The organism is Pseudomonas sp. GW821-FHT01D09, from assembly GCF_059422465.1.
In genome coordinates this window covers 1-56,909 of the sequence record NZ_JBWKWY010000022.1, presented here as the reverse complement: position 1 = coordinate 56,909, position 56,909 = coordinate 1, and the positions used below count along the sequence as shown (strand labels likewise).

The window sequence follows — 56,909 nt, the reverse complement described above, 5'->3', positions numbered from 1 at the left end:
GATCAGGTGCTGCGCTTCTGGGGACGGGTGTTCGCTTTCCGGGAGCAGCATCAGTTCGCTGAGGTACGCCTGTTCCAGCGCGGCGCGGCGGAAATAGTCAAACAACAGGCCCTTGGCGATGGCCACCAGGAATGCCCGGGGTTCGCGGGGTTCGCGCAGTTCTGCACGGCCCAGCAGGCGCATGAAGGTGTCCTGGCTCAGGTCCTCGGCCCGGCTGGGGCAGGCTACGTTGCGCCGCAGCCACGCCAGCAGCCAGCCGCGATGGTCACGGTACAACGCGCCAACGAGCTCACGGTGGGGACTTTGGGCTGACGACAAGGCATCACCAATCGAGATGTTTAAACTAACGAGAATTATTCGCGATTGTGGCAGAGGCAGCGCATGGGTGCAATTGGCGTTGGTCGGCTGATGCTGCCTATAGGGAGGGGGCCTGCTTGCGACGTTTCCACTGGCCCAGGCGCTGCTGCAACGCGCCAGGGCTGTCCAGCCCTTGCTGGCGGGCGCGGCTGAACAGAATCAACATCAGTTCGGCAGTGGCCAGGGCATCGGCGCTGGCATGATGGCGCTCACCCACCTGCAGGTTGAAATGGGCGAGCCAGTCATCCAGGCCCGCTTCGCGGATATGCGCTTGCGGGCACAGCAGCGGCGCCAGGTCCGCCACGTCGAGGAATGGATGAGCCAGGCGATAACCCAGGCTGTCCTTGAGCGCGCGCCCAAGCATGTGTTGGTCGAACGGGGCATGGAACGCCAGCAGCGGGCTGTCGCCGACAAAGTCCATGAAGTCCAGCAGCGCCTCGACCGGATCGCACCCGGCGGCGATTGCACTGGGGCCGAGGCCGTGGATCAGTACGCTGGGGCTGAGTTTGGTTTCCGCCCGCTGCAGGGTCCGTTCAAACTGCTGGGAAAAGTCGATGGCGCCGTCTTCGATCACCACCGCGCCAATCGATAGTACCTGGTCGCGATTAAGGTTCAGGCCGCTGGTTTCCAGGTCCAGCACCACCCAGCGCTGCTCGCGCAGACTGTGCTCGCCGAGCGCCTTGGGGGCGGCCAGTTGTTGCAGGCGCGCCTGTTGCCGGGCATCCAGGCCTGGCCGGGCAGGGCGCAGCCAATTGAACAGGCTCACAGCTGATACCTCAGGGCCAGGCTGCTTTGCAGGCGTTGGGCCTGGCGCAGGGATTCGCGCAGGATGCGCCGGTCCAGATGGTTGAGGCTGTCGGGATCGACCCGATTGGAGTACGGCAGGTTCTCGCGGGTCTGCAACTGGTGCTGCTGCATGCGGGTTTGCTGGATAAAGTGATAGGCCTCTTCATAGGCCGCGCCGTCCAGGCGTTCGATCACGGCCTTATCCACCAGTTGGCGCAAGCGCTCCAGGGTGTTGTTGGCGGCGATACCATTGGCCAGGGCCAGCAGGCGGGCGCCATCGACGAAGGGCGTGAGGCCTTGCACCTTAAGGTCGAGGGTGGCCTTGTCCGCGCCCTTGCGCGTCAGCACAAAGTCGCGGAAACGCCCCACCGGCGGGCGCTGGCGCAAGGCGTTCTCGGCCAGCAGGCGCTGGAACAAGCGGTTGTCCGCCACCTGCTCAAGAATGCCCTGGCGCAGTTGCTCGCAGCCTTGTTCATCGCCCCACACCACCCGCAGGTCGAAGTAGATGCTGGATTTGAGCAGGTTCTCTGGCGTCGCCTCGCGGATCATCGCGGCAAAGCGCCGGGCCCATTCGGCACGGGACAGGCACAGCTCGGGGTTGCCGGCCATGATATTGCCCTTGCACAGGGTAAAGCCGCACAGCGTCAGGCTCTGGTTGATCTGCTGCGCCAGGGGCAGCAGCAGGCCGCGAATCTCGGCGGCATGGGCGGCGTCGCGGGCCTCGAACAGGATGCCGTTGTCCTGGTCGGTATGCAGGGTTTGCTCGCGGCGGCCTTCGCTGCCGAAACACAGCCAGCTGAAGGGCACGCCGGGGTCGCCTTTGTCGGCGATGCTCAGTTCGATGACCCGGCACACCGTGTGATCGTTGAGCAACGTGATGATATGGGTGATCTGGGTCGAGGACGCGCCATGGGCCAGCATGCGTTCGACCAACTGGCCGATCTCACCCCGGATCGCCACCAGGTTGTCCACCCGGGGCGCATTGCGGATGGTGCGCGCCAGGTGCACCAGGTCGACCCGTTGCAGGGAAAACAGATCGCGCTCGGACACCACGCCACACAGGCGCTGATCCTTGACCAGGCACACATGGGCGATATGCCGTTCGGTCATGGCAATCGCCGCATCGAAGGCACTGTGATCCGGGCTGAGGAAGAACGGCGCCTGGGTCATATGCTGTGCGATGGCCTGGGTGAAGTCACTGGTGCCGTCGGCCACTACATGGCGCAGGTCACGCAGGGTGAAAATCCCCAGGGGCGCCTTGTGCTCATCGACCACCACAATGCTGCCGACCTGCTGCTCATGCATCTGCGTGACCGCCTCACGCAGCGGCGTCAGCGGGCCGCATGTCACCGGATGGCGCATGGCCAATTCGCCGAGGCGGGTGTTCAGCGAATACTGGGTGCCGAGATTTTCCACGGCTTTCTGCTGGACTTGCTGGTTGACCTGGTCCAGCAGGCTGCTGACCCCGCGCAAGGCAAAGTCACGGAACGGGCCGGACAGGGCAAACAGCTTGATAAACGCCGGCTTGTTCAATTGCAGGCAGAAGGTGTCTTCGGCGGCCTTGTGTTCGGTGCGGGTCGCCCGCTCCCCCAGCAGCGCGGCCAGGGGGAAGCATTCGCCAGTGGTGATCTCGAAGGTGGTTTGCGCCGAGTCCGGCCGCTCACCGATCACGCGCCCCTGCTTGACGATATAGAAGTGCTCCACCGGGCCTGCCGACGGCTTGAGAATGCTCTCGCCGGGGCCGTAGAAGCGCAATTGGCACTGCTCCACCAGAAACGCCAGGTGGGCGTTTTCCATCTGGTTGAAGGGCGGGAAGCGTTGCAGGAACTGCAGGGTGCCGTGAATGTTCTGCAACACCGCAGTTTTCCCTGCCTGGGTGAAAGCGTCAGCTTTACTCATAACCATGACCGCAGTTTTTTTGTCGTTATCGTCCCTCATGGTCGGCCCCCACGCAGCGGGTGCCCATTGGACGTAAGTCTAGGTAGCTATCCGGCCTTCAAAAACTAGGGAAAAACCTTACATGAAAATCGTCCCGAACCCGTAGAACGCCCACTAGGAAAACTTTCCGACGAAGTGCACATTGTTCGCCCTTCCGGCGATGTCTGACTTCTGTGCCGGGAGAGTGATAAAAATGACCTGAGAAACGTATGTCCGACGACGATATTTTGAGTGAGGCCGAGCGCGAGGCGCTGAGCGCCGTGATGCTGGAGCCTGATTTGCCGCCGCAACGGGTATTGATCGTGGACGACGATAAAGACTCCTGTGAACTGCTGGCGCAAATTCTCGGGATGGATGGCATTCGTTGCATGACGGCGGACAGTGGCCAGGCCGCGTGGGATTTGTTGAGCGCTAACACGTCCATCGGTTTATTGATCACCGATCTGCGCATGGCACCCAGCAATGGCCTGGAATTGATTCGCCTGGTGCGCAACTCTCCCCGGGCGGCATTGCCGATCATCATCATGTCGGGGGACGCCGACGCACCGGATGTGATCGACGCCATGCATTTGAGCGTGGTGGACTTTTTGCTCAAGCCGATTGATAGCGTGAAGTTGGCGAAGATGGTCAAGCGTGAGTTGGGGATGACGCAGTAGGCGGGGGTTGACCGTTGGTCGGCACTGTCAGATTTCACAGTATCGGCGGTTTTGGGGGGGCCTGTTTAATCGTTGGGAGGGTGCTGGTTTGGGATCAGTGCCTCTAAATGCAGCGAACAGGAGTTCACCATGAGTAATGTATGTAACGGCGTTACAACAGTCGAAGCTACCATCACGGCGCGTGTCGATAAGCAAGATCAAAAATTTTTTCCGAATCGGTTTTCTGGCACTCCATCTGGGGTATCGCTGATCGCCAGTAGTGATACCACGCACCTGAATATTAGCTACGGCCAGCCCCTTGGGCAGGGCACTCACAACTTAACGCACACGCAGTTTCATATAGATTATCTGGACCCTGTAGGACGCACCTTTACTCACTCGGTTGCAGGCACCATCCAGGTGAAAGTTGTCGGTAACGTGCATACGGGTGCATTGACGGGCTTAAAAGTTGACGGAACTGACTCTGGGGCTGGGTCTCAGGCCGAGCTTTCGGGGGACTATGTCATTATTGTCAGTTAAGTCTTGCTACACGCCATATAAAAAAGCCCCGGCCATATAGCCAGGGCTTTTCATTTCAATGACCCGTTACAAACCATTCCTGGCCTTGAACTCCCGCCGCCGCCGATGCAACACCGGCTCGGTATAACCATTGGGCTGTTTGGTCCCTTCAATCACCAACTCCACCGCGGCCTGGAACGCGATATTGCTGTCGAAATCCGGAGCCAGCGGGCGGTACAGCGCATCACCGGCATTCTGCCGATCCACCACCGGCGCCATGCGCTTGAGGCTTTCCAGCACCTGGGCTTCGTTGACGACGCCATGGCGCAGCCAGTTGGCAATGTGCTGGCTGGAAATACGCAGGGTGGCGCGGTCTTCCATCAGGCCCACATCATGGATGTCTGGCACTTTCGAGCAACCCACGCCCTGGTCGATCCAGCGCACCACATAACCGAGGATGCCCTGGGCGTTGTTGTCCAGTTCGTTGCGGATGTCTTCCTCGGACCAGTCGGTGTTCTGCGCCAGGGGGATGGTCAGGATATCGTCCACCGAAGCCCGTGCGCGCGTGGCCAGTTCGGCCTGGCGGGCAAACACGTCGACCTTGTGGTAATGCAACGCGTGCAAGGCCGCGGCGGTCGGCGACGGCACCCACGCGGTGTTGGCGCCGGCCAGCGGGTGCGCGATTTTCTGTTCGAGCATGGCCGCCATCAGGTCGGGCATGGCCCACATGCCTTTACCGATCTGCGCGCGGCCTTGCAGGCCGGTGCTCAGGCCGATATCAACGTTCCAGTTCTCGTAGGCGCCAATCCATTTTTCGGCCTTCATCGCGGCTTTGCGCACCATTGCACCGGCTTCCATGGAGGTGTGGATCTCGTCGCCGGTACGGTCGAGGAAGCCGGTGTTGATAAACACCACGCGCTCGCTGGCCGCCTTGATGCAGGCCTTGAGGTTGACCGTGGTGCGGCGCTCCTCGTCCATGATCCCGACCTTGAGGGTGTTGTGCGGCAGGTTCAGCACGTGTTCGATGCGGCCGAACAGCTCGTTGGTAAACGCCGCTTCTTCCGGGCCGTGCATTTTCGGCTTGACGATATACACCGAGCCGGTACGGCTGTTCTTGCGGCTGTTGTTGCCATTGAGGCTGTGGACCGCGGCCAGGCTGGTGATCAGGCCATCGAGGATGCCTTCGGGCACTTCATTGCCCTGGGCGTCGAGGATTGCGTCGATGGTCATCAGGTGGCCAACGTTACGCACGAACAACAGCGAGCGACCATGCAAGGTCACCGCGTTGCCATCGACACCGGTGTAGGTGCGGTCGGCGTTCATGGTACGGGTGAAGGTCTTGCCGCCCTTGGCCACTTCTTCGGCCAGGTCGCCCTTCATCAGGCCGAGCCAGTTGCGGTAGATCACCACTTTGTCATCGGCATCGACGGCGGCCACCGAGTCTTCGCAATCCATGATGGTGGTCAGCGCGGCTTCCATCAGGATGTCTTTGACGCCGGCGGCGTCGGTCTGGCCGACCGGGGTGCTGGCGTCGACCTGGATTTCAAAATGCAGGCCGTTGTGCTTCAACAAGATGGCGATGGGCTGGGCGGCATCGCCCTGGTAGCCGATCAACTGGGCATCGCTGCGCAGGCCGCTGTTGCTGCCGCCCTTGAGGCTGACCACCAGCTTGCCCTCGACGATCTTGTAGGCGGTGGAATCGGCATGGCTGCCGGCGGCGAGCGGGGCGGCTTCGTCGAGGAAGGCACGGGCGAAGGCGATGACTTTGTCGCCACGCACCTTGTTGTAGCCCTGGCCTTTCTCGGCGCCGTTGGCTTCGCTGATGGCGTCGGTGCCATATAGCGCGTCGTACAGCGAGCCCCAGCGCGCGTTGGAGGCGTTGAGGGCGAACCGCGCATTCATCACCGGCACCACCAGCTGTGGGCCGGCCATGCGGGCGATTTCGTCATCGACGTTTTGGGTGGTCGCCTGGAAATCCGCCGCTTCTGGCAGCAGGTAGCCAATATCTTGCAGGAAGGCTTTGTAGGCCACCGCGTCGTGGGCCTGGCCGGCGTGGGTCTGGTGCCAGGCATCGATCCGCGCTTGGAAATCGTCGCGTTTGGCGAGTAGGGCTTTGTTCTTCGGTGCCAGGTCGTGGATGACCTTGTCGGCACCGGCCCAGAACTGGTCGGCGGTCAGGCCGGTACCGGGAATGGCTTCGTTGTTCACGAAGTCGAACAGGACTTTGGCGACCTGCAGGCCACCGACTTGAACGTGTTCAGTCATTGCTTGCCTCACTCTGCGGAGCTAATTCGCTTTTCAGCTTTTCAATTTACCAATGAAGCCTCTGGCCATTTAAACCACAAACCCGGCACCAGTACATGCCATCACGGCGGCTGGGTGGTTCCAATCAACGGCGCAAGGCTGGCTGACGGGGTGTTCGGGGTTGCGACGGCGCCTGGGCAGACATCGACCTAACGTTATGTAGTGCGCGCCGAGGCATACTACATGATGAGTTGCGGTTGTGAAAATCAGACTAAATACGTCGTTTAGCGACCCACTTTGGTTGTACGGTCACAGCGGGGTACGGGATGTTCTCAAAAAACCAATGGATTGTTCCAGATAAATATAAAAATGGTACACGATTTGTTTTTCTTCACCGGCCTGCGGTCAAGGTGGGAGCCGGCGTATCTGCCTATACTGGCTAGTCCACAACAAGAGGGCTGTCGCCATGGAGCATCTCGTACTCACTGTTATCGCCGCCGACAAACCCGGCGTGGTTGAACGTGTCGCCCACTGCATTGCCGAGCGCGGTGGCAACTGGCTGGAAAGTCGCATGGCCCATATGGCCGGGCAATTTGCCGGGATCCTGCGGGTCAGTGTGCCGATGGAGAACCGCAGTGAGCTGGTCAGCGCCCTGGAGGACCTGTCCACCCATGGCATCCGGGTGCTGGTGGGCGAGAGCAGCGGCACGCAGGCGTCGGCCAGCAAGCCGATCCTGATGACCCTGGTGGGCAATGACCGACCCGGCATCGTGCGTGAGATCACCGCGCTATTGAGCAAGCAAGGGGTCAACCTGGAGCGCCTGAGCACCGACGTGCGTCCGGCGCCCATGAGCAGTGACCCGTTGTTTCACGCCGAAGCCGCGCTGGCGGTGCCTTCCAGCCTGGCATTGGATGAGTTGCAGGCGGCCCTGGAAACCCTGGCCGATGATTTGATGGTGGAACTGCAACTGCGCAGCGAGGAATAACCCTCCACAGGGTTGTTCATGGAAATCTTGCATGGGCCTGTGGATAAACTGTAGAGAGCCGGCGCCAGGCCACGGCAGCCGTGGCCTGCAAAGCTTTGTACGTTATTTGATCAGCGTTTGCGCAGGCTGAGCCACGCATCGATGCTGTACACCGCCAGCCCTGCCCAGATAAACACAAAGGCCACCAGGCTGGCGGGGCTCATGTGTTCATCGAACAGCAGCACCGCCTGCAGCAGCACCAGGGTCGGCGCCAAGTACTGTAGGAAGCCGAGGGTGGTGTAGGGCAAATGCCGCGCTGCGGCGTTGAAACACACCAGCGGAATCAATGTCACCGGGCCTGCGGCCACCAGCCACCAGGCCTCGGACGTGCTCCAGAACGCCATATTGGCGCTATGGGCGGCGGGGTTGAGCAGCAGCCATGCCAGGGCAATCGGCACCAGCATCCAGGTTTCCACCACCAGCCCGGGCAGCGCCTTGACCGGCGCCTGCTTGCGGATCAAGCCATAGAAGCCAAAGGTCAGCGCCAGCACCAGCGACACCCACGGCAAACTGCCGACCTGCCACACCTGTTGCATCACCCCCACGGCGGCCAGCCCGACGGCCACCCATTGCAGGCGCCGCAGGCGTTCGCCGAGGATCAGCATGCCCAGCAGCACGTTGACCAGCGGGTTGATGTAGTAACCCAGGCTGGCTTCGAGCATGCGCCCACTGTTGACCGACCACACATAGGTCAGCCAGTTGCCGGCGATCAGCGAGCCGCTCAACGCCAGGATCGCCAGGCGCTTGGGGTTGTCCCGCAGTTCGCGCCACCAACCGGGATGTTTCCACACCAGCAGCAACAAACCGCCGAACAGCGCCGACCACAGCACGCGGTGGACGATGATTTCGGCGGCCGGCACGCTGGCGATGGCTTTGAAGTAGAGGGGGAACAGGCCCCAGATGATGTAGGCACTGAGGCCCAGGATATACCCGCGACGCGGGTTGGCGGCTTGCATGCAGAATCCTTGCTTAGGCAGCTAACAATGCTGCGATTGTAAGGATGTTTATCAGCAAATGTGTGCTGAAAACGTAATCACCGCAAAACGTGTATGAGCCGGCTTGCCGGCTCATACAAGGGTCAGAAGAGTTTCAGGGGCTCTTCGTTAAGCGCCGACAATTGCTCGCGCAGGGCCAGAACCTGATCGCCCCAATACCGCTCGCTGCCAAACCACGGGAAGCTGTGGGGGAACGCCGGGTCATCCCAGCGCCGCGCCAGCCACGCGCTGTAGTGCATCAGGCGCAGGGCGCGCAGGGGTTCGATCAGGGCCAGTTCGCGGGGATCGAAGTCGTGGAACTCCTGGTAGCCGTCCATCAACTCTGACAGCTGCCCCAGGCATTCCTGGCGATCGCCGGCGAGCATCATCCACAAATCCTGTACCGCCGGGCCCATGCGGCAGTCGTCGAGGTCGACGATATGGAACATCTCGTCGCGGCACATCATGTTGCCGGGGTGGCAGTCGCCATGCATGCGGATGTTCTTGTGCGGCGTGGCGCTGTACACATCCTCCACGCGCTTGAGCAGGTCGCGGGCCACGGATTCGTAGGCGGGCAACAGGCTCTTGGGGATGAAATTGCCGTCGAGCAGGGTGTTCAGGGAGTCATGGCCGAAGTTCTTCACGCCCAGGGCTTCGCGGTGCTCGAAGGGGCGGGTGGCGCCCACCGCATGCAAGCGCCCGAGCAATTGCCCAAGGCGGTACAACTGATCGAGGTTGCCCGGCTCCGGCGCCCGCCCACCACGGCGGGGGAACAGGGTAAAACGAAAGCCCGCGTGCTCGAACAGGCTTGCGCCGTTATGGATCATCGGGGCCACGACCGGCACGTCGCACTCGGCCAGTTCAAAGGTGAAGCGGTGTTCTTCGAGGATCGCCTCGTTGGTCCAGCGCTGGGGCCGGTAGAACTTGGCGATCAGCGGCTCGCTGTCTTCGATGCCGACTTGATAGACACGGTTTTCGTAGCTGTTGAGCGCCAATACGCGAGCATCGCTGAGGAAACCGATGCTTTCGACTGCGTCGAGAACCAGGTCGGGGGTCAATGTTTCAAACGGGTGGGCCATGCGAACTCCTGCGCGCAGCAGGTCGCCGCGTCCGGCCGGGTATGGTAGCGCACCGGGCCCTGGATAGGTGGTGTGTGTGGTGGGAGCGGGCTTGCCCGCGATGAGTCCCTAAAGATCACCTACACCGGCGTGCCCAACAGCACATTGCTCGGCGCGAACTGCACCTGGACCTGCTTCCCCTCACCGGCCCCCTGCGCCTTGAGCTGCTCGGGCGCCACCAGCGCGCACAGCACCAGGCCACTGGGCAAGGCGATGCGCACCTCGCTGGGGCCATCATCGGCCTCAAGAACCGCCTCGACCTGGCCGCCCATGCAGTTGAACCCAGGCGTCGGCGCCTGGTCGGCAGCAATCAGCTCCAGCCACCCGGCCTTGATCAATGCCACCACCTGCGTGCCGATTTCCAGCTCCAGGCGCAGGGTGCTGTCATGGGTGATCTGCGCATCGAGGGTCAAGCCGCCGGCCAGTTCCAGGCGCACCCGATCATTGCGGCCGTGGCGGTTGATGGCGATCACCTGGCCATGCAATTGGTTGCGCGCGCTGGTGCGCAGCATCAGGCGGCCCAGCAGGTTGAAGTCGCTGGCGTCTTCGGCCGCCTCCAGCACCTGGGCTTGCAGGGTTTGCAGGCGTTGATACAGGCGCAGCACCCGTTCGCCCTCTGCCGATAACCGCGCACCGCCGCCGCCCTTGCCGCCCACACTGCGTTCGACCAGGGGCTTTTGCGCCAGGTTGTTCAATTCATCGATGGCATCCCAGGCCGCCTTGTAACTCAAGCCGGCGCTTTTCGCGGCACGGGTGATGGAGCCCTGCTCGGCGATATGTTGCAGCAAGGCGATGCGCTGCGGGCGACGGACGATATGTTGGCTCAACAGGGACGGTAACGGCATGGCGAACGGCTGCACACTGGCTGGGGTGCACAGGACGTTGCGGGCAGGCGGCGCCAGAGTCAAGTCATGTGCCAGGCTTGGGCGTGCGCGCCAGGCAATACACGTCGACCTGACGCGCACCGGCATGCAGCAGTAAGCGGGCCAGGCTGTGGGCGGTGGCGCCGGTGGTCAGCACATCGTCTACCAGCGCCAGGTGCTGGCCCTGCACCTGTGCGCCAGGGGCCAGGGCAAAGGCCTTGAGCAGGTTGCGCTGGCGTTGTTTGGCGTCCAGTTGTTGCTGGGCGATGGTGGCATGGGGGCGCAACAGCAGGTGTTCATCCAGGGGCAGGTCGAGGTCCCGGCTCAGCCAGCGGGCGAGCATAGTGGCCTGGTTATAGCCGCGTTGGCGTAGGCGTTTGGCGGCCATCGGCACCGCAAGCAAGCGGTCGGGCCGCGTCAGTTCGGCGTTGTCGAAGCGGTCTTGCAGGCATTGCCCCAACAGGCTCGCCAGCAGGTGGCCCAGGGGCCATTTGCCCTGGTGCTTGAAGCGGCTGATCAGGCTGTCCAGCGGAAAACTGTAGCGCCAGGGCGCAACCACCTGTTTGAACGCAGGTGGCGACCGCACGCATTGGCCGCAGATCAGGCCGCTCGCCGGCAAGGGCAGGGCACACACCTGGCAGCCGTGCGTCAGCCACGGCAGGTCGATTTCGCAGGCGTTACACACGGTCGAAGATGAATCCGTGGCTTCATCGCAGATCAAGCAGGTTTGATTGCTTTTTAACCAGATGTAAACTTCGTGTTTGTAGTCAGGTTGACAGTGCATGAATCTTCCTTAAATATGCCGAGCATCCGTGTCGTGCCTGTGGGTATTACCCTCCCCACAGCGCTTGCCCAAGCATAAACAAGGAATCGCCCATGAGCGCCAGCCTCACTGCCACCTTGCGTCATGACTGGTCTTTGGCCGAAGTCAAAGCCCTGTTCGTCCAGCCGTTCAATGACCTGCTGTTCCAGGCGCAGACCGTGCACCGCGCGCATTTCGATGCCAACCGCGTGCAGGTGTCCACCTTGTTGTCGATCAAGACCGGCGCCTGCCCGGAAGATTGCAAATATTGTCCGCAGTCGGGCCACTACAACACCGGCCTGGAAAAAGAAAAGCTGATGGAGGTGCAGAAAGTCCTCGAAGAGGCGGCGCGCGCCAAGGCCATCGGCTCGACCCGCTTCTGCATGGGCGCCGCCTGGAAGCACCCGTCGGCCAAAGACATGCCCTACGTGTTGCAGATGGTCAAGGGCGTGAAGGCCATGGGCCTGGAAACCTGCATGACCCTCGGCCGTCTCGACCAGGACCAGACCGAGGCCCTGGCCCAGGCCGGCCTGGACTACTACAACCACAACCTGGATACCTCGCCGGAGTTCTACGGCTCGATCATCACCACCCGCACCTACAGCGAACGCCTGCAGACCCTGGCGTATGTGCGTGACTCGGGGATGAAGATCTGCTCGGGCGGCATCCTCGGCATGGGCGAGTCCCTGGACGACCGCGCCAACCTGCTGATCCAACTGGCCAACCTGCCGGAGCATCCCGAATCGGTGCCGATCAACATGCTGGTCAAGGTGGCCGGTACGCCGCTTGAGAATGCCGAGGATATCGACCCGTTCGACTTTATCCGCATGCTCGCCGTGGCCCGTATCCTGATGCCGCAATCCCATGTGCGCCTGTCTGCCGGCCGCGAGGCGATGAACGAGCAGATGCAGGCCCTGGCGTTCTTTGCCGGTGCCAACTCGATCTTCTACGGCGAAAAATTGCTGACCACCGCCAACCCGCAGGCGGACAAGGACATGCAACTGTTCTCGCGCCTGGGCATCCTGCCCGAAGCCCGCGAAGAACATGCCGATGAAGTGCACCAGGCGGCGATTGAGCAGGCGTTGGTCGAGCAGAAAAGCAGCGAGCAGTTCTACAACGCGGCCGTCTGACCCCCATCCCCCTATTGGAATGCAATCCAAATGTGGGAGCTGGCTTGCCTGCGATAACGACCTATCAGTCACCTCATGTATTGGCTGACCCACCGCTATCGCAGGCAAGCCAGCTCCCACAGTGGGTCGAGTTCAACCTGATCTACCGAGGCCAGCATGTCTTTCGATCTCGCCGCGCGCCTCGCTGCCCGCCGTACAGAGCATCTCTATCGCCAGCGCCCACTGCTGCAAAGCCCTCAGGGCCCGCAAGTGGTGGTGGACGGCCAGCCGCTATTGGCCTTTTGCAATAACGACTACCTGGGCCTGGCCAATCACCCACAAGTGATCGAGGCCTGGCAGGCCGGCGCGGCCCGTTGGGGCGTGGGCGGTGGCGCCTCACACTTGGTGGTCGGCCACAGCACCCCGCACCATGCGTTGGAGGAGGCGCTGGCCGAATTCACCGGCCGCCCACGTGCCTTGCTGTTCACCACCGGCTATATGGCCAACCTTGGAGCTGTCACCGCCTTGGTGGGGCAGGGCGATACGGTGCTCGAAGACCGGCTCAACCACGCGTCCCTGCTGGATGCGGGTTTACTCTCTGGCGCACGCTTCAATCGTTATCTGCACAACGATGCGGTCAGCCTGGCCAAGCGCCTGGAAAAGGCCTGCGGCAATACCCTGGTGGTCACCGACGGTGTGTTCAGCATGGACGGCAACCTGGCGGACCTGCCGGCGCTGGCCCGCGAGACCCGGGCCAAGGACGCCTGGCTGATGGTGGATGACGCCCATGGCTTCGGGCCGCTGGGCGCCACGGGCGGCGGGATTGTCGAGCATTTCGGCCTGAGCCAGGAGGATGTGCCGGTATTGGTCGGCACCCTGGGCAAGGCCTTCGGCACCGCCGGGGCGTTTGTGGCTGGCAGCGAGGACCTGATCGAAAGCCTGATTCAGTTCGCCCGCCCATACATTTACACCACCAGCCAACCGCCGGCGCAGGCCTGCGCCACCCTGAAAAGCCTGGAGCTGCTGCGCAGCGAGCACTGGCGGCGCGAGCATCTGCACGCGCTGATCCGCCAGTTCCGTCAGGGCGCGGAGCAGATCGGTCTGGCGCTGATGGACAGCTTCACGCCGATCCAGCCGATCATGATTGGCGACAGTGGCCGGGCGATGCGCCTGTCACAGATGCTGCGCGAGCGCGGGATCATGGTCACGGCCATCCGCCCGCCCACGGTGCCGGCTGGCAGCGCGCGCTTGCGCGTGACCTTGACCGCTGCCCACAGCGAGGCGCAGGTACGGCTATTGTTAGAGGCATTGGACGAGTGTTTCCGCTTGTCAGGCCGGGAGTCCGACCATGCGTGACCGACTGATATTGCTTCCCGGCTGGGGCCTGGGGGTCTCGCCGCTGGAACCCTTGGCCGCCGCCTTGCGCGGCCTGGACGAGCGCCTGCGGGTGGATATCGAGCCGTTGCCGGCGCTGGTGGGCAGCGACCTCGACGAATGGCTCGACGAACTCGACGCCACCTTGCCCGATAACGCCTGGCTGGGCGGCTGGTCGTTGGGCGGGATGCTTGCGTCCGAGTTGGCGGCACGGCGCGGCGAGCGCTGCTGCGGCCTGCTGACCTTGGCCAGCAACCCCTGTTTTGTAGCGCATGAGGGCTGGCCCAGCGCGATGCCAGCGCAGGCGTTCGATGGGTTCCTGGCCGGCTGCCATGCCGACTCGCAAGTCACCCTCAAACGCTTCGGCCTGCTGTGCGCCAAGGGTACGCACGACCCACGGGGCATCGCGCGGCTGCTGGTCAGCAGCGCGCCGGCGGCCCCTTCCAGGGTGCTGATGAGCGGCCTTGAGCTGCTCGCGCAACTGGATACTCGCGAGGCCTTGCAGGCCTTTCGTGGCCCGCAGTTGCATCTGTTTGCCGGCCTGGATGAGTTGGTGCCCTGTGAGGCGGCTATTGAGTTGTTGAAGTTGCTGCCAGATGTCGAAGTCGGTCTGATTGAACAGGCCGGCCACGCTTTCCTACTGGACAACCCCCACGGAGTGGCGGGGGCGATCCAGGCTTTTTTGCATGAGTGCGGTGATGACTGATTTGTCCCATCCTCCCCTGCCGGGCGCCTTGCCCGACAAGCGCCAGGTCGCGGCGTCGTTTTCCAGGGCGGCGGCCAGTTATGACAGTGTGGCCGCGTTGCAGCGTGACGTGGGCAGCGCGCTGATCCAGCGCCTGCCGCCGGCGCTGATACCCGGGCGCTGGCTCGACCTGGGTTGCGGCACCGGGTTTTTCAGCCGCGCATTGAACACCGTGTTTCCCCAGGGCCAAGGCCTGGCGCTGGATATCGCCGAAGGCATGCTCAACCACGCACGGCCCCTGGGCGGTGCCGAGCACTTTATCGCCGGGGATGCCGAGCGCTTGCCGCTACGCGATGCAAGCTGCGGGTTGATCTTCTCCAGCCTGGCGGTGCAGTGGTGTGCCGATTTTGCCGCAGTGCTCAGTGAAGCCCGGCGAGTGCTGCAGCCTGGCGGGGTGCTGGCGTTTGCCAGCCTGTGCGTCGGCACGCTGGATGAGCTGCGCGAAAGCTGGCGGGCGGTAGACGGGATGGTGCACGTCAATCGCTTTCGCCTGTTCAGCACGTATCAACAGCTGTGCGCGGCCAGTGGTTTGCGCGTGGTGAGCCTGGAGCAGCGCCCCCATGTGTTGCATTACCCGGATGTACGCAGCCTGACCTACGAATTGAAAGCCTTGGGGGCGCACAATCTGAACCCGGGGCGCCCTGGAGGCTTGACGGGCCGGGCACGGATTGTTGCACTGGTGCAGGCCTACGAGCAGTTCCGCCAGGCCCGGGGGCTGCCGGCCACTTATCAAGTCGTGTACGCCGTATTGGAGAAACCATTATGAGCGCTGCCTATTTCATCACCGGCACCGACACCGATGTCGGCAAGACCACCGTTGCGGCCGGCCTGCTGCACGCCGCGCGGCAAGCGGGCAAGAGTACCGCCGCCGGCAAGCCTGTGGCGTCGGGCTGTGAAGTGACCCCCCGCGGCTTGCGTAACGCCGATGCCCTGGCCTTGCTGGCCGAGTGCTCGTTGCCGCTGGCCTATGCGGAAGTCAATCCACTGGCCTTCGAGCCAGCCATCGCGCCGCACCTGGCGGCCCGCGAAGCCGGTGTGGCGTTGACCGTGCAGGCCCTGCTCAAGCCGATGCAGCACATCCTTGGGCAACACGCGGACTTCACGTTGATCGAAGGTGCAGGCGGCTGGCGCGTGCCACTGGCCGGCCAGGACAACCTGTCGGACTTGGCCAAGGCCTTGCAATTGCCGGTGATCCTGGTGGTGGGCGTGCGCCTGGGCTGTATCAATCATGCGTTGTTGAGCGCCGAAGCCATCGCCCGGGACGGGTTGCCGCTGGCGGGGTGGGTGGCCAATATCATCGACCCGAAGACCTCCCGTCTGGAAGAGAACCTCGCCACCTTGGCCGAACGCCTGCCGGCGCCGTGCCTGGGCCGAGTGCCAAGGCTCAAGCAGGCCACGGCCGAAGCGGTGGCCGAGTACCTGCAACTGGACTTGCTTGATTAGTTTTGGCTACCGTTAAGGCATTATGCCATTAGTGTTATTGACGGGCCTTTTGCAAGATTGTCTGCTTCAATAAGGGTTCACGATTGATTACAAGGCAGGTGCACGCCATGGACATCTCTGGAAGCAGTGCGTTTTATTCAGGCCTGAGCACTATCCAGGCCGGGCAGAACCGCGTCGACCAGGCCGCCGGTAACATTGCCAGTGCCGCCACCGGCCAGCCTTCGGATGCGCAGAATGACCGCTTGCAGGCGGTCAATCGCGGCCAGCCGACCGACTCGGCGAGCAATATGGTGGAACTGGCCGAGGGCAAGTTTCAGGTGGAGCTGGGGGCGAAAGTTGCCAAGGCTTCCGACGAAATGCTCGGCACGCTGATCGACACCTACGCCTGATCCTCCCCCCGACTCTCCTGTAGGCGCCAGCCGGCGCCTACCTTTATCCCCCCTTGGAATTTGTGCGGCATCACGCTGCAGGCCTCGTCGCGCCTGGCGTTGACCTGTGTCATGACAAACGGCAGCCGCTGGGCGCTTGACAAGGATTGGGCGTAAACGTATGTTTCAAACAACTGTTTGACCGCTACAACAAATCCACGCGGTTGTTCATTCCAGGATTCATCAGCAGAGGTTTATCGCTATGCCTGACTACAAGGCCCCCTTGCGTGATATTCGCTTCGTTCGTGACGAACTGCTCGGCTACGAAGCGCACTATCAGAGTCTGCCGGCTTGCCAGGACGCTACCCCAGACATGGTTGACGCCATTCTTGAAGAAGGCGCCAAGTTTTGTGAGCAAGTGCTGGCCCCGTTGAACCGCGTCGGTGACATCGAAGGGTGCACCTGGAGCGAGTCAGGCGTTAAAACCCCTACTGGTTTCAAAGAAGCCTACAAGCAATTCGTCGAAGGCGGCTGGCCGAGCCTGGCCCACGACGTCGCGCACGGCGGCCAAGGCCTGCCGGAATCCCTGGGCCTGGCCGTCAGCGAGATGGTCGGTGAAGCCAACTGGTCGTGGGGCATGTACCCAGGCCTGTCCCATGGCGCGATGAATACCATTTCCGAGCACGGCACCCCCGAGCAGCAAGATGCCTACCTGACCAAACTGGTCTCGGGCGAGTGGACCGGCACCATGTGCCTGACCGAACCGCACTGCGGCACCGACCTGGGCATGCTGCGCACCAAGGCCGAGCCTCAGGCCGACGGTTCCTACAAAGTCTCCGGGACCAAGATCTTTATCTCGGCCGGTGAGCACGACATGGCCGACAACATCGTCCACATCGTACTGGCCCGCCTGCCGGATGCTCCGGCTGGCACCAAAGGCATTTCGCTGTTTATCGTGCCTAAGTTCCTACCCAACGCCGATGGTTCGGTGGGTGAGCGCAACGCGGTGTCCTGTGGCTCCCTGGAACACAAGATGGGCATCCACGGCAACGCCACTTGCGTGATGAACTTCGACGCGGCCACCGGTTACCTGATCGGCCCAGCGAACAAAGGCCTGAACTGCATGTTCACCTTTATGAACACCGCTCGCCTGGGGACCGCGCTGCAAGGCCTGTCCCACGCCGAGATCGGTTTCCAGGGTGGCCTCAAATATGCCCGTGACCGCCTGCAAATGCGTTCCCTGACGGGCCCGAAAGCGCCGGACAAGGCCGCCGACCCGATCATCGTGCACCCTGATGTACGCCGCATGCTGTTGACCATGAAAGCCTTCGCCGAAGGCAACCGTGCGATGGTGTACTTCACCGCCAAGCAAGTGGACATCGTCAAGTACGGCACCGACGACGAAGCCAAGAAACAGGCGGATGGCCTGCTGGCCTTCATGACCCCAATCGCCAAGGCGTTCATGACCGAAGTCGGTTTTGAATCCGCCAACCACGGCGTACAGATCTACGGCGGCCACGGTTTTATCGCCGAGTGGGGCATGGAGCAGAACGTTCGCGACAGCCGCATCTCGATGCTGTACGAAGGCACCACCGGTATCCAGGCCCTGGACCTGCTCGGCCGTAAAGTGCTGATGACCCAGGGCGAAGCGCTCAAGGGTTTCACCAAGATCGTGCACAAGTTCTGCCAGGCCAACGAAGACAACGCAGCGGTCAGCGAGTTCGTCGCACCGCTGGCGGCACTGAACAAGGAATGGGGCGAGTTGACCATGAAGGTCGGCATGGCCGCCATGAAGGACCGTGAAGAAGTCGGTGCCGCGTCGGTGGACTACCTGATGTACTCCGGTTATGCCTGCCTGGCGTACTTCTGGGCCGACATGGCGCGCCTGGCTGCCGAAAAACTGGCTGCCGGCACCAGCGAAGAAGGCTTCTACACCGCCAAGCTGCAGACCGCGCGCTTCTACTTCCAGCGCATCCTGCCGCGTACCCGCACCCACGTCGCTACCATGCTGTCGGGCGCCAACAACCTGATGGACATGAAAGAAGAGAACTTCGACCTGGGCTACTAAGCCTCGGCGGGTTCCCTGCCAAGCCGCCGCTCTTTCGGGAGCGGCGGCTTTTTTGTGGGAGGGTGAAAAAACCTGAGTGGCGCGCTCAGGGATTGCGCCTTGCTGCCGTTACAGTGATGGCAATGTGACGTAGGTCACATTGAGTGTGCTTAACTGTGAGCAGCGAAGGCACTGTGCCATCTTTTTTTTGTGGGTCGGAGCTTTACCCTTGTCGCGCGCGTCTGCTGTACGTTTCAGTCATTTCCTACCATCGTTGCTGTTATTGCTGGCGGGGTTGTCGGCTGCTTACGTCAAGGACCTCAGCGTCTTCTTCACCTCGCTGTTCAATGTCCTGCCGACCCTGGTGCTGTTGCTGGGCGGTGCCTATTGCGCGGTGTACCGCCGCCAGCGTGAGCTGTTCCTGATGGTGACGGTGTACGTTGCCTACTTCCTGCTGGACACCCAGACCGATTTTTATCGTGACCATGGCCGCGTGCGCGAAGACGCCGCCGTGGTGTTCCATCTGGTGTGCCTGCTGTTGCCAATGTTGTTCAGCATCTATGCCCTATGGCAGGAAAAAACCCACCTGTTCCGCGACTTTATCGCACGCTGTGCGGTGCTGCTCGCCGTAGGCAGCGTGGCCCTGGGCCTGGAGCAGAGTTACCCGGAGCCGTTGCTCAACTGGCTGGCGGAAATTCGCTGGCCGGCGCTGCATGGGGCGTGGATGAGCTTGATCCAGCTGTCATACCCGGTGTTCCTGCTGGGCTTTGTTGCACTGGCGGCGCAGTACTGGCGCGAGCCTCGGCCGTTGCATGCCGCGCAACTGGTGGGGTTGCTGGGGATATTCTGGATGTTGCCGCAGACCTTTATCCTGCCGTTCACCCTGAACATCATGTGCAGCCAGGTGATGTTGATGATTGCCGCGGGGGTGTCCCATGAGGCCTATCAGATGGCCTTTCGCGATGAACTCACCGGCCTGCCGGGACGCCGCGCCCTCAATGAGCGCATGCAGCGCCTGGGCCGCAACTATGTGCTGGCGATGAGCGACGTCGACCACTTCAAGCGGTTCAATGACACCCACGGCCATGACGTCGGCGACCAGGTGCTGCGGTTGGTGGCCAGCAAACTGTCGAAAGTCGGCGGCGGCGGCCGGGCCTATCGGTATGGTGGCGAAGAGTTTGCCGTGGTGTTTGCCGGCAAGACCCTGGACGAATGCCTGCCGCACCTGGAAGCAATCCGCGAGATCATTGCCAACTACCACATCAAGTTGCGCAACCCGGACAGCCGCCCTCAGGACGATCAGCAGGGGCGCCAGCGCCGTTCGGGCACGGGGGCGTCCAGTGTGTCGGTGACGGTGAGCATCGGCGTCGCCGAGCGCCAGGCCGAGCAGCGCACCCCGGAAGAGGTGCTCAAGTCCGCTGACCAGGCGCTGTACAACGCTAAGGGCGCCGGGCGTAACTGCGTGGTTGCCGCCGGGCAGAACCGCCGTGGCGCGGTGCGCATGCAGGGCGCTGCCGGTTGAGTGATGGCGGTGTATTCAGCGCCTGTACAGTGATTGTCCGGGGCCACCGGCGCCAGTAGGTTTAAGCCATCTGCTGCCGGAGACCTCCCCATGCCTGCCTATAAAGCCCCCCTGCGCGACATGCGCTTTCTGATCGATCACGTGTTTGATTTCCCTGCGCACTACGCGGCACTGGGCGCCACCGAGGCCAGCCCGGACATGGTCAGTGCGATCCTCGAAGAAGGCGCCAGGTTCTGCGAGAACGTGCTTGCACCGTTGAATCGCCCGGGGGATGAAGAAGGCTGCCATTTCGACAAGGGCGTGGTGACCACCCCCAAAGGCTTCAAGGAGGCCTTCGCGCAATACGTCGAAGGCGGCTGGCATGGGCTGGCGGCGGATCCGGCCTACGGCGGGCAGGGCTTGCCGTTGTCCCTGGGCTTGGTGCTCAGCGAGATGATCGGCTCCAGCAACACCTCCTGGGGCATGTACCCCGGCCTGACCCATGGCGCCATGTCGGCGATCCACGCCCACGGCACCGCCGAGCAGAAAGACACCTACCTGACCAAACTCACCGCCGGCCAGTGGACGGGCACCATGTGCCTGACCGAAGCCCATTGCGGCACTGACCTGGGCCTTATCAAGACCCGCGCCGTGCCCCAGGCCAATGGCAGCTACGCGGTGACCGGCAGCAAGATCTTCATCTCGGCCGGCGAGCACGACATGAGTGAAAACATCATCCACCTGGTGTTGGCCAAGTTGCCGGATGCGCCCGCTGGCACCAAGGGGATTTCGCTGTTTATCGTGCCCAAGTTCCTCGCCGAGGGCGGGGCGCGCAATGGGGTCAGTTGCGGCTCCATCGAGCATAAGATGGGGATCAAGGCCTCGGCCACCTGTGTGCTGAATTTCGATGGTGCCGAGGGCTACCTGATCGGCGAGGCCAACAAGGGCCTCAACTGTATGTTCACCATGATGAACCATGCGCGCCTGGGCACGGGCATGCAGGGGCTGTGCCTGGGGGAGGCGAGCTTCCAGGGTGCGATCAAATACGCCAACGACCGCCTGCAAATGCGCGCCCTGAGCGGCGCCAAGGCCCCGGACAAACCGGCAGACCCGATCATCGTGCACCCCGATGTGCGGCGTATGTTGCTGACCATGAAAGCCTTCAACGAAGGTAACCGCGCCCTGACGTACTTCACCGCGCAACTGCTGGACACCGCGCACCTGGGCGCCGACCCGCAGCAACGCCAGGAAGCCGAGGATCTGCTGGCGTTCCTCACGCCGATCTGCAAAGCCTTTATGACCGAAACCGGCCTGGAAGTGACCAACCACGGCATGCAGGTATTTGGCGGCCACGGTTTTATCCGTGAGTGGGGCATGGAGCAGTTGGTGCGCGATTGTCGGATCGCGCCGATCTACGAAGGCACCAACGGCATCCAGGCCCTGGATTTGCTGGGGCGCAAGGTGCTGGGCAGCCAGGGCAAGTTGCTGCGCGGGTTTACCAAAATCGTGCATAAGTTCTGTGCGGCCCATGGTGAGCACCCGCAATTCAAGGGCCAGGTTGCGCAGCTCAATGAGCTGAACCAGCAATGGGGCGAACTGACCACCAAGGTCGGCATGGCCGCGATGAAAAACCCCGATGAAGTCGGTGCTGCAGCCCTGGATTACTTGATGTATAGCGGGTACATCATCCACGCCTACCTATGGTTGCGCATGGCCCTGGTGGCGCAGGCGCAGTTGGATGCCGGCAGTGGCGATGAGGATTACGCCCGGGGCAAGCGGGTGACCTGTGAGTTTTACTTCAAGCGCCTGTTGCCGCGCTCCAGTGCCCATCGTGCGGCGGTGGAGGCGGGCAGTGATTGCCTGATGAGTTTGCCCGCCGAGCTGTTCGCCTTGTAGCTGTTGGTGTGACTGTGAAATACCAATTGGTCACAAGCAGACCCTATGTGTCACAAAAGTTGTTCGGTTACACTCAGGGTCTGTGAAACCGATCCTACCGAATCACTTTTAACGTTCCTACGAGGTTTGCCATGGCTGACTACAAAGCGCCGCTGCGCGATATGCGCTTCGTCCTCAACGAAGTATTCGAGGTTGCCAAGCTGTGGGCGCAACTGCCGGCCCTGGCCGAGACCGTGGATGCGCAAACGGTCGAGGCGATCCTTGAGGAAGCCGGCAAAGTCACCGCCAAGACCATCGCCCCGTTGAGCCGCAGCGGCGACGAGGAAGGTTGCCGCTGGGACAATGGCGTGGTCACCACCCCGGCCGGGTTCCCCGAAGCCTACAAGACCTATGCCGAAGGCGGCTGGGTGGGCGTGGGTGGCGACCCGGCCTACGGCGGCATGGGCATGCCCAAGGCGGTCTCGGCCCAGGTCGAAGAAATGATCAACTCCTCGGGCCTGGCGTTTGGCTTGTATCCAATGCTGACGTCCGGCGCCTGCGTGTCGATCAACACCCACGCCAGCGACGAACTTAAAGCCACCTACCTGCCGAATATGTACGCGGGCGTGTGGGCCGGTTCCATGTGCCTGACCGAGCCCCATGCCGGCACCGACCTGGGGATTATCCGCACCAAGGCCGAGCCGCAGGCGGACGGTTCCTACAAGGTCAGCGGCACCAAGATTTTTATCACCGGTGGCGAACACGACCTCACCGAGAACATCATCCACCTGGTGCTGGCCAAGTTGCCTGACGCCCCGGCCGGTCCCAAGGGCATCTCGTTGTTCCTGGTGCCCAAGTTCATGGTCAATGCCGATGGCAGCCTGGGCGCGCGCAACCCGGTGAGCTGTGGCTCGATCGAACACAAGATGGGGATCCAGGCCTCCGCGACCTGTGTAATGAACTTCGACGAAGCCGTTGGCTACCTGGTCGGCGAGCCGAACCGTGGCCTGGCGGCGATGTTCACCATGATGAACTATGAGCGCCTGGGTGTCGGTATCCAGGGCCTGGCGACCGGCGAGCGCTCTTATCAGAACGCTGTCGAATATGCCCGTGACCGTCTGCAAAGCCGTTCGCCGACCGGCCCCAAGGCCAAGGACAAGATCGCCGACCCGATCATCAACCACCCCGACGTACGTCGCATGTTGCTGACCATGAAGGCGGCAAACGAAGGCGGCCGGGCGTTTTCCACTTATGTGGCGATGCAACTGGACACCGCCAAGTTCAGCGAAGACGCCGCGACCCGCAAGCGCGCGGATGACCTGGTGGCGCTGCTGACCCCGGTCTCCAAGGCGTTCCTCACCGACCTGGGTTTGGAAACCACCGTGCACGGCCAGCAGATTTTCGGCGGCCATGGCTATATCCGCGAGTGGGGCCAGGAGCAGTTGGTGCGGGATGTGCGCATCACCCAGATCTACGAAGGCACCAACGGCATCCAGGCGCTGGACTTGATGGGGCGCAAGATCGTTGGCAGCGGCGGGGCGTTCTACACCCTGTTTGCCGATGAGATCCGCCATTTCATCGCCACTGCCAGCAGTGACCTGGCCGAGTTCACCCAGCCGCTGAGTGCGGCGGTGGACGAGCTCGACACCTTGACTGCCTGGGTCCTGGACCGCGCCAAGACCAACCCGAATGAAATCGGCGCGGCCTCGGTGGAATATCTGCATGCCTTTGGCTATATGGCCTATGCCTATATGTGGGCGCTGATGGCCAAGGCTGCCTTGGGCAAAGAGGCCGAGGAAGACTTCTACGCCAGCAAGCTGGGGACGGCGCGCTTCTACTTTGCCCGCCTGTTGCCGCGCATCCACTCCCTGAGCGCCTCGGTGAAGGCCGGTAGTGAATCGCTGTTCCTGCTGGATGAAGCGCAGTTCTAAGCCAAGGAGGGCGTGTAAGCATTCTCTTACATGACGTGCTGCTAATCGTCCTCTATCGCCAGATTGGATCCACAGCTAATCTACTTCACATGGACGTCGCGCAGGAAGCGCAAAGCAACAACAGGGACACGTAGGATTCTGCCAGGATGGCGGAGTGAAATGGATGTCAGGGAAACAGTCTGCAAAGCCCCGCTTCGGCGGGGTTTTCTTATTGGGCGCGAAAAAGTTCAGGCCAGCCCGTCTACCATGGCCACCGGCCCATGTGGACCATTCATCACGTCTTCGAGCAAAGTGCGCAGCAACGCCAGCGTCGCTTGTTGGCGTTGTACATCGCGGCACACCAACCCCACTTTCAGCGGCACCCGTGGCTCACTCAAGGGCTTCCATAGCAGCGCCTGGCTGCTGTGTTCGTCCTGCGAGCGGCCGGGAAGAACTGTCGCCAGGCGGGTATGGGGCAGGCTGTCGAGAATCCCCACCATGGTATTGAGCTCCGCCTGGACCTGTGGCCGGCGTCCCAGGTTTGCCAGCTGCGCCTGCCAAATCTGCCGGACCTGGAACTCTTCTCCCAACAGCAGCATGGGCAGCTCCGCTGCTTGCTTGAGGGAGACCTTCTTGAATTCACGCAAGGGATGGTCAGCCGGGATGACCACTTTCAGTTCATCTTCATACAGCAACACACCGTGCAACCCGGGTTGGCGTGCCGGCAAGTAACTGATGCCAATGTCCAGCGAGCCATTGAGCAGGCGGCGTTCGATCTCCAGGCCCGTCAACTCGTAGATCTGCACCACCAGGTGCGGCTGGGCTTTGCGTACCCGCTCCAGCATTTGCGGCACCAGGCTGGTATGCACGGTTTGCAGCACGCCGATGGCCAGGGTACGCAGGGCCTGGCCCTTGAAGTGGCGCAGGGCCTCGACGGCTTGCTGCATGCCATCGAGCAATGGCAGGGCGTGGTTGTACAAGGTGTGTGCGGCCAGGGTTGGCAGCAGGCGCTTGCTGCTGCGCTCGAACAGGCTCACGTCCAGGTGCTGCTCCAACTGGCGGATCTGCTGCGACAGCGCCGGCTGGGAGATCGACAGGCGCTCAGCAGCCCGGCCGACATGGCCCTCTTCGTAGACCGCGACGAAATAACGCAGTTGCTTAAAATCCATAAGTAACGCTTATCGAAAAAGCTGCAAAATCGAAATGGCTGAACGCCCCCAAGGCGCCTAGTCTAGCGCCTATTCACAAGGCTTACAGGGCCAGAAAGCGCGATGAATACCGTTTACAGCGATGGTGTTTGTATAGGCAAGGCAAAAAACGACAGACCGGACTCCCGCCAATCCAGGGTTGCCAACACCCTGCGGGGTGTGCAGGCATGAACCTGTTCAACCTGCGTCGCCCGGCACCGAGCCTGGATGATCTGCTCCTGGACGCGAAAACCCCGATGCTGTGCGATGAGTTTTCCAGCCAATCCCTGATGCCCACCGTGGCCCGGCCACCTCAGGTCTTCGTTCGTGGCCAGGGTTCCTGGTTGTGGGACAGCGAAGGCCGTGCCTACCTGGACTTTACCCAGGGCGGCGCTGCCAACAGCCTTGGCCACAGCCCTTCGGTGCTGGTGCGCGCGCTGGCCGACCAGGCGCAGGCGCTGATCAACCCTGGCATAGGGCTGCACAACCGCAGCCAACTGAACCTGGTAGACCGCCTGTGCCACAGCACCGGCAGCGACCAGGCCTACCTGCTTAACAGCGGGGCAGAAGCCTGCGAGGCGGCCATCAAGCTGGCGCGCAAGTGGGGCCAACGGCATCGTGGCGGCGCCTATCGCATCATCACCGCCAGCCACGCTTGCCACGGCCGCAGCCTGGCGACACGGGCGGCTTCTGGTGACAATTGTTTCGAGCCGCAACTGCCGGGCTTCTGCCACGTACCGTTCAACGATCTGCCGGCCTTGCATGCCGCCGTCGACGCGCAAACCGTGGCGATTATGCTGGAGCCGATCCAGGGCGACGCCGGCGTCATTCCGGCCACCGAGCATTACCTCAAGGGGGTGGAGCGGCTGTGCCGAGAGCTGGGCATTCTGCTGATCCTTGACGAAGTGCAGACCGGGATGGGCCGTTGCGCTACCTTGCTGGCCGAACAACACTACGGCGTGCGCGCCGACATCGTGGCCCTGGGCAAAGGCCTGGGCGGCGGAGTGCCATTGGCTGCGCTGCTGGCCCGCGGCACAGCCTGCTGCTTTGAACCCGGTGAGCTGGAAGGCACCCATCACGGCAATGCCCTGATGGCGGCAGCCGGCGTTGCTGTGCTCGATAGTGTGCTGGGGCACGGCTTCCTCGAACACGTGCGTGATACCGGCCAGTACCTGGGCGAAGGCCTGGCGCGCCTTGCCCACCGCTATGGCCAGGGCGAGCTGCGGGGCCAGGGCCTGTTGTGGGGCCTGAGTTTGTCAGATGATTCGGCGGATGCCGTGGTAAAGGCGGCACTGTATGAAGGCCTGATCCTTAATGCCCCCCAACCCGACTGCCTGCGCTTTACCCCGGCGCTGACGTTAAGCAAGAGCAATATTGACGAAATGCTACTGCGTCTGGCCCGTGCGTTTTCCCGCGTGCGCACCGCCCAATTGCAATGCCGCAAGGGCATCGCTGTTTAATCCTTATTCCTGAACCGTCTCGCGGTATACGCGGCGCCTCCAGCCTGATTCTTTTGGCTGGGGGCGTTTTTTTTGTGTGTCATTTTTGGATTGAAAAGGAGGCTTGAGATCCGTCGAAAAAAATGGCTTTTTAGCGGGCGCCGGCAGGGAGTGCCGGTAGGGTGCAGAGATTTTTGTGTGTGCCCTATTTCTAATGTCTACCACTGAGTGGTATGTTTTTGGGGAAGGGATGCCTATGAAGCTCAGACTGTTCAAAAGCCGGCATTTTGCTGATGCCGCCAGCAAAGCCTGGATCGGCGATTCGCAATTGGGAGAGGCATTTGGCGAAATGCTCAGGGGCCAGGCGGATAACTTGGGCGCTGGAGTCTGGAAGAAACGCCTCAATCACAACCGGCATCGTTCCATCGTTTTGGCAAAGGGCAGGCATTACTGGGTTTATCAGTTTCTGTTCGCCAAGCAAGATCAAAGCAATATCAGCCACAAGGAATTGGCTGGGTTTAGGGCATTGGCAAAGGCCTATGAAGGCTTGAACGAAATACAGATCCAGCAATTACTGGATCTCAGGGAGTTTGTGGAGATACATCATGAGCAAAAAATATGAAAGTGAAGCGCTGGAATCCATTCACCAATCGGCCAGCGCGCTGCATTCGATCGGTGCCATCAGCAAGACCACCCTTCGGGAGTTCGATGAGCTATGCATTGCGCCTGTGCCGGCGCAGATACCTGCCGCCCAGATCAAGCAGCTGCGCGAACGTAGCCATGTCAGCCAGCCAGTGTTCGCCCGCTACCTGAACACTAGCGCCTCGACAGTCAAGCAATGGGAATCCGGCGAGAAGCAGCCCAGCGGCATGGCGCTCAAGTTGCTGAGCATCGTGCAAAAGCACGGGTTGGAGATCCTCGCCTGAGGAGGATGGCCCGGTGCCAGATTCCACTGAACCCTCACGCGCGGCCAGGGTCGATTAGCTGTACGGCTCACACGAGCCGATTTTTTGGAGCTGACCCATGGACTTCATTCGTATCATCATCGCCATCCTGGTCCCGCCATTGGGTGTGTTCCTGCAAGTGGGCTTCGCCGGCGCGTTCTGGCTGAATCTCCTGTTGACCCTGTGTGGCTACATCCCGGGCATCGTGCATGCGGTGTACATTATCGCCAAGCGCTGAGCCGTCAGCCTTTGGCGATCAGCCGCGAGTTGCGCTCATTGCGAAAGGCCAGTTGCTCGATGGTCTGCGTGGCGTGCTCGGCTTCGTGGCGGGCATTGAGGATGATGCCGTGATCGGCGGATTTGCTGCACACCGGGTCGGCGTTGCTGGCGTCGCCGGTCAGCATAAACGCCTGGCAGCGGCAGCCGCCGAAGTCCTTTTCTTTCTCGTCGCACGAGCGGCATGGCTCGGGCATCCAGTCGTAGCCGCGAAAGCGGTTGAAGCCAAACGAGTCGTACCAGATGTGCTGCATGCTGTGGTCGCGCACATTGGGAAACTGCACCGGCATCTGTCGGGCACCGTGACAAGGTAGGGCGGTGCCGTCTGGAGTGACTGTCAGAAAGATACTGCCCCAGCCATTCATACAGGCCTTCGGGCGTTCCTCGTAGTAGTCCGGTGTGACAAAGATCAGCTTGCAGGGGTGGCCTTCGGCTTGCAGCTTGGCGCGGTATTCGTTGGTGATGTGCTCGGCGCGGGTCAGTTGTGCCTGGGTGGGTAGCAGGCCAACGCGGTTGAGTTGGGCCCAGCCATAGAACTGGCAGGTGGCGAGCTCGACAAAGTCTGCTTCCAGGGCGATACACAGCTCGATGATGCGGTCGATCTGGTCGATATTGTGTCTATGAGTGACGAAGTTCAGCACCATCGGATAGCCATGGGCTTTGACCGCCCGGGCCATTTCCAGCTTCTGCGCGAAGGCTTTTTTGGAGCCGGCCAGCAGGTTGTTCACCTGTTCGTCGCTGGCCTGGAAGCTGATCTGGATATGGTCCAGGCCGGCTTTCTTGAAATCGCTGATCTTTTGCTCGGTCAGGCCGATGCCGGAGGTGATCAGGTTGGTATAGAACCCCAGCTTGCGGGCTTCACTGATCAGCTCGGCAAGGTCCTGGCGCACTAGCGGCTCACCGCCGGAAAACCCCAGTTGTGCCGCACCCATCTCCCGGGCCTCGCGAAACACCTTGATCCACTGTTCGGTGCTCAACTCCTTGCCTTGTTCGGCGAAGTCCAGCGGGTTGGAGCAATACGGGCACTGCAGCGGGCAGCGGTAGGTCAGCTCGGCGAGCAACCATAGCGGCAGGCCAATCTCGGGCTTGTCAGGCAAGTTCGATCCAGTGCTCTGCACGTGCGACCTCCATGAATTGCTCGATGTCTTCCCCGAGTTCGGGCACGCCGGGGAATTGCTGCTCCAGCTCGCCAATGATCGCCGCCACACTGCGCTCACCGTCGATCAAGCCACCAATCAACGCGGCACTGTCGTTGAGCTTGATCATGCCTTCGGGGTACAGCAACACATGGCCCTTTTGCGCCGGCTCGTATTGGTAGCGATAGCCCTGGCGCCACGCTGGTTTTTTGCTGCGATCGAAACTCATAGGGTGATCCCTTTATGCCAGACCCGCTGCGCGGTCACGCTGTGATAAGGCGGGCGGTTCAGTTCGTAGGCCATGCTCATGGCATCGAGCATGCTCCACAGGATGTCCAGTTTGAACTGGAGAATCTCCAGCATCCGCTCCTGGCCGGCGCGGGTGGTGTAGTGCGCCAAGGTGATCGCCAGCCCGTGCTCGACATCACGCCGGGCCTGGCCCAGGCGGGTGCGGAAATACTCGTAGCCGGCGGGGTCGATCCACGGGTAATGCTGGGGCCAGCTGTCGAGGCGAGATTGGTGGATCTGCGGGGCGAACAGCTCAGTCAGTGAGCTGCTGGCGGCTTCCTGCCAACTGGCCCGGCGGGCGAAATTGACGTAGGCATCGACGGCAAACCGCACGCCGGGTAGCACCAGTTCCTGGGAGCGCAGTTGATCCGGGTCCAGGCCCACGGCCTGGCCCAGGCGCAGCCAGGCTTCGATGCCGCCGTCTTCGCCGGGGGCGCCGTCATGGTCGAGCAGGCGCTGGATCCACTCGCGGCGGATTTCCCGGTCCGGGCAGTTGGCCAGGATCGCGGCGTCCTTCAGCGGAATGTTCACCTGGTAGTAGAAGCGGTTGGCGACCCAGCCCTGGATCTGCTCGCGGGTGGCCCGGCCGTCATACATCGCCACGTGGTAGGGGTGATGGATATGGTAGAAGGCGCCCTTGGCCCGCAAGGCCTGTTCAAAGTCGGCGGGGCTCAGCGGTGTATCGGTCATTGGGGCTCTCCTACAGTTCAATGCTCATGCCGTCGTAGGCTACTTCTACATTGCGCCGCGCCAACTCGGCGCGCTCGGCGGAGTCTTCGTCGAGGATCGGGTTGGTGTTGTTGATGTGGATAAGCACTTTGCGCTGCCGGGGCAGTTGCTCCAGCACTTCCAGCATGCCGCCGGGGCCGTTCTGTGCCAGGTGGCCCATTTCGCGGCCGGTGCGGGTGCCGACGCCACGGCGCTGCATTTCATCGTCATCCCACATCGTACCGTCCACCAGCAGGCAGTCGCTGTCGGCCATGATTTCCAACAGCGGCGCGTCCACCTTGCCCAGGCCGGGGGCGTAGAACAGCTTGCCGCCGGTGCGCAGGTCTTCGACGATCAAGCCGATATTGTCACCGGGGTGTGGGTCGAACCGATGGGGCGAGTAGGGTGGCGCGGCACTGCGCAGCGGCAGCGGGGTGAAGCGCAGGTTGGGGCAGGCGGGAATGGTGAAGCGGGTATCCAGCTCGATGCGCTGCCAATCCAGGCCGCCATTCCAGTGGGCCAACATGCTAAACAACGGGAAACCGGTGCTCAGGTCTTCATGGACCATATCGGTGCACCACACCTGGTGCGGGCAGCCTTCGCGCAAGCTGAGCAGGCCGGTGGTGTGGTCGATCTGGCTGTCCATCAAGATGATTGCACTGATCCCGCTATCGCGCAGTGCGCGGCTGGGTTGCATCGGTGCAAAACCTTGCAGTTGCGCGCGGATATCCGGCGAGGCGTTGCACAGCACCCAGTTCACGCCATCGTCGGACAGGGCGATGGACGATTGGGTGCGGGCCTGGGCCCGCAGGCTGCCATCGCGAAAACCGGCGCAGTTCACACAGTTGCAGTTCCACTGCGGGAAACCACCACCGGCGGCAGAACCTAGAATCTGGACAAACATCGCCGCTCCTTCACACAAGACTCAAAATAAAAACGCCCCGGCGAGCCGAGGCGTTGCATTGCAATACAAAAGCAATCAGCGGCTGGCGAAGTACATGGTGACTTCAAAACCGATACGCAGATCAGTGTAAGCAGGTTTGGACCACGTCATATTCATACTCCTACTAAGGGATGGGGCGATTACTACCAAGTAATACATATAGTCCATCTCCAGGCGGAGATGTTCAGATGTGTGGCGCAATATTACGCATTTCTCCTCAAGCTAGCGCTGTCTTGGTGGAAAAAGCCTGTTGCAACATCGGCAACGATCAACGCTGTCTTACTGGAAAGCGCCCACTGCTTGCGCCATTGGCCAGGCATTGCCAGCCGCCAGCGGCCTGGTTGAGGCGCTGCGCCGCATCGATCAGGTGCTGGCGTGTGCGGGTCTGGATCAACTGTTGCAGTGGCTCAAGATAGTCCGCGCCATGCCCGGCCAAGTGTGCCTGCCAGAGCAGTTCGGCGGCTTGGGTGGTGGGCAGTGTCTGTGGCGAAAACTGCTGGGCCAGGGGCGTGTTGCCCAGGTCTTCGCTGCCCTTGATCAAGGCGGGCAGTTGCTTGAGAAAGGCCAGGATAGAGTCGAGCACTCCTGCAAGCGCCACATTGGGCGACTGCACGCCAAACAGTAGGCCGGTTTGCCCATTGAGTTGTCGGATACCGCTGAATACGGCGTAGCCCACTTGCAACTCGACGCGTAGGCGCTGGTAAAACGGGGTCTGGGCCAGGTGTGCGAGCAATCGCCAGTCGGCCTCGTCGGCGAGGGACTGGCTCGGTGCCGGGCAAAACAGCAGCAAGGCGGCTTCGTTGCCGTCGGTTGCTACGGTTTGCCAGCGATGCTGGCCGTTGATGGGCTGGGTTATATGTCCACTCTCGGCACATTGTCCGGGCAGACGTGCCGCCGCATTGTTGATCGCCATTTCGCACGCCGCCGGCAGGCCCATGCCCAGGCCTTGCCAGCGGGCGGTGGCCCAGAGGTCGGGTGACGCGCTGACATCCGCGCTGCGCCCGGTGTCGGCCATGCAGGTTGGCAATGCCTTGAGCAACTCGCGAATGGCCATCTGTGGCGGCGGACTGCTGGGCGCCTGTTGCCAAAGGTCGGGCTGGGTCAGGTCGCGTGCCAGTTGCTCGACGATGGCGGGCATCGGTTCATGCAGCCCGCTCATTTTCAGCAGCCAGTCATTGCCTGCGGCTTCAAAGGATAATTCCACGCCGGCCTGGCGGGCGTTGGTCTGCAGCGCTTGCAGGGGGTTGCCCAGGCAAGGCGCGGGCGAGTTCAGTTGCCAGCGTAGGTAAAGGGCGCCTTCGTCGCTATCGGCGGGTAACGCTTGGCTGAACGACAGGCCTGGCAGTTCGCGCCGGCCACGGGAGCGATCCTGGGCAAAGGTCCGCAAGCCGCGATGGGCGCTGGTCTGGCCGCGAATCAGTCCGGGGCGCTGTTTCTGGGGGGCTTGTTGCAGGAATGGATTACCCGGCGGCAGTTGCCAGGCCTGTTGTGCGGGCGCCGATTGCAGCGTGTTCAGCAGGCTCTTGAGGGCTTGGAAATGCGGCTCGGACACCTGCGTTGCGAGGTTTTCACTGTCCTGGCGGGCCAGGGCCAAGGCGCCACTGATTTGCCGCTGGCGGTCGATCAGCAGGGCATACTCTTCGCGCAGCCCAGTCCAGTCGCTGTCGGCGAAAAAGCGCAACCAGTCATTTAAGAGCCCTTCGATTGCTTGGGGCTGCTGCGAACCCTGGGGTTGCAGGGTGAATCCGATATCCAGCAGCGCCTGCCCGGCGAACAGGTACAGCACCCTGGCGTGCAGCGCGCTTGCCCAGCTCCGTGCTTGCAACTCGGCGAGCAAACCACCGGGGGCCGTGGCATTCAGCCAGGTGCAGAGGAACTCCAGGGCTTCGCGGGGCGCGTTGCAGGCAATGAGGTGATGCAGTTGCTGCTTATGGAGGTATTGATAGCGATGGTTATCGTCGCCCATCAATGCCGGCGGTGCCTGCTGCGGGCGTCGCGGGCCTGCCCGCAGGCTATCGGCAAAGTGCTGGGCCAAGGCTTGCAGCTCTTGCAGCGACTGTGGGCCGGCAAGGCTCAAGGTCATTTGCCCGCTTTGATAGAAGTCCTGATAGAACCCTCGCAGCCCTTGTTGGAAGTCCTCCCGTGGCACCGGCAGGCTGTCACGATTGCCCGCATGAAACCCCCGCAACGGATGCCCGGCAGCGAGGCCTTGGAGGATCGCCACCTGATGCTGTGCCTCGGCATCCTGTGACCAGGCGATAAACTCTGCTTGTAACACCTCACGCTCGCGCAGTTGCTCGTCCATGGCCAGGCGCGGATGAGCAAGCATATCGCCCAGGCGCTGTAGCGCGTCGCCAAACACCGGGGTGGGCACTTCAAAGAAGAAGTCGGTGGTGCGTTCGCGCGTGCTGGCGTTGACCTGCCCACCGTGGCGCTGCACGTAGGCCATCAAACCCTCAGTTGCAGGAAAAGCCTCGGTGCCGAGAAACAGCAGGTGCTCAAGAAAATGTGCCAGCCCCGGCCAGGCCAACGGCGCGTCATGGCTGCCGGCCGCTACCCGCAAGGCCGCTGCACAGCGCTTGAGACGTGGGGCATGACGCAGGGAAACCCGCAGGCCATTGGCCAGGGTCAGTTGCAAATGATGAGGGTGGGCCGGCACAGGCATGAGCACTTCCAGAACGTAGGAAGTGCCTATGCTAGCGCAAAGCGCGCTGATCAGTGCTTATGCAGCGCTGCGTAAAGCTCGGGGCGCCGGTCTGCCAGGTAGTGATTGGCCGCTTGCGCGTTGTGTATCACCTGGCGGTCGAGGGTGGCGACGATCAGCGCCTCATCCAGCCCCGCCTGGGCAACGCGTTGGCCATTCGGCGCGGCGATGCTGCTTTGCCCGCAATACTGGATCTGGTCTTCATGCCCGCAATAGTTGGCGTAGGCCACATAACACTGGTTTTCAAAGGCCCGTGCCCGCACGGTAACATCGGCGACGAAGTCGAAGGGCACCATGTTGGCCGTCGGCACCAGGATCAGCTCGGCACCGGCCAGGGCCAGGCGCCGGGTGTTTTCCGGGAACTCCAGGTCGTAGCAGATAAGGAACCCCAGCTTCCAGCCGTTCAACTCGACGATGGGGAGCTCATCGCCGCCGGCGCTGAACATCGAGTGATCAAGGTCGCCGAACAGGTGCGTCTTGCGGTAGTTGCACAGGCGCTGGCCCCTGGCGTCGATCAGTTGCACGGCATTGTAGATCTGCCCATCTTCGGCCCGCTCCGGGTAGCCGTACAGAATTGCCAGGCCCGCGTTCTGAGCCAGTTCGGCAATGGTTTGTGCCGATTGCCCATCCTGCGCTTCGGCCAGCGCGCCCACGGCTTCAACACCGATGTTGTAGCCGGTGAGGAACATCTCCGGCAGCACCAGCACATCTGCGTCGGACGCTTCATGGGCGACGGTATGCAGGCGCTTGAGATTGCCGGCCACATCCAGCGGCAATGGCGGGCATTGGTACAGGGCGACACGCATGGCTTGGCTCCTTATTCGGCCAGGGCGATAGGGCCGATCTCATCGAACACATCCCCCGGCCCCGGGTTTTGCGGGTGGGTGCTACCACCGAAGTGGGTCATGATGCCCCAAACCGCGTTCAGCGAGGTCTGCACTGCGCCTTCGACCCAGGCTGGGGTCCAGGATACGTCGTCGCCAGCGATGAAAATCCCGCGCTGCTCGGCCGGCATATCCTTTTGCATAAAGTGCGCGTACATGCGCTGGTTATAGCGGTAGTGGCCCGGCAACGCGCCCTTGAACGCGCCGAGGAAGTGCGGGTCGGCCTCCCAGGAAACCGTGATCGGGTCGCCAATGATGCGCGCCTTGATATCGACTTTCGGGTAGATTTTTTTCAGCGCATCAAGGGCCAGCTTCACCCGTTTATCGATGGGCTGCGGCAGCATTTTCAGGGCGTCGCTCATCCACGAGTAAGACAGGCAAATGACCCCCGGCTTGTCGTCGCCGTTGTCGAACAGGTAGGTGCCGCGGGTCAGGCGGTCGGTGAGGGTCATGCTCATCAGGTCGCGGCCGGTTTCCGGGTCTTTGTCCTTCCAGAACGGTCGGTCGACCATGACAAAGGTTTTCGACGACTGCATATAGCGCGTGCGGTCCAGGGCCATCCACATTTTTTGTGAGAACAGGCTTTCGTCGCATTCGATCTGGGTGGTCAGCAGCCAGCTCTGGCAGGTGGTCAGCACGGCGGCGTATTCCCGGGTGTCGCCGTAATTGTCGGTGACCGCAAAACGCCCGTCGGCGGCATGGGCTATACGCTTGACCCCGGCCCGTGGCGCGCCGTGGTGCAGGGAACTGAGGCTGGTGCCGGCTGGCCAATGGGCGCAACGCTCTGGCACATGGCGCCAGATACCCATGGGCACCTGGGCCACGCCACCGACCACCAGGTGCTGGTGGTCGTCGCAGTTGGTCATCACCACGCGGAAGATTTCCAGCATCGAGTTGGGGAAGTCCGAGTCCCAGCCACCGGTGCCGAAGCCCACCTGGCCGAACACTTCGCGGTGATGGAACGACAGCTTGGCGAATGCCTTGGACGTGGCGACGAAGTCGTAGAACGTGCGGTCGTCCCACAGCGGCACCAGGGTATTCCACAGCGCCTTGAGGCGTGGCACATCGCGGTCGCGGATGGCTTGCTGGATATCGCTGAACTGCGAGCCGGCTTCCAGGGCATCGGCCCAGGCGTCAGCCACTTCCTGGAACAGTGCAGGAAGGTCGGCGAGTTTCTGTGCGTAATGGGTCTGGCCTTCCAGATCGATCACGGTACTGCCGGAGGCCGGCGTCAACGGGTTGGGGAAGGGCTTGGTCTCCAGGCCCAGCTTGTCCACATAGTGGTAGAACGCCGTCGACGACACCGGGAAGCGCATACCGCCCAGTTCGGCGATGATGCCTTCGGCCCCTTCAAAAGCCTGGGAGCGCAGGCGCCCGCCCATTTTCGAGGCCTCGTACACCACTGGCTTGAGGCCGAGCTTCATCAGCTCGTAGGCGGCCACCAGCCCGGCAATACCCGCGCCGACAATCGCCACTTCGGCACCATGGTGGGCGGCGGGAATACTGCCCAAGCCAGCCGGGTGTTCGATCCAGTCATCGAAGGCGAACGGGAAGTCCGGGCCAAAGATGGTGATGGGTTTTTTACCGTCTGCAGGGTGGCGATTGTTCTTGTTAGTGGCGTTCATGGCTGACCTTGCTGGCAACTGCACGGGGCACGACCCGTGGAGTATAGGAAAAGATGGCAGCCATTCTAGGGAGCGTAGCGCTCGTTAATAAGACGCAATGTGTCGTCGGATTGAATTGTTTTCAGTCGAAATGACGAAATTGGCGGTCAGATTGGCTGGCCACGATCCAATTTGTTACTGAGGATGATCGAGGTGGTGGTCTTTTCTACCCCATCGACACTGCCGATCTGGTCCAACAGTTGATCCAACTGCTCCGGCGAATCGGTGCGCAGCCAGGCCACATAGTCAAACTCCCCACTGACCGCACACAACTGCTGGACCTGGGCCATGGCGCTGAGGCGACGCAGCACTTCCTTACCGGAGCGCGGTTGCACCGTGATCCCCACATACGCCTGCAACCCGCCATCCACCACGCGCTGGCCAAGACGCACGCCATAGCCAGTGATCACCTGGGTCTTTTCCAGGCGCGCCAGGCGCGAGGTCACGGTGGTGCGGGCAATCCCCAGTTGGCGAGCGAGCATGGCCACGCTTTCGCGGGCGTTGAGCTGCAAGGCGGCGATTAGTTGACGGTCGATTTCATCGAGGAGGGGCGGGCGGGGGATGGACAAGTGCGGCTCCGATGCGGGTGGCGGTTGGGGCATGTTACAGGCTCGTATTTCACGGGGGGAGCATTCGTTAACGCGTTGGCCGACTAGATCAAAAAAGATCTTCGAGTCCTGCGCGTGCGCTACACCGAAAATTATTCAGCGGCGAGTGCACCAGGAATATTCAAAGTCGTAATTCCTGAGGGTTATGGCAAATATTCAAAATAATTATTGCGCCCTGTTAGTTTTCACAGTTGCTGGGGGGGAAGGTGCATTTTAGACTCAAGTTTAAAAGTCTAATTGATGGAGTCCGTCATGAGTACTAAAGCATTGGTTGAGATTTTTATTGATTATCATAGGTTTACACTGCTGGAGCCGAAGAATAAGGCAAACAATAATATTTTGCGGCCAGATGTGATTGGTATTGTTCGCAATGTTGCTGACGGTCCGAATGGTGCGTTTATTATGTGGGATTTTGATAGTCAGCCAGAAAGGTATCGAATAATTAATCCAGATGGAGTTGCCATCGACTGGGAATCGTTTTCAAAAAAACGACCTGGTGAAAATAAAAAATACATTATGGATCTTTCTGAAGAAGAGAGATATCGCCATCAATCGTCAGAAAGCTATAGCTTAAGGTTTGCGTTTATTATTGATTTTCCTGGCGAAGTTACCAGAGGGGCTTATATAGTTGATGGCGTTATTTATAAGACTCGCTCCGACTTCGCAAAGTGGAGGGACGAATATGTTGGTGTGTCCCAGTAGTCAGGCCTCTCCATGGCTTGGCGGCATGTATGCCCTGCGCGCTGAATGTAGGCCCTGAGAGTTAGCGACCAGCCCCTTGGATTTCCAGCCTCCAGAAACAAAAAAGCCGCGCAGTGCGCGGCTTTCAATGTGGTGGGCCCAGTAGGACTCGAACCTACGACCAAGGGATTATGAGTCCCCTGCTCTAACCAACTGAGCTATAGGCCCTCAGTAGGTCGCGGATTATAACGATGGTTTCTCCACTGTGCTATCCGAAAAATCCGAATGGGTCATGTGAAGGAAGGTCGCGGCGAATATGTCGGGAGGCAGGGGCAGGCTGACGATGTAGCCTTGCATCTGTTCGCAGCCTTCGTCGGCGAGGAAGGCTTGCTGGGCGGGGGTTTCCACGCCTTCGGCGATGATGGTGAATTGCATGCTGTGGCCCAGGGCAATGATGGCGCGCACGATGGCGGCGTCGTGGGGGTCGTCTGGCAGGCCGCGGACGAAGGACTGGTCGATTTTCAGGAAGTCCAGGGGCAGGCGCTTGAGGTAGCTCAAGGATGAATAGCCGGTGCCGAAGTCGTCGATGGCCAGTTGTACGCCCAGGCGCTTGAGTTTATGCAGCACCTCCAGAGCTTCTTCGGCCTGGCTCATGATGAAGTTCTCGGTGATCTCCAGTTGCAGGCAATTGGGTTGCAGGCGGTTGTCGCGCAGCAGTTGCTCGATGCGCCCCAGCAGGTTGGGGTGGCGCAGTTGGGCGCCGGCGAGGTTGACGGAGAGCGGGCCAAAGTCGTCATAGGTCTTGCGCCACTGATGCAGTTGCCGACAAGCCTGTTCCAGGACCCAGTCGCCGATTTGCAGGATCATGCCGTTCTCTTCGGCCAGGGCGATGAAGTGTTCGGGAGGCACGTCGCCAAAGGTGGGATGGCGCCAGCGCAGCAGGGCTTCGGCACCGATCAGCTGTTGGGTTTCCAGGCTCCACTTCGGCTGGTAATACAGAAACAATTCTTCGCGTTCCATGGCCCGGCGCAGTTCGTGTTCGAGGGCGACGCGCTCGTTGGCCTGGGCGGTCAGGTCCTGGGTGTAGCGTTCGACCCGGTTGCGGCCCTTGGCCTTGGAGCGGTACATGGCGGCATCGGCGTTTTTGACCAGGGTGGCGACGTCAATGCCATCCTGTGGGTAAAAGCTGGTGCCGATGCTGGCGCTGATAAAGAACTCGTGTTCGCCCGCCTGGAAGGGCAGGGTGAAGCAGGCCAGTAGTTTATTGGCCAGGTGCTGGGCGTCGCTGGCTTGTTGCAGGCCGGGCAGCAGGATGATGAATTCGTCACCGCCCAGGCGCGCCACGGTGTCGATATCGCGCAGTTGTTCCTTGAGGCGCAAGGCGATGTCTTTGAGCAGCAGGTCGCCAATCGGGTGGCCGAGGCTGTCGTTGATGTGTTTGAAGCGGTCGAGGTCGAGAAACAGCACTGCGCCCTGGCTGCCGGTTTCCTGTTGGTTGTTGAGGGCGGTCTGCAGGCGGTTTTCAAACAGGGTGCGGTTGGGCAGGCCGGTGAGTGGGTCGTGGTGCGCCTGGTAGTCGAGCCGCGCCTGGGCGTGTTTGAGGCTGGAGATGTCGGCAAATACCGCCACGAAGTGGGTGATGGACTGCTCGTGGTTGCGCACGGCGCTGATGGTCAACCAGCTGGGATACAGCTCGCCGTTCTTGCGCCGGTTGGAGATCTCGCCTTGCCAGTGGCCGTTGGCGGTCAGTTGATGCCACATAGCTGCGTAGAATGCGCTGTCGTGCATGCCAGAAGCCAGCAGGCGCGGGGTATGGCCCAGGGCTTCGGCTTCGCTGTAGCCGGTGATTTCGCTGAAGGCGCGGTTGACCGCGCTGATGTTCTGCTGGGTGTCGGTGATCAAGACGCCTTCGGCGGTGCTCTCGAAAACCGTCGCGGCCTGTTGCAGTTTTTCCTGCATCAACTGGCGCTCGGTAATGTCGCGAGCGATGGTCAGCATGCAGTCGTCATCCCCGATGGGCAGTGGGCGACTGGACACTTCGCACAGGCGGATCTGCCCGTCACTGCGGCGGATATGGCAGACGAAATCACGCACCAGGCCGTCGCGCTGCAGCAGGTCGAGCATGTGCTTGCGTTCATTCAAGTCCACCCAGATCCCCAGGTCCAGGGTCGATTGGTCCAGGGACATCGCACTGTTGAAACCGGTGATGCGGCTAAAGCCTTCGTTGACCTCCAGCAGCAGGCCATCGTGCTGGCGAGTCAGCAATAAGCCGTCGGGCGAGGCGTGGAAGGCTTTGGCGAATTTCTCTTCGGAGGTTTGCAGCCGTTGCTGGGTTTCTTTGAGCTGGGTGATATCCCGTACCACGACCACTAGCGCTTCGATGGTATCGAGCTGGAAGGGTTCGGCAGAAATCAGCCCGATAAACGCCTGGCCGTTACTGCGCAGGAACGGCATCTCCAGGTTGCGGATGCTGCTGCTCTGCACGCGCTTGAGCAGGTTGGGGCCCACTCCCGGGATGCCCCAGATGTTCAGCTCGGTGGCGGTCTTGCCGATGACGTCTGCGGCGCTCAGGCCAATCTGGTCCTCGAAGGCTTTGTTGACCTCCAGCAGGCAGCCATCGGACAGGCGGGCGATCACCAATATGTCCGGGCATTGTTGGAACACCGAGGCAAACTTCTCTTGCGAGAGCTGCAGCGCTTCCTCGGTGCGCTTGGCTTCGCTGATATCGATCATCAGGCCACGCATGACGGGCTCATGCCCATGTTTGATCAGGCTGACAATGTCCCTGACCCACAGGCAACGGCCATCGGCAGTGATCACCCGGTAATCGATGCTGTGATCACGGTGGGCGTGGGTTTCCCGCTGGCAGAAGGTATCGGCGCGGGTCAGGTCGGCGGGGTGGATGATGTTGCGCCAGAAACCGGGGATCAGCCAGTGAGCACGGGGGTAGCCCAGGAGTTCCTCGGCATGGGGTGACACATAGCTGTAGGTGAAGTCGCTGATGTCCGCTTCCCAGGCGATGGCGGACAGGCTTTCCACCAGCCCCCGGTAGTGGTATTCGCTGCTGCGCAGTTCTTGTTCGAGGGCCACCCGGCGGGAAATTTCCGAACTGAGCCGGCGGTTGATCCGAATGACGATGGCCAGCACGGTACTCAGCAGCAGTACGGCAGGCAGGCCGTAGAGCAGCAAGTCGCTCCAGAAGGTCCGGTGATCGATGACATTGCCGACCCAGCGCTCCTGGATCTCGTCAACTTCGCTGAGGCTGAGGTCGGCGAGGACTTTATCCAGGATGCCAATCAGCATTTTGTTTTCTTGGGGCACGCCCATTGCCAGTTGGTAGCGATAAGGCGTTTCGCCACTGACATATAAACCGTCGAGCTTGAGTTGGCGCAGGCTCCAGACACTGGAGGCCAGGTCCCCGACAACGGCGTCCACCTCATCGGTGGCCAGGGCCTGCAAGGTCGAGCTGACGTTGGGCAGTGCTACCAGGTTCAGGTCGGGATGGTGGGTACGCAGCAGCTCGTGGGGCGCGTAGTTCTCCACCACGGCGATCTTCAGCCCATACAAGTCCTTGAGGGCGCGGGGCTGGGCACCGCCTTCGTGGGCGAGAATGACGATGGGAAAGTCGAGGTAAGGCCGGGAAAATGCCAAGAAACCCTGGCGCTCCGGGGTGGACATGATGCCCGGCAACAGGTCGAGCTGGTTGTTCTTGGCCTGCTCCAGGAGCGCGCTCCAGTTGGCGGGCTCGATCAATTTGATCTTGATGCCCAGACGTTCCTGGATCAGTCGTACATAGTCAGCGGCCAGGCCCTGGTAGCGGCCTTCTTCATCACGATACTCAAACGGCGGCCATGAGGCATCAACGCCAAGGCGCAACTCGGGGTGGGCCGCCAACCAGCCATGCTCTTCATCTGTGAGAGTCAACGCGCCAGCCGTTGCGGTCCAGGTCAGCAGCGACAGCAGTAGCACGGCCGGCAGTCTGGGCATAACGGTCTCGTTATGGCACGGGGAATGTTTCGAGTGTAGACGGGCATTGCGAGGGGGAGTGAAGCGGGGAGGATTTAATCTGCACAAAGCAAAACCCCCAGGCCAGGGCCTGGGGGTTTTGTGATCACTCGTCGAGGAAGGAGCGCAAATGCTCGCTTCTCGTCGGGTGGCGCAACTTGCGCAGCGCCTTGGCTTCGATCTGGCGGATCCGCTCGCGGGTCACGTCAAACTGCTTACCGACTTCCTCAAGGGTGTGGTCGGTATTCATGTCGATGCCGAAGCGCATGCGCAGTACCTTGGCTTCACGGGCAGTGAGGCCGGACAGTACGTCGCGCGTCGCTTCCTTGAGGCTCTCAACGGTGGCGACATCGATTGGCGACTGCATGGTCGAGTCTTCGATGAAGTCACCCAGGTGGGAGTCTTCGTCATCACCGATCGGGGTTTCCATGGAGATCGGCTCTTTAGCGATCTTCAATACCTTGCGGATTTTATCCTCAGGCATTTCCATGCGTTCGCCCAGCTCTTCCGGGGTCGGTTCACGACCCATTTCCTGCAACATCTGCCGGGAAATACGGTTGAGCTTGTTGATGGTCTCGATCATGTGCACCGGAATACGGATGGTGCGGGCCTGGTCGGCGATCGAGCGAGTGATCGCCTGACGGATCCACCAGGTGGCATAGGTCGAGAACTTGTAGCCGCGACGGTATTCAAACTTGTCCACAGCCTTCATCAAGCCGATGTTGCCTTCCTGGATCAGGTCGAGGAATTGCAGGCCACGGTTGGTGTACTTCTTGGCGATGGAGATCACCAGACGCAAGTTCGCTTCAACCATCTCTTTCTTCGCGCGGCGGGCCTTGGCCTCGCCGATCGACATGCGACGGTTGATGTCCTTGATCTCGGCAATCGTCAGACCGGTTTCGGTCTGCAATGCAGTCAGCTTCTGCTGGCAACGAACGATGTCGGCCTGGAAGCGACCAATGGCTTCAGCGTATTTGCTTTTGCCCTTGGCCAGTGCGTCGGTCCAGCTTTCGTCGACTTCATTGCCCGGGAACTGGCGCAGAAAGTCGGCACGCGGCATGCGCGCATCACGGACACAGAGCTGCATGATCGCCCGCTCTTGTGCACGCAGACGCTCAAGGGCGCTACGAACCCGCTCAACCAGGCCCTCGAATTGCTTCGGTACCAGTTTGATCGGCATGAACAGCTCGGCCAGGGCCAGCAGTTCGGCGGTTGCCTGCTTGCTACCACGACCGTGCTTCTTCAGGGCCTTGCGCGCCAGTTCCATCTGATCGGAGACCGCGCCAAAGCGCTGGGCTGCGATGATCGGATCCGGGCCGCTTTCGACTTCTTCTTCGTCGTCGGTGCTGGCTTCAGCCTCGTCGTCGTCGGTTTCGTCGTCCGCTTTCACGGCTTTCGGGTCGACAGGCGGCGGAATTTCGGCAGCCGGCGGCGTAATGCCGTCGTCCGGGTCGATATAACCGCTCAGGACGTCGGACAGGCGGCCACCTTCGGTGGTCACGCGGGTGTACTCGGAGAGAATGTGGTCAACCGTGCCTGGGAAGTGCGCGATCGCGCCCATCACTTCACGGATGCCCTCTTCGATACGCTTGGCGATTTCGATTTCGCCTTCCCGTGTCAGTAGCTCTACCGTACCCATTTCGCGCATATACATGCGCACAGGGTCAGTCGTGCGACCGATGTCGGTCTCCACCGCTGCCAGCGCGGCAGCTGCTTCTTCAGCGGCTGCCTCGTCGGTATCGGAGTCGGCCAACATAAGGGCGTCCGCATCCGGAGCACTCTCGTGTACGGGGATCCCCATGTCATTGATCATGCGGATGATGTCTTCCACCTGCTCTGGATCTGAAATATCTTCAGGCAGGTGGTCATTGACCTCTGCGTAAGTCAGATACTTCTGCTCACGACCAAGGAGGATCAAATCTTTGATACGAGACTGCTGTTGCGCTTTTCCGGACATAACACCCTATCCACTGAAGGTCTTGGCGGGCAAAAAACAAGCCGAGGATTATACCCGAGCTATGACCTCACACGCCAGCTGAGGTCGGGTTTGATGCGGAAACATTCTGTTTTAAGAGGTCGCGCATCTGTTTTGCTATCTGAATTTGCTCTTCAGCCGACAATCCCGGCTGCCTTGCTCTCTTGATGAGCTCATCGAGGGTCTGCGTATGTTGACCCGCAGATAACCTTGTAATGGTGTCTAAAAACTGTTGTTCAAGGTTGTCGCCGTCAATTAACCACTCCTTTTCTGCGAGTGCTTTCAAAAGACGCCCTTGCTCGGTGCCATGCCAGCGGGCCATCAACTGGATTGAGTTTAGCTTAGGATTTTTCTGCACGGCCTCGATCAGGGCAATCAGCACCTGGGCATAGGTATTGCTCTCATTGGCAAAATGTTCGGCGCTTTCCACCCGGCCCGCCAATTGCGGGTGGTGGATCAGGGTGCGCAGGGCAATCAGCGTCGGGGCCTCTACGGCCACCGGCGTGCGCGGGGCGTAGGCCTCGTCGCGGTCGCCGCGCTTGCCGTTTTTGCTCCAGGGCTTTTTGTCCCATTTCTTGCCGCCGGCACCGGGTTTCTTCGGTGTCCAGTCCTGTTGAGGCACAAAGGCTTCTTGAGGCTGGTGAAAGTCGGCGTAGTCCGGCATGGCGTCGTAGTCAAAGCCGGGGTCGTAGGCCGGTGGTGCCTCCTGGGGCGCGCTATGCACCAGCTGGCTGACCGCCTCGCCGCTCAGGCCGGTGATTTCCAACAGGCGTTGGCGCATCAGGGCCTTGAGGTTGGCGCCGGGTACCTTGTCGATCAGCGGTGCTGCGAGGGTGGCCATGTGGGCCTTGCCTTCGAGGGAGCGCGGGTCGGCCTCTTCGGTCAGTTGCTGGAAAAAGTAATCGGCCAGCGGTTGTGCGTGCTGGTGGATGCGTGCGCGAAACGCATCGGTGCCTTCGGAGCGCACCAGGGTATCCGGGTCTTCGCCTTCGGGCAGGAACAGGAAGCGCGCACGGCGCCCATCCTGCAGGCTCGACAGGGTGGCTTCGAGGGCACGCCAGGCGGCATTGCGGCCGGCCTGGTCGCCGTCGAAGCAGAACAGCACGCTGGGCACCACGCGAAACAGGCGCTTCATGTGTTCTTCGCTGGTAGCGGTGCCGAGGGTCGCCACGGCATTGCGCAGGCCTTGCTGGGCCAGGGCGATGACGTCCATATAGCCTTCGACCACGATGATTTCATCGAGGTTGCGGTTGTTCTTGCGCGCTTCAAACAGGCCGTAGAGTTCCTGGCCCTTGTGAAATACCGGGGTTTCCGGGGAGTTCAGGTATTTGGGTTTGTCGTCACCCAGCACCCGGCCGCCAAAGGCGATGATGCGGCCACGGCTGTCGCGGATCGGGAACATCACCCGGTCGCGGAAACGGTCATAGCGCTTGCCGGTCTCGGCGTTTTCCACCAGCAGGCCGGCGTCGATCATGGCTTTTTGCTGCAGGGTGTCGCTGCTCAGGTGTTTGTACAGGTTGTCCCAGCCAGGCGGGGCAAAGCCCAGGCCGAAGTCGCGGGCGATTTCCCCGGTCAGGCCACGGCCCTTGAGGTAGTCCACGGCGGCCTTGCGTTGCGGATGGCTTTTCAGGGCCTGGCGATAGAACTCGGCGGCGGCGGTGAGCAGCGGGTACAGCGGCGAGTCGGTGGGTTGGCGCGGTTTGTGCGGCCGACCACTTTCTTCGCGGGGGATTTCCATGCCGGCGGCTTTGGCCAGTTCCTCGACGGCCTGGGGGAAGTCCAGGTTGTCGTGGTCCATGATAAAGCCCAGGGCATTGCCGCCCGCGCCGCAGCCGAAGCAGTAGTAGAACTGCTTGTCGGGGCTGACGCTGAACGATGGGGTCTTTTCTTTGTGGAACGGGCAGCAGGCGGTGTAGTTCTTGCCGGCCTTTTTCATTTGCACGCGCGAGCTGACAACATCGACGATGTCGGTGCGGTTCAGAAGGTCGTCAATAAAGCTCTGGGGAATTAGCCCGGCCATGGCGTTCTCGTCATCACTGCGTGTAAATGAGGGCCCGTGACGCACTCAAGGCGCCCGATAGCGGCGGCTTGATCATCGATTGTCTGTTTGGGCTGTCAGGAAGTGTATCTGTCGAGCATTCACTGACGTTAGTTCCAATCAGTCTTCGACGTGTTTGAAAGTGTTGCCCTGGAGTCCGGTCACGGCCAATGGCGGCCTCGGAAGCTCATCATGGGGCACAGTCGACCTATTGATCGCCTGCCTGGAAAATAAGTGTGCTCGTCAGTAGCCTTGATAGGCTCGTCAGAAGAGACGTGCACCGCTGGCAAAAGAGCCAGTCCTGACGTGTGAAGCTTTGTCTCGGTCGCATGGGCGGCGTCGACGGTGAAGCATCAAGCGATATCCGCAAATGCCAACAGCCCGGCTGAGGGCCGGGCTTGGCAGAAGCTTGCTACGAACGTCTGTGTATTAGTACAGACGAACGGCGCGGCGCTGTTCGCGCTGAACTTTCTTGGCGTGACGCTTAACAGCGGCTGCTGCTTTACGCTTACGCTCAGAAGTTGGCTTCTCATAAAATTCGCGGCTACGAACTTCAGCCAGAACACCGGCTTTTTCGCAGGAGCGCTTGAAACGACGCAGAGCTACGTCGAAGGGTTCGTTCTCTTTTACTTTGACGGCTGGCATCCAGAGCTACCTTCTTTCATTACCGGGAATCAACGTTCTCGTCGCAAAAAATTCGCGGCTGAGGTCGTCGGTTTTTAAGGGTTGCGGATGTTAACCCCTCATTGCCCGGAATGCAAAGCCTCTGATCGAAAACCGCTAGTCGGGAAGGGAAGTGGCGACTATTATGCGCGCCTTCAAATTCAGCCTCTACAAGGCGCAAACCCATGTTAGTACTGGGCTTAGAAACCTCCTGCGACGAGACCGGCGTCGCGCTTTACGACAGTGAACGCGGGCTTTTGGCCGATGCACTGTTCAGTCAGATCGACTTGCATCGGGCCTATGGCGGCGTGGTGCCGGAGCTCGCCAGCCGTGATCACGTCAAACGCATGTTGCCATTGATTCGCCAGGTGCTGGACGAGGCCGATTGCGTTGCCACCGAGATCGATGCCATCGCCTACACCGCCGGCCCCGGATTGGTCGGGGCCCTGCTGGTTGGGGCTTCCTGTGCCCAGGCGCTGGCATTTGCCTGGGGCATTCCAGCCCTTGGCGTGCACCATATGGAAGGCCATTTACTGGCACCGATGCTGGAAGAAAACCCGCCCGGGTTCCCGTTCGTCGCTTTGTTGGTTTCGGGAGGCCATACGCAGCTGGTTCAGGTCGACGGAATCGGTCAGTACACGCTTTTGGGCGAAACCCTGGACGATGCTGCCGGTGAAGCGTTCGACAAGACCGCCAAGATGATGGACCTCAATTATCCCGGCGGCCCGGAAATCGCGCGCCTTGCCGAAAAAGGCGTGCCCGGGCGCTATACCTTCCCGCGTCCGATGTGCGATCGCCCTGGCCTGATGTTCAGCTTCAGCGGCCTGAAAACCTTTGCCTTGAACACCTGGCAGCAAAGCGTCAGTGCCGGGGACGACGGCGAGCAAGCCCGTTGCGACATCTCTCTGGCGTTCCAGCAGGCGGTGGTGGAGACTTTGACCATCAAGTGCAAGCGCGCCTTGAAGCAGGCCGGCATGAAGCGCCTGGTCATCGCTGGAGGCGTCAGTGCGAACAAGGCGTTGCGCCTGTCACTGGAAAAGATGCTCGGCGACCTCAAGGGCGAGGTGTTCTACGCGCGCCCCGAGTTCTGCACCGATAACGGCGCGATGATTGCCTTCGCCGGCTGCCAGCGCTTGCAGGCTGGCCAGCATGAGAGCCTGGCCATCAGCGTGCAGGCGCGCTGGCCGATGGAGCAGTTGCCGCCGTTGTGAGCGACGAACATGAGCCGGGTTCAGCGGGCGTATTTAAAAATGCCGTTCGCGCCCGGCAAACAGGTCGCGTAAATTGCCGCGATGGCGCCATACAATCAGCAGGGTGAGTACGCTCATCGGCAGCAGGGCCGCAGGCTCCTGCCAGGCCAGCAATGGCAGGGTCAGGGGGGTGGCGATCAAAGCCGCGAGGGAGCTGGTGCGGGTCAGGTAGAACGTCAGCAGCCAGGCGAGCACCGCCAGCAGCGCCGCCGGTGGATAGATCCCCAGCAGCATGCCGGCCGCCGTCGCGACGCCCTTGCCACCGCGAAAGCGAAAGTACAGCGGGAACAGATGGCCGAGCACGGCACACACGCCGATCCAGGCCTGTTGTTGCAGGGAAAGGCCGGCGAGGTCGGCGATCAGTACGGGTAAAAGGCCTTTGCAGACGTCGCCAAGCAGCGTGAGTACGGCGAGTTTCTTGCCGGCCAGGCGCAACATATTGGTGGCGCCGGCATTGCCTGAGCCACCCATGCGCGGGTCGGGACTTCCCGTCAGGCGGCTGAGCAAGATGGCAAAGGACAGCGAGCCGAGCAGGTAGGCGAGGGTCGCCAGTAACCAAGACATGCTAACTATTCCGGGCGAGGACGCCTTGATTCTAACGGGGCATTGCGCCCTTGTCGTGCTGTGGAGAAGAGTGCTTGGACAGAGTGTTTATCGAAGGCCTGGAAGTCGACACCGTGATCGGGGCCTACGACTGGGAGCGAGGTATCCGTCAATGCCTGCGCCTGGACCTGAGTTTCGCCTGGGATAATCGCCCGGCCGCAGCCGGTGATGACCTGACCCTGGCCCTCGATTACGCCAGTGTTTCCACGCGCATCCAGGCCTTTGCCGCGCAGGCGCAATTCCAACTGGTGGAAACGTTCGCCGAACGCCTGGCGCAGGTCTTGATGGAAGAATTCCAGATCCCCTGGCTGCGCCTCAAGTTGACCAAGCCCGGTGCCGTCCCGGCTGCCAAGGGCGTGGGCGTGGAGATCGAGCGCGGATGTCGCTAACTCAGGTTTACCTTGGCCTTGGCAGCAATATCGAGCGCGAGCCCCATTTGCATGCGGGTCTTGAGGCGTTGGATGGCTTTTTGACCGATATGCGCTGTTCCGCCGTATTTGAAAGTCAGCCGGTGGGGATCAAGAGCGGGCCGTTCTTCAACCTGGTGGTCTCGGCGTACACCGATTTGCCGTTGATGGAGTTGGATCGCCGCTTGAAATCCATCGAGGCCGACAATGGCCGTTATGCGCCAGATCGCAAGGGCCTGCCCCTGGATATCGATGTGTTGCTGTATGGCGACCTGACGGGTAATTTTGACGGGCTGGTGTTGCCACGCGCAGAAATCCTGAAGAACGCCTTTGTGCTGTGGCCGCTGTCGTTGATGGCGCCCGAGCGCGTGCATCCTGAAGTGGGCAAGACGTTTGCCGCGTTGTGGCGCGACGCGCAGATCGATCAGGTGCTGGCCCCGGTTGCCTTCAAATGGCGCGACCAGCAGCTCACCCCGGACCTGTAGGCGTCGGCTTGCCGCTCTGGCTTGCGGTGATATTACTGACGCCATCGCGGGCAAGCCCGCTCCTACACTGAATGCTGTTCTTTGTAGGCTTTCAGGGCGTTGAGCCGTTCGCGCTTGAGGGCTTCGCCCAGTTGCGGGCCCTTGAAGCCTTTCTCCAGCAGTGGCGCCACTGCAACGCCTCGTGCCACCTGTGCGGCACCCCGTAAATAATCCGCCTGTGGATAACTTCGCTGCTCAAGGCCCTTGCGGCCTCGCGCGTCCATTTCGCAGGCGACGACAAACTCTTCAAAGCGCTGTGGCCGGCGGAAGACGTCAAAACTCTGCAGCAACTCCAGCAGGGTCGAGGCTTTCAGCTCCAGTGCCCGATGGCCATGGGTGTGATACTCGCCGACCAGTAGCGCCAGTTCCTGACAGTCTTTTGGCACTTTGAAGCGTTCATTGACCGCCCTGATCAGCTTCAGGCCCCGCTGTTCGTGAGCGATATGCCTGGGTAACTTATCCACAGGGGTCAGGCCCTTGCCCAGGTCATGCAGCAGGCAGGCCCAGCGCACGGTCAGGGGTTGGGCGTGCAGGGCGGCCTGCTCCAGCACGCTCAGGGTATGGATGCCGGTATCGATCTCGGGATGGTGGGCTTCGGGTTGGGGCACACCAAACAGCGCATCCACTTCCGGCAGCAGGGTTTTCAGGGCATGGCAGTCGCGCAGTACCTGGATAAATACCTGTGGCTGATCTTCCATCAGGGCCCGGGAAATTTCCTTCCAGCTGCGTTCCGGCGTCAGGGCTTCCAGTTCGCCGGAGTCACTGAGCTGGCGCATCAATTCCAGGGTTTCGGGGGCGATAGTAAAACCGAGGCTGGCATAACGTGCGGCAAACCGTGCAACCCGCAGTACACGCAGGGGATCTTCGGCGAACGCCGGGGAAACGTGGCGCAATACCCGGGCTTGCAGGTCGCGTTGGCCGTTGTACGGATCGGTCAGGTTGCCGTCGTCGTCTTCGGCCATGGCGTTGATGGTCAGGTCGCGACGGATCAGGTCTTGTTCGAGGGTGACGTCAGGGCTGGCATGAAACACAAAGCCGCCATAGCCCCGGCCGCTTTTGCGTTCGGTACGGGCGAGGGCGTACTCCTCGTTGTTGTCTGGGTCCAGAAACACCGGAAAGTCAGAACCCACGGGCCGATAGCCCCTGGCGAGCATTTCTTCGGTGGTGGCCCCGACGACGACCCGGTCGATATCGGTCACGGGAATGCCCAGCAAGCGATCACGTACCGCTCCACCGACTGTGTAGATTTGCATGAAAAAGCCTCCATTAGCCCTACAGGATAACGCCTGCGCCAGGCCAATGGAGGCATTGCTGCGTCAAAGGTGAACCACGGCCAGGTCCAGGCGGCCGTAATCGTTGTCGTTGTGTTCGTTGCGCGGCGGAACATGGTGGGTCTTCATCACTTGGTCGCCTTGCAGGGTCTCCAGGTGGATATCGAAGCCCCATAGCCGGTGCAGGTGCTTGAGCACTTCGTCCGTGGACTCTCCCAGGGGTTTGCGGTCATGTTGCTGGTGGCGCAGGGTCAGGGAGCGATCCCCGCGCATATCGATGCTGTAGATCTGCACGTTGGGCTCGCGGTTGCCCAGGTTGTATTGGGCCGCCAGGGTTTCGCGGATGGTGCGGTAACCGGCTTCGTCGTGGATCGCGGGCACCAGCAGGTCGTCCTTGAGGTCGTCGTCCATAATGCTGAACAGCTTGAGATCGCGAATCACCTGGGGCGACAGGTACTGCAGGATAAAGCTCTCGTCCTTGAAGCTGCTCATGGCGAACTTGATGGTCGATAGCCAGTCGCTGCCGGCGATCTCCGGGAACCAGCGGCGATCCTCTTCGGTGGGGTGTTCGCACATGCGCCGGATATCCCGATACATGGCAAAGCCCAGGGCATAGGGGTTGATGCCGCTGTAGTAGGGGCTGTCGAAGCCTGGCTGGAAGACCACGCTGGTATGGGAGGTGAGGAACTCCATCATGAAGCCGTCGGTCACCAGGCCTTCGTCGTAGAGGTCGTTCATCAGGGTGTAGTGCCAGAACGTGGCCCAGCCCTCGTTCATCACCTGGGTCTGGCGTTGTGGGTAGAAGTACTGGGCGATCTTGCGCACGATCCGCACGATTTCCCGCTGCCAGGGCTCCAGCAGCGGCGCGTGTTTTTCCAGGAAATACAGGATGTTTTCCTGGGGTTCGACGGGGAAGCGTGCATTGTCTTTGTCGCTGTTCTTGTCGGCGCGTTTGGGGATGGTGCGCCACAGGTCGTTGATCTGCTTTTGCAAATGCTCTTCACGGTCCTTCTGCCGTAGCCGTTCTTCCTCGGCAGAAATGGGGTAGGGGCGTTTGTAGCGGTCCACGCCGTAGTTCATCAAGGCATGGCAGGAATCCAGCAGGTCTTCCACGGCGTCGATCCCGTGGCGCTCTTCGCATTGCATGATGTACTGCTTGGCGAACACCAGGTAATCGATGATCGAACTGGCGTCGGTCCAGGTGCGGAACAGGTAGTTGCCCTTGAAAAAGCTGTTGTGGCCATAGCACGCATGGGCCACCACCAGTGCCTGCATGCAGATGGTGTTTTCTTCCATCAGGTAGGCAATGCACGGGTCGGAGTTGATCACGATTTCATAGGCCAGCCCCATCTGGCCGCGGGTGTAGGACTTCTCGGTGCTGAGGAAGTGCTTGCCATAGGACCAATGGTGATAGCCCAGGGGCATGCCCACCGAGGCGTACGCGTCCATCATTTGCTCGGCGGTGATCACTTCGATCTGGTTGGGATAGGTATCCAGGGCATAACCGGCCGCAATGCGGCTGATTTCCCGGTCATAGGCCTGGATCAGTTCAAAAGTCCATTCGGACCCCGTGGAAATGGGTTGGCGCTTATGCTCTTTGGCGGTCATGTCACTAACCTGCGCTGGAAGAGTTCACGGAAGACCGGATAGATATCGCCGGCCGAGACCAGTTGTTGCTGGGCGAAGGTGTCGGCGAAGGCTTCACCGATGCGCTCGTATTCAAACCACAGGGCCTGGTGCTCGCGGGGGGTAATCTCCACATAAGTGTAGTACTGCACGAACGGCATGATCTGGTTGATCAGGATGTCGCGGCAGACGGGCGAGTCGTCGTTCCAGTTGTCGCCGTCGGAGGCCTGGGCGGCGTAGATGTTCCATTCGTTGGCTGGGTAGCGTTCAGCCATGATTTCCTGCATCAGCTTCAGCGCGCTGGACACGATGGTGCCGCCAGTCTCCCGCGAATAGAAAAACTCTTCTTCGTCGACCTCGCGGGCGCTGGTGTGATGGCGAATAAAGACGACGTCGATCTTGTCGTAGTTCCGCTTGAGAAACAGGTACAGCAGGATAAAGAAGCGCTTGGCGATGTCCTTGGTCGCCTGGGTCATGGAGCCGGAAACGTCCATCAGGCAAAACATCACGGCCTTGGAGCTGGGGTTGGGTTGCTTGACCAGCAGGTTGTATTTCAAATCGAAGGTGTCGAGGAACGGCACACGGTGAATGCGTGCGCTGAGTTTCTCGATTTCCGTTTCGATTTCCTGGATATCGCCGAAGTTGTCTGGCTCTTCGCGCTTCAATCGCGCCAGTTCTTCCTTGGCCTCCCTGAGTTTGGCGCGGCTGCTGCCTGAGAGGGCAATCCGTCGCGCGTGGGCCGAGCGCAGGGTGCGGATGATATTGATCCGCGAGGGGTTGCCCTCGTTGCTGATACCGGCGCGGACGGTCTTGAAGGTGTCGGTGCCGGTCAGGTTGCGTTTGACCAGGTTGGGCAGTTCCAGGTCCTCGAACATGAATTCGAGAAACTCCTCCTGGGTGATCTGGAATACGAACTCGTCCATGCCTTCGCCGGAGTTACCGGCCTTGCCCGGGCCTTTGCCACCGCCGCCACCCTGAGGGCGCTGGATATGCTCGCCGCTGGTGAATTCCTTGTTTCCCGGATGAACCACGGTCTGTTTGCCGCCACGGCCGTGATGCAGTACCGGTTCGTCGATATCCCGGCCGGGAATGCTGATCTGCTCGCCGTGCTCCATATCGGTAATGGAGCGGCGACTTACCGCCTCTTCGACGGCCTTTTTGATGTGGTCGCGGTAACGCCGCAGGAAACGCTGGCGGTTTACCGTGCTCTTGTTCTTGCCATTGAGGCGTCGGTCGATCACATAGCTCATAGGGAGCCCTCCGGGCAGCTTCACGTTACAAGCTTCAAGCCGCGAGCTGGAAGCTTAGAGACAAGCGGTCAGCTGCCAGGCCAGGGGCCCGGCAGCATGCGCTTGTCGCTGCCTTACTGCGATTTGCGAACCCGCAGGTACCACTCGGAGAGCAGGCGCACCTGTTTGTCGGTGTAGCCGCGCTCGACCATTCGTGTCACGAAGTCGTTGTGTTTTTGCTGGTCCTCCTTGCTGGCCTTGGCGTTGAAGCTGATGACCGGCAGCAGATCCTCGGTGTTGGAGAACATTTTCTTCTCGATGACCACCCGCAGCTTCTCGTAGCTGAGCCAGGTAGGGTTCTTGCCGTTGTTGTTGGCCCGGGCGCGCAGTACGAAGTTGACGATTTCGTTGCGGAAATCCTTCGGGTTGCTGATGCCGGCCGGTTTTTCGATCTTTTCCAGCTCTTCGTTGAGGGCTACGCGGTTGAGGATCTCGCCGGTCTCCGGGTCGCGGTATTCCTGGTCCTGGATCCAGAAGTCGGCGTACAGCACGTAGCGGTCGAAGATGTTCTGGCCGTATTCGCTGTAGGACTCCAGGTAGGCGGTCTGGATTTCCTTGCCGATGAACTCGATATAGCGTGGCGCCAGGTACTCCTTGAGGAAGCGCAGGTAGCGCTCGCGGGTTTCAGCCTGGAATTGTTCCTGTTCGATCTGCTGCTCTAGCACATAGAGCAGGTGCACCGGGTTGGCGGCGATCTCATGGGGGTCGAAGTTGAAGACCTTGGACAGGATTTTGAAGGCGAAGCGGGTCGACAGGCCGTTCATGCCCTCATCGACGCCCGCCGTGTCGCGGTATTCCTGGATCGACTTGGCCTTGGGATCGGTGTCCTTGAGGTTCTCCCCGTCATAAACGCGCATTTTCGAGTAGATATTCGAGTTTTCCGGTTCCTTGAGGCGCGACAGCACGGTGAACTGGGCGAGCATCTTCAGGGTGTCTGGCGCGCAATGGGCCTTGGCCAGGGAGCTGTTGAACAGCAGCTTGTCGTAAATCTTGATTTCATCGCTGACCCGCAGGCAGTACGGCACCTTGACGATGTAGATCCGGTCGATGAAGGCTTCGTTGTTCTTGTTGTTGCGGAAGGTGTGCCACTCCGATTCGTTGGAGTGGGCCAGCAAGATGCCGGTGAACGGAATCGCCCCCAGGCCTTCGGTGCTGTTGTAGTTGCCTTCCTGGGTCGCGGTGAGCAGTGGGTGCAGCACCTTGATCGGCGCCTTGAACATCTCCACGAACTCCATCAGGCCCTGGTTGGCCCGGCACAGTGCGCCCGAGTAGCTGTAGGCGTCAGCGTCGTTCTGCGGGAACTCCTCCAGTTTGCGGATATCGACCTTGCCCACCAGCGCCGAAATATCCTGGTTGTTCTCATCCCCCGGTTCGGTCTTGGCCACGCCGATCTGGTTGAGGATCGACGGATAGAGTTTCACCACCCGGAACTGGCTGATATCGCCGCCGAATTCGGCCAGGCGCTTGGTGGCCCAGGGCGACATGATGGTGTTGAGATAGCGCCGTGGGATACCGAAGTCCTCTTCGAGGATCGCGCCGTCTTCGGTGGCGTTGAACAGGCCAAGGGGCGACTCGAACACCGGAGAGCCCTTGATCGCGTAGAACGGCACCTTTTCAATCAGTTGCTTGAGTTTTTCGGCCAGGGAAGATTTACCGCCGCCCACGGGGCCGAGCAGGTAAAGGATCTGTTTCTTCTCTTCCAGGCCCTGGGCGGCATGGCGGAAGTAGGAGACGATCTGGTCGATGCATTCTTCCATGCCATGGAAGTCTTCAAAGGCCGGGTAGCGGCGGATCACCTTGTTGGAGAAGATTCGCGACAACCGCGAGTTGTTGGCGGTGTCTACCAGTTCCGGCTCGCCAATCGCCAGTAGCAGGCGCTCGGCGGCAGATGCGTAGGTGCTGCGGTCCTTTTTGCACAGCTCAAGATACTCTTGCAGCGTGAGTTCTTCTTGCTGTGTGGACTCGAAGCGTTGTTGGAAGTGGCTAAAAATACTCATGACGTCGTCACCTCGCTCGATACCTGGAGCCGACGCTGGATCAATCAGTCGATGCTGGCAGCCATTGGCGTTTGCCGTGGCCATTTCCCCCCAGAACACCCTGAAACGCTACCGATGACCCGCACGCCGGTGTACCGGCTCTCCCCTGTTTTGGATGGCCTGCGCTTAATGATAGTTGGGAATCCGGGAGGTCAAGGCGAGATGCCCAATTAGTTTGGGCGCGCCGTTCGTCAGAAACGGCGCGAGCCCAAGCGTCACGCGGGGTAGCGGGGTTTGAAAAAAATTATTGCGAATCGCCGCTAACCATTTCCGCAGGATACGTCGTACGCCACAGCTCAAAGCCGCCGTCCAGGCTGTAGACATCGGAGAAGCCCTGGCTGACCAGATAAGCCGCCGCACTCTGGCTGGAGTTGCCGTGATAGCAGGCCACGATCACGGGGGCGTCGAGGTCGGCGGCGCGGATGAAATCGGCAATGTTGTGGTTGTCCAGGTGCCGTGCGCCGGTGATGTGGTTCAGCGCGTAGGCCTGGGGATCACGGATATCCACCACCACGGCGCCTTGCTCACGCAGGGCCTGGGCTTGTTCGGGAGGGATACGTTTGAATTCACTCATGGCGGGCTCCTTGGGCGGGCGGCAAGCGGCGTCTAGCGCTTGGCGGCAGCTGGTAGTGTAACGGGAAGGGGGGATTGGCACTGGCAGCTCAGGCGCTCGCCGGTGTCGATGTTCATCAGGGTCATGGCCCCGCCCCACACGCAACCGGTGTCGAGGGCAAATACGCCGGGTTCGTCGCAGCGGCCTTCAAGGGCGGCCCAGTGACCGAAGATGATCTTCGTGTCGCGGGTCTTGCGTTCTGGGTGGGCGAACCAGGGTTTGTAGCCGGGCAGGGCGGTTTCGGCGCCTTCCTTGCTCTTGAGGTCGAGTTTGCCTTCGGCGGTGCAGAAACGCATGCGCGTGAAGTAGTTGGTGATGACCCGCAGGCGGGCGGCGCCTGTCAGGTCGTTATCCCACTTCAGCGGTTCATTGCCGTACATGCCGTCCAGATAGGTGGCGAACAGGGTGTCATCAGCCAGGGCGGCTTCGACCTCGGCGGCACATTTAAGGGCTTTTTTCAGGGTCCATTGCGGTGGGATGCCGGCATGCACCAGGGCGGTATTACGGCTCTCATCGTAATGCACGAGCTTTTGCCGGCGCAGCCAGTCGAGCAACTCGGCGCGATCCGGGGCCTCGAGGACTTCCCGCAGGGTGTCGCCCTTTTTCAGGCGCTCGATATTATTGCCTGCCGCCAACAGGTGCAGGTCGTGGTTGCCCAGCACGCAGACCAGGGAATCGCGCAGGCGATACAGGTAGCGCAGGGTTTCCAGGGATTGCGGGCCGCGGTTGACCAGGTCGCCCACCAGCCACAGGCGATCCCTGGCCGGGTCGAAAGCTACCCGGTCAAGCAGGCGTTTGAGCGGCTCCAGGCAGCCTTGCAGGTCGCCGACAGCATAGGTTGCCATCAGTGCAGGGCTCCGGGCACCGCCAGGCGGAAGGGGGCAATGATGGCGTCGAAGTGCTTGCCGTCTTCGGCCAGCATCTGGTAGCTGCCTTGCATCGTGCCGACCTTGGAGGTCATCACGGTGCCGCTGCTGTAGGTGTGGCTGGCGCCGCTGTCGATCAGAGGCTGTTGGCCGATGACACCGGCCCCGCGCACTTCCTCGACATGGCCGTCGCCGTCGGTGATGACCCAGTGCCGCGACAGGAGCTTGGCGGGCACCTGGCCATTGTTCTTCACCGTGACGGTGTAGGCAAAGGCAAAGCGATTCTGTTCGGGTTGCGATTGTTCCGCCAGGAAGCGGGTGACGACGCTGACGTCGATCTGATAGCGAGGATCGGACATGCAAGAGGCCTTAAGAGCAAAAGCGGAGGACAGCAGATGCGGCTCAGTCTAGGCCATGAGGTGGGCACTAGGCCAGATATGTGTCTGACCTGGTAAGCGATGGCGTCCTGGCAGATGACGAAGGGCTATCAGTGTAGCGCGGCTCAAATGTGGGAGCTGGCAAGCCCGCACGCATTGGAACTGCGGCGGGCGCTGGGAGTGGGGCCAGCAAAAATAAGTGTGGGAGCTGGCTTGCCTGCGATGGCGGTGGGTCAGTCGCTATATCCTTGGCTGACACACCGCCATCGCAG

At 61.1% G+C, this 56,909-nt stretch carries 51 protein-coding genes and 1 tRNA gene (1 of these 52 running past the window's edge); 21 read left to right on the top strand and 31 right to left on the bottom strand.

Annotation, left to right across the window (positions count from 1 at the left end):
• From AC07W7_RS18665 to AC07W7_RS18655, 3 genes are all read right to left on the bottom strand, one after another.
• Positions 1-318, bottom strand: the 5' portion of a protein-coding gene (locus AC07W7_RS18665) for an RNA polymerase sigma factor (protein WP_495039872.1). Its footprint begins 201 nt before the window's first position; only the first 318 of its 519 coding nucleotides appear in the window; its start codon is at positions 316-318; its stop codon lies off the left edge, out of view.
• Positions 319-415: 97 nt separating this feature from the next.
• On the bottom strand, positions 416-1,123 hold the full coding sequence (locus AC07W7_RS18660; protein ID WP_495039871.1) for a 3'-5' exonuclease: 708 nt from the start codon (positions 1,121-1,123) through the stop codon (positions 416-418).
• Positions 1,120-3,042 carry a putative nucleotidyltransferase substrate binding domain-containing protein gene (locus tag AC07W7_RS18655; RefSeq protein WP_495039870.1) on the bottom strand — a complete coding sequence of 641 codons (1,923 nt, stop codon included), beginning with the start codon at positions 3,040-3,042 and terminating at the stop codon, positions 1,120-1,122. Before AC07W7_RS18655 ends, AC07W7_RS18660 begins: the two co-directional genes overlap by 4 nt.
• A gap of 248 nt (positions 3,043-3,290) precedes the next feature.
• On the opposite strand from AC07W7_RS18655, the gene AC07W7_RS18650 reads away from it, so the two are divergent.
• Entirely contained in the window at positions 3,291-3,737 is a 447-nt protein-coding gene (locus AC07W7_RS18650) for a response regulator (protein ID WP_495039869.1), read from the top strand.
• Between the two features lie 129 nt (positions 3,738-3,866).
• Complete coding sequence (locus tag AC07W7_RS18645) at positions 3,867-4,256, top strand: hypothetical protein (RefSeq protein WP_495039868.1); 390 nt, start codon at positions 3,867-3,869, stop codon at positions 4,254-4,256.
• A gap of 66 nt (positions 4,257-4,322) precedes the next feature.
• On the opposite strand, the gene AC07W7_RS18640 is transcribed toward AC07W7_RS18645, so the two are convergent.
• Positions 4,323-6,500 (bottom strand): malate synthase G, encoded by a 2,178-nt coding sequence (locus AC07W7_RS18640; protein WP_495039867.1) that lies wholly within the window; start codon positions 6,498-6,500, stop codon positions 4,323-4,325.
• A gap of 445 nt (positions 6,501-6,945) precedes the next feature.
• Here AC07W7_RS18640 and AC07W7_RS18635 point away from each other — a divergent pair, with 445 nt between their 5' ends.
• Positions 6,946-7,464: a glycine cleavage system transcriptional repressor gene (locus tag AC07W7_RS18635; protein WP_076962270.1), complete on the top strand. Its 519-nt coding sequence runs from the start codon at positions 6,946-6,948 to the stop codon at positions 7,462-7,464.
• A gap of 110 nt (positions 7,465-7,574) precedes the next feature.
• Here AC07W7_RS18635 and rarD read toward each other — a convergent pair whose 3' ends face one another.
• From rarD to AC07W7_RS18615, 4 genes are all read right to left on the bottom strand, one after another.
• Positions 7,575-8,459, bottom strand: a complete 885-nt coding sequence (gene rarD / locus AC07W7_RS18630) for an EamA family transporter RarD (RefSeq protein ID WP_076962269.1) — start codon at positions 8,457-8,459, stop codon at positions 7,575-7,577.
• A gap of 122 nt (positions 8,460-8,581) precedes the next feature.
• Complete coding sequence (locus AC07W7_RS18625; protein ID WP_076962268.1) at positions 8,582-9,556, bottom strand: serine/threonine protein kinase; 975 nt, start codon at positions 9,554-9,556, stop codon at positions 8,582-8,584.
• A gap of 119 nt (positions 9,557-9,675) precedes the next feature.
• The gene (locus AC07W7_RS18620; protein WP_495039884.1) at positions 9,676-10,440 is read right to left on the bottom strand and encodes a TOBE domain-containing protein; all 765 of its coding nucleotides are present in this window, start codon (positions 10,438-10,440) and stop codon (positions 9,676-9,678) included.
• Positions 10,441-10,504: 64 nt separating this feature from the next.
• Positions 10,505-11,242 (bottom strand): ComFC family protein, encoded by a 738-nt coding sequence (locus tag AC07W7_RS18615; protein ID WP_197882441.1) that lies wholly within the window; start codon positions 11,240-11,242, stop codon positions 10,505-10,507.
• A 92-nt stretch (positions 11,243-11,334) separates the two neighbouring features.
• Between AC07W7_RS18615 and bioB the strand changes: the two genes are divergently transcribed.
• From bioB to AC07W7_RS18565, 10 genes are all read left to right on the top strand, one after another.
• Entirely contained in the window at positions 11,335-12,390 is a 1,056-nt protein-coding gene (bioB, locus tag AC07W7_RS18610; protein ID WP_495039866.1) for a biotin synthase BioB, read from the top strand.
• Positions 12,391-12,546: 156 nt separating this feature from the next.
• The gene (bioF, locus tag AC07W7_RS18605; protein WP_495039865.1) at positions 12,547-13,725 is read left to right on the top strand and encodes an 8-amino-7-oxononanoate synthase; all 1,179 of its coding nucleotides are present in this window, start codon (positions 12,547-12,549) and stop codon (positions 13,723-13,725) included.
• On the top strand, positions 13,718-14,449 hold the full coding sequence (locus AC07W7_RS18600; protein ID WP_076962264.1) for an alpha/beta fold hydrolase: 732 nt from the start codon (positions 13,718-13,720) through the stop codon (positions 14,447-14,449). The genes bioF and AC07W7_RS18600 overlap by 8 nt, the downstream gene beginning before the upstream one ends.
• Positions 14,442-15,254 (top strand): malonyl-ACP O-methyltransferase BioC, encoded by an 813-nt coding sequence (gene bioC, locus AC07W7_RS18595; RefSeq protein ID WP_495039864.1) that lies wholly within the window; start codon positions 14,442-14,444, stop codon positions 15,252-15,254. Before AC07W7_RS18600 ends, bioC begins: the two co-directional genes overlap by 8 nt.
• Entirely contained in the window at positions 15,251-15,931 is a 681-nt protein-coding gene (gene bioD / locus AC07W7_RS18590; protein WP_076962262.1) for a dethiobiotin synthase, read from the top strand. Before bioC ends, bioD begins: the two co-directional genes overlap by 4 nt.
• 107 nt (positions 15,932-16,038) lie before the next feature.
• Positions 16,039-16,320 carry a pyrroloquinoline quinone biosynthesis protein PqqE gene (locus AC07W7_RS18585; RefSeq protein WP_076962261.1) on the top strand — a complete coding sequence of 94 codons (282 nt, stop codon included), beginning with the start codon at positions 16,039-16,041 and terminating at the stop codon, positions 16,318-16,320.
• Positions 16,321-16,561: 241 nt separating this feature from the next.
• Positions 16,562-18,367 (top strand): phenylacyl-CoA dehydrogenase, encoded by a 1,806-nt coding sequence (locus AC07W7_RS18580; protein WP_495039863.1) that lies wholly within the window; start codon positions 16,562-16,564, stop codon positions 18,365-18,367.
• 208 nt (positions 18,368-18,575) lie between these two features.
• The gene (locus tag AC07W7_RS18575; protein ID WP_076962259.1) at positions 18,576-19,868 is read left to right on the top strand and encodes a GGDEF domain-containing protein; all 1,293 of its coding nucleotides are present in this window, start codon (positions 18,576-18,578) and stop codon (positions 19,866-19,868) included.
• Positions 19,869-19,958: 90 nt separating this feature from the next.
• Complete coding sequence (locus tag AC07W7_RS18570) at positions 19,959-21,743, top strand: acyl-CoA dehydrogenase C-terminal domain-containing protein (protein ID WP_495039862.1); 1,785 nt, start codon at positions 19,959-19,961, stop codon at positions 21,741-21,743.
• A gap of 131 nt (positions 21,744-21,874) precedes the next feature.
• Complete coding sequence (locus AC07W7_RS18565; protein WP_099168685.1) at positions 21,875-23,653, top strand: acyl-CoA dehydrogenase C-terminal domain-containing protein; 1,779 nt, start codon at positions 21,875-21,877, stop codon at positions 23,651-23,653.
• Positions 23,654-23,880: 227 nt separating this feature from the next.
• Here the strand turns inward: AC07W7_RS18565 and AC07W7_RS18560 are convergent, their stop codons facing one another.
• Positions 23,881-24,801, bottom strand: a complete 921-nt coding sequence (locus AC07W7_RS18560) for a LysR family transcriptional regulator (RefSeq protein ID WP_197882435.1) — start codon at positions 24,799-24,801, stop codon at positions 23,881-23,883.
• Between the two features lie 206 nt (positions 24,802-25,007).
• Between AC07W7_RS18560 and AC07W7_RS18555 the strand changes: the two genes are divergently transcribed.
• The 4 genes from AC07W7_RS18555 to AC07W7_RS18540 all read left to right on the top strand — a co-directional run bounded on the left by AC07W7_RS18555 (position 25,008) and on the right by AC07W7_RS18540 (position 27,440).
• On the top strand, positions 25,008-26,279 hold the full coding sequence (locus AC07W7_RS18555; protein ID WP_495039861.1) for an aspartate aminotransferase family protein: 1,272 nt from the start codon (positions 25,008-25,010) through the stop codon (positions 26,277-26,279).
• Positions 26,280-26,514: 235 nt separating this feature from the next.
• A complete protein-coding gene (locus AC07W7_RS18550; RefSeq protein ID WP_495039860.1) occupies positions 26,515-26,880 on the top strand; it encodes a type II toxin-antitoxin system RelE/ParE family toxin in 366 nt (121 codons plus the stop codon).
• Positions 26,864-27,184 (top strand): helix-turn-helix domain-containing protein, encoded by a 321-nt coding sequence (locus AC07W7_RS18545; protein ID WP_076962255.1) that lies wholly within the window; start codon positions 26,864-26,866, stop codon positions 27,182-27,184. Before AC07W7_RS18550 ends, AC07W7_RS18545 begins: the two co-directional genes overlap by 17 nt.
• Positions 27,185-27,281: 97 nt before the next feature.
• Positions 27,282-27,440, top strand: coding sequence for a YqaE/Pmp3 family membrane protein (locus AC07W7_RS18540; protein WP_076962254.1), 159 nt, complete (start codon positions 27,282-27,284; stop codon positions 27,438-27,440).
• 4 nt (positions 27,441-27,444) lie between these two features.
• Here AC07W7_RS18540 and pqqE read toward each other — a convergent pair whose 3' ends face one another.
• The 9 genes from pqqE to AC07W7_RS18495 form a co-directional block, all read right to left on the bottom strand.
• Complete coding sequence (pqqE, locus tag AC07W7_RS18535) at positions 27,445-28,596, bottom strand: pyrroloquinoline quinone biosynthesis protein PqqE (RefSeq protein ID WP_495039859.1); 1,152 nt, start codon at positions 28,594-28,596, stop codon at positions 27,445-27,447.
• Positions 28,568-28,843, bottom strand: coding sequence for a pyrroloquinoline quinone biosynthesis peptide chaperone PqqD (pqqD, locus tag AC07W7_RS18530; RefSeq protein ID WP_038443890.1), 276 nt, complete (start codon positions 28,841-28,843; stop codon positions 28,568-28,570). The genes pqqE and pqqD overlap by 29 nt, the downstream gene beginning before the upstream one ends.
• Positions 28,840-29,592 carry a pyrroloquinoline-quinone synthase PqqC gene (pqqC, locus tag AC07W7_RS18525; protein WP_076962251.1) on the bottom strand — a complete coding sequence of 251 codons (753 nt, stop codon included), beginning with the start codon at positions 29,590-29,592 and terminating at the stop codon, positions 28,840-28,842. The genes pqqD and pqqC overlap by 4 nt, the downstream gene beginning before the upstream one ends.
• A gap of 10 nt (positions 29,593-29,602) precedes the next feature.
• The gene (gene pqqB, locus AC07W7_RS18520) at positions 29,603-30,514 is read right to left on the bottom strand and encodes a pyrroloquinoline quinone biosynthesis protein PqqB (protein ID WP_495039858.1); all 912 of its coding nucleotides are present in this window, start codon (positions 30,512-30,514) and stop codon (positions 29,603-29,605) included.
• Positions 30,515-30,589: 75 nt separating this feature from the next.
• Positions 30,590-30,664, bottom strand: a complete 75-nt coding sequence (pqqA, locus tag AC07W7_RS18515) for a pyrroloquinoline quinone precursor peptide PqqA (RefSeq protein WP_003194766.1) — start codon at positions 30,662-30,664, stop codon at positions 30,590-30,592.
• A 157-nt stretch (positions 30,665-30,821) separates the two neighbouring features.
• On the bottom strand, positions 30,822-33,218 hold the full coding sequence (gene pqqF, locus AC07W7_RS18510; RefSeq protein ID WP_495039857.1) for a pyrroloquinoline quinone biosynthesis protein PqqF: 2,397 nt from the start codon (positions 33,216-33,218) through the stop codon (positions 30,822-30,824).
• Positions 33,219-33,268: 50 nt separating this feature from the next.
• Positions 33,269-34,063 carry a carbon-nitrogen hydrolase family protein gene (locus AC07W7_RS18505; RefSeq protein ID WP_076962248.1) on the bottom strand — a complete coding sequence of 265 codons (795 nt, stop codon included), beginning with the start codon at positions 34,061-34,063 and terminating at the stop codon, positions 33,269-33,271.
• An 11-nt stretch (positions 34,064-34,074) separates the two neighbouring features.
• Entirely contained in the window at positions 34,075-35,766 is a 1,692-nt protein-coding gene (locus AC07W7_RS18500; protein ID WP_169953786.1) for a flavin monoamine oxidase family protein, read from the bottom strand.
• Between the two features lie 146 nt (positions 35,767-35,912).
• Positions 35,913-36,407, bottom strand: coding sequence for an Lrp/AsnC family transcriptional regulator (locus AC07W7_RS18495; RefSeq protein ID WP_169901683.1), 495 nt, complete (start codon positions 36,405-36,407; stop codon positions 35,913-35,915).
• A 258-nt stretch (positions 36,408-36,665) separates the two neighbouring features.
• Between AC07W7_RS18495 and AC07W7_RS18490 the strand changes: the two genes are divergently transcribed.
• Entirely contained in the window at positions 36,666-37,115 is a 450-nt protein-coding gene (locus AC07W7_RS18490) for a hypothetical protein (RefSeq protein ID WP_495039856.1), read from the top strand.
• A 130-nt stretch (positions 37,116-37,245) separates the two neighbouring features.
• Here the strand turns inward: AC07W7_RS18490 and AC07W7_RS18485 are convergent.
• From AC07W7_RS18485 to rpsU, 5 genes are all read right to left on the bottom strand, one after another.
• Positions 37,246-37,322: transfer RNA gene (locus tag AC07W7_RS18485), tRNA-Ile, on the bottom strand.
• A gap of 15 nt (positions 37,323-37,337) precedes the next feature.
• Positions 37,338-41,081, bottom strand: a complete 3,744-nt coding sequence (locus AC07W7_RS18480; protein WP_495039855.1) for an EAL domain-containing protein — start codon at positions 41,079-41,081, stop codon at positions 37,338-37,340.
• 124 nt (positions 41,082-41,205) lie between these two features.
• Complete coding sequence (gene rpoD, locus AC07W7_RS18475; RefSeq protein ID WP_076962244.1) at positions 41,206-43,056, bottom strand: RNA polymerase sigma factor RpoD; 1,851 nt, start codon at positions 43,054-43,056, stop codon at positions 41,206-41,208.
• Positions 43,057-43,123: 67 nt separating this feature from the next.
• Positions 43,124-45,094, bottom strand: a complete 1,971-nt coding sequence (gene dnaG / locus AC07W7_RS18470; RefSeq protein WP_076962243.1) for a DNA primase — start codon at positions 45,092-45,094, stop codon at positions 43,124-43,126.
• A gap of 447 nt (positions 45,095-45,541) precedes the next feature.
• Entirely contained in the window at positions 45,542-45,757 is a 216-nt protein-coding gene (rpsU, locus tag AC07W7_RS18465) for a 30S ribosomal protein S21 (RefSeq protein ID WP_002551877.1), read from the bottom strand.
• 203 nt (positions 45,758-45,960) lie between these two features.
• Between rpsU and tsaD the strand changes: the two genes are divergently transcribed.
• Complete coding sequence (tsaD, locus tag AC07W7_RS18460) at positions 45,961-46,986, top strand: tRNA (adenosine(37)-N6)-threonylcarbamoyltransferase complex transferase subunit TsaD (RefSeq protein ID WP_076962242.1); 1,026 nt, start codon at positions 45,961-45,963, stop codon at positions 46,984-46,986.
• Positions 46,987-47,019: 33 nt separating this feature from the next.
• Here the strand turns inward: tsaD and plsY are convergent, their stop codons facing one another.
• The gene (plsY, locus tag AC07W7_RS18455; RefSeq protein WP_076962241.1) at positions 47,020-47,589 is read right to left on the bottom strand and encodes a glycerol-3-phosphate 1-O-acyltransferase PlsY; all 570 of its coding nucleotides are present in this window, start codon (positions 47,587-47,589) and stop codon (positions 47,020-47,022) included.
• 74 nt (positions 47,590-47,663) lie between these two features.
• On the opposite strand from plsY, the gene folB reads away from it, so the two are divergent.
• Both folB and folK read left to right on the top strand, forming a co-directional pair.
• The gene (gene folB / locus AC07W7_RS18450; protein WP_076962240.1) at positions 47,664-48,017 is read left to right on the top strand and encodes a dihydroneopterin aldolase; all 354 of its coding nucleotides are present in this window, start codon (positions 47,664-47,666) and stop codon (positions 48,015-48,017) included.
• Positions 48,008-48,520: a 2-amino-4-hydroxy-6-hydroxymethyldihydropteridine diphosphokinase gene (gene folK / locus AC07W7_RS18445; RefSeq protein WP_076962239.1), complete on the top strand. Its 513-nt coding sequence runs from the start codon at positions 48,008-48,010 to the stop codon at positions 48,518-48,520. The genes folB and folK overlap by 10 nt, the downstream gene beginning before the upstream one ends.
• A 62-nt stretch (positions 48,521-48,582) precedes the next feature.
• On the opposite strand, the gene AC07W7_RS18440 is transcribed toward folK, so the two are convergent.
• The 7 genes from AC07W7_RS18440 to apaG all read right to left on the bottom strand — a co-directional run bounded on the left by AC07W7_RS18440 (position 48,583) and on the right by apaG (position 56,619).
• Positions 48,583-49,812 (bottom strand): multifunctional CCA addition/repair protein, encoded by a 1,230-nt coding sequence (locus AC07W7_RS18440; RefSeq protein ID WP_169865942.1) that lies wholly within the window; start codon positions 49,810-49,812, stop codon positions 48,583-48,585.
• Between the two features lie 63 nt (positions 49,813-49,875).
• The gene (locus AC07W7_RS18435; RefSeq protein ID WP_038443818.1) at positions 49,876-51,438 is read right to left on the bottom strand and encodes a SpoVR family protein; all 1,563 of its coding nucleotides are present in this window, start codon (positions 51,436-51,438) and stop codon (positions 49,876-49,878) included.
• On the bottom strand, positions 51,435-52,706 hold the full coding sequence (locus AC07W7_RS18430) for a YeaH/YhbH family protein (protein WP_076962237.1): 1,272 nt from the start codon (positions 52,704-52,706) through the stop codon (positions 51,435-51,437). The genes AC07W7_RS18435 and AC07W7_RS18430 overlap by 4 nt, the downstream gene beginning before the upstream one ends.
• A 113-nt stretch (positions 52,707-52,819) precedes the next feature.
• A complete protein-coding gene (locus AC07W7_RS18425; RefSeq protein WP_076962236.1) occupies positions 52,820-54,742 on the bottom strand; it encodes a PrkA family serine protein kinase in 1,923 nt (640 codons plus the stop codon).
• 283 nt (positions 54,743-55,025) lie between these two features.
• A complete protein-coding gene (gene glpE / locus AC07W7_RS18420; RefSeq protein ID WP_169901642.1) occupies positions 55,026-55,355 on the bottom strand; it encodes a thiosulfate sulfurtransferase GlpE in 330 nt (109 codons plus the stop codon).
• 32 nt (positions 55,356-55,387) lie between these two features.
• Positions 55,388-56,239: a symmetrical bis(5'-nucleosyl)-tetraphosphatase gene (locus tag AC07W7_RS18415; protein WP_495039854.1), complete on the bottom strand. Its 852-nt coding sequence runs from the start codon at positions 56,237-56,239 to the stop codon at positions 55,388-55,390.
• Positions 56,239-56,619: a Co2+/Mg2+ efflux facilitator ApaG/CorD gene (gene apaG, locus AC07W7_RS18410; RefSeq protein WP_076962233.1), complete on the bottom strand. Its 381-nt coding sequence runs from the start codon at positions 56,617-56,619 to the stop codon at positions 56,239-56,241. The genes AC07W7_RS18415 and apaG overlap by 1 nt, the downstream gene beginning before the upstream one ends.
• Positions 56,620-56,909 lie beyond the last annotated feature (290 nt).

Bases quoted from the DNA above. Each gene is read 5' to 3' on its own strand.
- AC07W7_RS18655 (WP_495039870.1), bottom strand. From the start codon at position 3,042: ATGAGTAAAGCTGACGCTTTCACCCAGGCAGGGAAAACTGCGGTGTTG.
- AC07W7_RS18650 (WP_495039869.1), top strand. From the start codon at position 3,291: ATGTCCGACGACGATATTTTGAGTGAGGCCGAGCGCGAGGCGCTGAGC.
- AC07W7_RS18645 (WP_495039868.1), top strand. From the start codon at position 3,867: ATGAGTAATGTATGTAACGGCGTTACAACAGTCGAAGCTACCATCACG.
- AC07W7_RS18640 (WP_495039867.1), bottom strand. From the start codon at position 6,500: ATGACTGAACACGTTCAAGTCGGTGGCCTGCAGGTCGCCAAAGTCCTG.
- AC07W7_RS18635 (WP_076962270.1), top strand. From the start codon at position 6,946: ATGGAGCATCTCGTACTCACTGTTATCGCCGCCGACAAACCCGGCGTG.
- rarD (WP_076962269.1), bottom strand. From the start codon at position 8,459: ATGCAAGCCGCCAACCCGCGTCGCGGGTATATCCTGGGCCTCAGTGCC.
- AC07W7_RS18625 (WP_076962268.1), bottom strand. From the start codon at position 9,556: ATGGCCCACCCGTTTGAAACATTGACCCCCGACCTGGTTCTCGACGCA.
- AC07W7_RS18620 (WP_495039884.1), bottom strand. From the start codon at position 10,440: ATGCCGTTACCGTCCCTGTTGAGCCAACATATCGTCCGTCGCCCGCAG.
- AC07W7_RS18615 (WP_197882441.1), bottom strand. From the start codon at position 11,242: ATGCACTGTCAACCTGACTACAAACACGAAGTTTACATCTGGTTAAAA.
- bioB (WP_495039866.1), top strand. From the start codon at position 11,335: ATGAGCGCCAGCCTCACTGCCACCTTGCGTCATGACTGGTCTTTGGCC.
- bioF (WP_495039865.1), top strand. From the start codon at position 12,547: ATGTCTTTCGATCTCGCCGCGCGCCTCGCTGCCCGCCGTACAGAGCAT.
- AC07W7_RS18600 (WP_076962264.1), top strand. From the start codon at position 13,718: ATGCGTGACCGACTGATATTGCTTCCCGGCTGGGGCCTGGGGGTCTCG.
- bioC (WP_495039864.1), top strand. From the start codon at position 14,442: ATGACTGATTTGTCCCATCCTCCCCTGCCGGGCGCCTTGCCCGACAAG.
- bioD (WP_076962262.1), top strand. From the start codon at position 15,251: ATGAGCGCTGCCTATTTCATCACCGGCACCGACACCGATGTCGGCAAG.
- AC07W7_RS18585 (WP_076962261.1), top strand. From the start codon at position 16,039: ATGGACATCTCTGGAAGCAGTGCGTTTTATTCAGGCCTGAGCACTATC.
- AC07W7_RS18580 (WP_495039863.1), top strand. From the start codon at position 16,562: ATGCCTGACTACAAGGCCCCCTTGCGTGATATTCGCTTCGTTCGTGAC.
- AC07W7_RS18570 (WP_495039862.1), top strand. From the start codon at position 19,959: ATGCCTGCCTATAAAGCCCCCCTGCGCGACATGCGCTTTCTGATCGAT.
- AC07W7_RS18565 (WP_099168685.1), top strand. From the start codon at position 21,875: ATGGCTGACTACAAAGCGCCGCTGCGCGATATGCGCTTCGTCCTCAAC.
- AC07W7_RS18560 (WP_197882435.1), bottom strand. From the start codon at position 24,801: ATGGATTTTAAGCAACTGCGTTATTTCGTCGCGGTCTACGAAGAGGGC.
- AC07W7_RS18555 (WP_495039861.1), top strand. From the start codon at position 25,008: ATGAACCTGTTCAACCTGCGTCGCCCGGCACCGAGCCTGGATGATCTG.
- AC07W7_RS18550 (WP_495039860.1), top strand. From the start codon at position 26,515: ATGAAGCTCAGACTGTTCAAAAGCCGGCATTTTGCTGATGCCGCCAGC.
- AC07W7_RS18545 (WP_076962255.1), top strand. From the start codon at position 26,864: ATGAGCAAAAAATATGAAAGTGAAGCGCTGGAATCCATTCACCAATCG.
- AC07W7_RS18540 (WP_076962254.1), top strand. From the start codon at position 27,282: ATGGACTTCATTCGTATCATCATCGCCATCCTGGTCCCGCCATTGGGT.
- pqqD (WP_038443890.1), bottom strand. From the start codon at position 28,843: ATGAGTTTCGATCGCAGCAAAAAACCAGCGTGGCGCCAGGGCTATCGC.
- pqqC (WP_076962251.1), bottom strand. From the start codon at position 29,592: ATGACCGATACACCGCTGAGCCCCGCCGACTTTGAACAGGCCTTGCGG.
- pqqB (WP_495039858.1), bottom strand. From the start codon at position 30,514: ATGTTTGTCCAGATTCTAGGTTCTGCCGCCGGTGGTGGTTTCCCGCAG.
- pqqF (WP_495039857.1), bottom strand. From the start codon at position 33,218: ATGCCTGTGCCGGCCCACCCTCATCATTTGCAACTGACCCTGGCCAAT.
- AC07W7_RS18505 (WP_076962248.1), bottom strand. From the start codon at position 34,063: ATGCGTGTCGCCCTGTACCAATGCCCGCCATTGCCGCTGGATGTGGCC.
- AC07W7_RS18500 (WP_169953786.1), bottom strand. From the start codon at position 35,766: ATGAACGCCACTAACAAGAACAATCGCCACCCTGCAGACGGTAAAAAA.
- AC07W7_RS18495 (WP_169901683.1), bottom strand. From the start codon at position 36,407: ATGCCCCAACCGCCACCCGCATCGGAGCCGCACTTGTCCATCCCCCGC.
- AC07W7_RS18490 (WP_495039856.1), top strand. From the start codon at position 36,666: ATGAGTACTAAAGCATTGGTTGAGATTTTTATTGATTATCATAGGTTT.
- AC07W7_RS18480 (WP_495039855.1), bottom strand. From the start codon at position 41,081: ATGCCCAGACTGCCGGCCGTGCTACTGCTGTCGCTGCTGACCTGGACC.
- rpoD (WP_076962244.1), bottom strand. From the start codon at position 43,056: ATGTCCGGAAAAGCGCAACAGCAGTCTCGTATCAAAGATTTGATCCTC.
- dnaG (WP_076962243.1), bottom strand. From the start codon at position 45,094: ATGGCCGGGCTAATTCCCCAGAGCTTTATTGACGACCTTCTGAACCGC.
- rpsU (WP_002551877.1), bottom strand. From the start codon at position 45,757: ATGCCAGCCGTCAAAGTAAAAGAGAACGAACCCTTCGACGTAGCTCTG.
- tsaD (WP_076962242.1), top strand. From the start codon at position 45,961: ATGTTAGTACTGGGCTTAGAAACCTCCTGCGACGAGACCGGCGTCGCG.
- plsY (WP_076962241.1), bottom strand. From the start codon at position 47,589: ATGTCTTGGTTACTGGCGACCCTCGCCTACCTGCTCGGCTCGCTGTCC.
- folK (WP_076962239.1), top strand. From the start codon at position 48,008: ATGTCGCTAACTCAGGTTTACCTTGGCCTTGGCAGCAATATCGAGCGC.
- AC07W7_RS18440 (WP_169865942.1), bottom strand. From the start codon at position 49,812: ATGCAAATCTACACAGTCGGTGGAGCGGTACGTGATCGCTTGCTGGGC.
- AC07W7_RS18435 (WP_038443818.1), bottom strand. From the start codon at position 51,438: ATGACCGCCAAAGAGCATAAGCGCCAACCCATTTCCACGGGGTCCGAA.
- AC07W7_RS18430 (WP_076962237.1), bottom strand. From the start codon at position 52,706: ATGAGCTATGTGATCGACCGACGCCTCAATGGCAAGAACAAGAGCACG.
- AC07W7_RS18425 (WP_076962236.1), bottom strand. From the start codon at position 54,742: ATGAGTATTTTTAGCCACTTCCAACAACGCTTCGAGTCCACACAGCAA.
- glpE (WP_169901642.1), bottom strand. From the start codon at position 55,355: ATGAGTGAATTCAAACGTATCCCTCCCGAACAAGCCCAGGCCCTGCGT.
- AC07W7_RS18415 (WP_495039854.1), bottom strand. From the start codon at position 56,239: ATGGCAACCTATGCTGTCGGCGACCTGCAAGGCTGCCTGGAGCCGCTC.
- apaG (WP_076962233.1), bottom strand. From the start codon at position 56,619: ATGTCCGATCCTCGCTATCAGATCGACGTCAGCGTCGTCACCCGCTTC.